The sequence below is a fragment of the Streptomyces sp. SID13726 genome (assembly GCF_010548375.1).
GTDB lineage: Bacteria > Actinomycetota > Actinomycetes > Streptomycetales > Streptomycetaceae > Streptomyces.
Genome location: NZ_JAAGLY010000027.1, coordinates 57,323 through 107,580, shown reverse-complemented (window position 1 = coordinate 107,580; position 50,258 = coordinate 57,323). Strand labels below are relative to the sequence as shown.

The following is a 50,258-nucleotide window of genomic DNA, read 5'->3' as shown; positions in this document are numbered from 1 at the left end:
GCGGTGCCGCTCCTCGACGCCGGGCCGGAACCGCGCGAGGGGCTGTCGCCGCGCGGCCCCTGCGAGCCGGGCTGCCCCTGCGGGCGCCGCTGCACGGCCCGGTCCGGGTAGGTGTCGGCGATGTGCCCGGTGGGCCGGTCCGCCTCGCTGCCGCGCGGCCCGGGCGGACGCAGATCCGGCAGACCCTGGGTCTCGCGGGCCGCGATCTCCTTGAGCCGCAGCGACAGTTGGAGCGTGCTCGGCCGCTCCTCGGGGTCCTTCGCCAGACAGGCGCGGATGAGGGGGGCCACCGCGTCGGGCACGCCGTGCAGCTGCGCCTCCTCGTGCACCACGCGGTACAGCATCACCTCGGAACTGCCGTGCCCGAAGGGCGAGTCGCCCATCGAGGCGTACGCCAGGGTCGCGCCCAGCGAGAACACGTCCGTGGCCGGAGTCACCGCGGCGCCGCGCACCTGCTCCGGGGCGAGGAAGCCGGGGGAGCCGACGGCGGTGCCGACATGGGTGAGGGTGGAGGCCCCGGTCGCCCAGGCGATGCCGAAGTCGATGATCCGGGGGCCCTTGGGGGACAAGAGGATGTTGGACGGCTTGAGGTCACGGTGCACCACCCCGGCCTCGTGCACGGCGACGAGCCCCTCCGAGAGGGCGGCGCCGATCGAGGCGACCTCGGCCGCGCCGAGCGAGCCCTCGTCCACGACCTTGTCGTGCAGGGAGGGGCCGGGCACGTACTGGGTGGCGAACCACGGGCGGTCCGCCTCCAGGTCCGCCGCGACCAGCCGGGCGGTGCAGCCACCGCGGATCCGCCGGGCGGCCGAGACCTCGCGCGCGAACCGCGACCGGAACTCCTGGTCCTCGGCCAGATCGGGCCGGATCACCTTCAGCGCGACCCGCTGCCCCTTGCGGTCGGAGCCCAGGTAGACGACGCCCATCCCGCCCGCGCCGAGCCGTCTGTGAAGCCTGAACGAGCCGACGACGCGCGGGTCCTCGCGCCTCAGGCGCATCATCGCCATGTTCATCCCCGCTGCCCGGTCCGTCTGACGAGCGACAGCTTACGTTTCCACGGGCCGCCGCGCGCAGGAGCCGCGCCCTCTCGTCCCGATGGATTGTCAGTGCCGGGTGGGAGACTTGAGGGGTGGTCAGGGGGCCGGAGAGCGGGCGGACTTCGGTTCCGGTGTGATCCCAACCACCTGTCGCAGAAGGGGGATTGAACACGTGAAGGGTGATCGCGTGGAGATAGTCGTGGACGCAGGGGACACGACGCGTACCTACGAGGTGGTGGCGAGCAGGGCGGGCCGCCGGGTGGAGACGGCGGTCCGACGAGGTGTCGTCGAAGTGAGCGAAGTCACGCGCAACGGCTCGGTGGTGCGCACGGCCCGCTTCATGGCGACGAGGGTGCTGGCACTGGTCGAGCAGCCGGTGCCGCGGGAGGACAGCTCGGAGAAAGCAGGGCAGACCGGGCGCCCCCTCCGGGAAGACCCCGAGACCTAGGTCTCCGTCTCCACCCACGGGAGTACTCCGCTGGTCATGGCTCATCCTCGGGGAGGCCCGGCAATCGGTACGAGGGCATGACGTGCGGCGAGCCCGTGACACCTAGATTTGAGGTCAAGCGGCGGGTGCAGCACTCGTCCCCCGAGGTCAGACACCCGCCGCTGCCAACGACAACAGAACGGTCAGGAGAGGGACCATGGCTCTTACGGCACCGCGGACACTGTCTCGCACACGTCAGCCCCGCCGTACGGGCCGTCGTCACCCACTGGTGGCGACACTCATGGCCCTCCCCCTGGCGGTCCTGCTCCTCGTCGTCTTCGACGGCTGGGAGACAGTGGCCACACAGGCGTCGTCCGTGGGAGTGATGCTGGGGCGCTGAGCGGCGACCCCAGGCCCGGAAGAGCGGTCCGGGCGGGGACATCCACCCATGAAACCCCGTGGGGACGGGGGTGCGGCGGACGGCAAAATGCCGGCGCAGCTGGGGAGCTGCGCCGGCATTGCTTTTGCCCCTGGCGGTTGCCTCCGGCGGTGGGGCCGGTTTCGTCTGCGGGTTCGGTGGGGGCGGGCGTTTTGCGCAGTTCCCCGCGCCCCTGGGGCCTGCGGCGGCCCGCTCGGCCCCGGTGGGGCCTGGTGTAGCGCGTTCGGTCCGGTGGTGGGGTCGGGGCCGGGGTGGGGGGTATCCGTCCTCGGTCCGGCGGCTCGGTCTCTTGAGTTGTGCTCGGTTATGGACGCCGGCCGCTGCGGGCGGACACCCCCCACCCCGTCCCCTTCGCGCCGTACGCGACGAACGGCCCGTCGTGGCGCAGGTCCGCTGCAGCTAGCTAGGGGCGCGGGGAACTGCGCGACCAGCCACGACGCTCCCGCACCCGCCAGACCACACTGCGAGGCACCCTCATAGGCGCCCGGCTCAAGCCCAGCGCAGCTGCCCGCGGGGAACTGCGCGACCAGCCCCCACTCACCCGCACCCACCACACAACAGAACCCGGCACCAAACCCTCCGTACCCTCGCCACCACACCCCCCGCCCCCAGGGAGCCCCATGACCGCTCACCCCCTCCTCACCGAGCTGACCCTCAGAGCAACAACCGAGGCCCACTCACGCAGCCCGGCGGCATGCCCCTGTGGCGCGAAAACCCTCGCCGACCGCCCAGACGCCACAGTCGTCCGGCACGCCGACACCGTGGCTAAGGCGCACGCCCCGGACACCACCCCCGCCGAACTGATCCCGCGTCTCCGTACAGCCGCTCAACTCCCCGGCATCCTCCTAGGCCCACTCCAGGAGACCCCGGTCGACCTGCACGGCAGGCTCGTCACGTTCTGGCCGTACGGTGAACCCGTGGACCCGGAGGACCCCGACGCCGCGCCCTGGGAATCCGCCGCCACTCTCCTCGCCCGGCTCCACAGGACCCCGGCCCCGCAGGACCTGCCGCCGATGCGAGGCCCGGTCAAGGCCGCCCTTGCCGTAGCGCGACTGCTCAAGAGCACCCGGCACACACCGCACCCCGCCGTCGCCCCCGTCCTCCGCGCATGGTCCACCCTCCCGCCGTGGGCCCGTGCCGAGACCCCCATGCGGGACACCACGACCCTCTGCCACGGCGACCTCCACCTGGGACAGCTGGTCCGGCACCCCGCCCCCGAAGGGCCGTGGCGTCTGATCGACGTCGACGACCTCGGCGTGGGCGAACCCGCCTGGGACCTCGCCCGCCCCGCCGCCTGGTACGCCTGCGGTCTGCTGGACCCCGAGGACTGGACGAGGTTCCTCGGCGCCTACCGCGCGGCAGGTGGGCCCGCGGTCCCCGCGGACGGCGACCCCTGGCCCGCCCTGGACGTCCCCGCCCGCGCACTCACCGTGCAGACCGCCGCCCGGGCCGTCGCGAAGGCCGTCGACGCGGGCCGTGCGCTCGACGAAGTGGAGCAGTCCGTCGTGGACGCCTGCGACCGAATGGGTTTCGCCCCGCCGGAGTTGGCGGACGATTTCGGGAAGTAGGGTGCAACCGACCAGGTCGGGACGGAGTCTGTCCTGGCGTAAGGCGAAGCAGGACCAACGGGCGAGGAGTTGAGCCGACGATGCAGTGTCCGAAGTGTCACGCACCGATGCACACGTACAACCGCAACGGTGTCCAGATCGAGCAGTGCAGCGGCTGCCGCGGGATCTTTCTCGACTACGGCGAGCTGGAGGCGCTGACCCGTCTGGAGGGCCAGTACGGCGGCGGCCCCGTCGTTCCGCCGCCCCCGGCCGCTCCGCAGTACCCGGCCGCGCCCGGCGCACCGGCCTGGGGCGCCCCGCAGCACGGCGGCGGTCACTACGGCGGTCATGGCGGTCATCACGGCGGCCACCACCGCAACCGAGGCTTCGGCCACATGCTGTTCTCCAGCTGACGGAGAGAACGAGGAAGCCCCCGGTCAGAGGGCCGGGGGCTTCGGTGTGTGCGCGATACTGGGATTGAACCAGTGACCTCTTCCGTGTCAGGGAAGCGCTCTCCCGCTGAGCTAATCGCGCGGGAAACCACGATCGGGATCGTGTGTACTGCGTGCGCGATACTGGGATTGAACCAGTGACCTCTTCCGTGTCAGGGAAGCGCTCTCCCGCTGAGCTAATCGCGCGGGTCAGACCTTCGACGAACTCTCGAAGATCCAGTGGACGATACTGGGATTGAACCAGTGACCTCTTCCGTGTCAGGGAAGCGCTCTCCCGCTGAGCTAATCGTCCTTGGAGGTGGAGACGGGATTTGAACCCGTGTAGACGGCTTTGCAGGCCGTTGCCTCGCCTCTCGGCCACTCCACCAGGAGTGTTGGGGGTTCGGGATGATCCCCCTTGCTCTTCCGAGCGAACGACGAGGTTCGAACTCGCGACCTCAACCTTGGCAAGGTTGCGCTCTACCAACTGAGCTACGTTCGCCTGTCCTTCCGGTCCGCTTGCGCGTCCCGGCGACGAGTTGAACTCTAGCGGATTCCGGGGCCATCACAAAAACGCGTTTGCGCAGCGTGCTGCGGTGCGCATGTCGGCGCACACGGTCAGGGCACCCTGAGGGACATGGCCAGGTCACCGGCAGGACACCCGCCATAGACTCGACCACGTGCTCGACCTCGCTCCTCTCGCCCGTTTCGGCGGCCGCGTCGCCACCGGTCTCCTCGATGTCACCAGCGACCCCGCGGCCCTGGACTCCACCGGCTTCTGGGCCGTCGCCGCGGACTTCGAGGGCGGTCTGACCTGCGCCCGCTTCGCCGACGTACGCCGGGAACCGGTGCCCGCGCCGGTGCCGGGGGAGTGGCGTGGCCCCGCGGCCGGTGACTGGACGTCGTCGCTGGATCGCGCCGCGTACATGGAAGGCGTACGGCGGATTCGTGACCGTATCGCCGCCGGCGAGGTCTACCAGGCCAACCTCTGCCGTGTCCTGACCGCGCCCCTCGCACCCGGCGCCGACGTGGACGCGCTGACCGCGCTGCTGGCCCGGGGCAACCCGGCGCCGTACGCAGGAACGATCCGGCTGCCCGGACACGGGGTGGAGATCGCCACCGCGTCCCCCGAGCTGTTCCTGCGCAGGGACGGGCGGGTCGTGGAGTCCGGGCCGATCAAGGGCACCGGGCGGACCGAGGACGACCTGCTCGCCAAGGACTACGCCGAGAACGTCATGATCGTCGACCTGGTGCGCAACGACCTGGGGCGGGTGTGCGCCACCGGCAGTGTCACCGTTCCCGACCTGTGCGCCGTCGAGAAGCATCCGGGGCTGGTCCACCTCGTGTCGACGGTGCGGGGCGAGCTGCGGGACGGCGCCGGCTGGCCCGGGCTGCTCGGGGCCGCCTTTCCGCCCGGGTCGGTCACCGGCGCGCCCAAGTCCAGTGCGCTGCGGATCATCGACGCGCTGGAGACCGCGCCGCGGGGGCCGTACTGCGGCGGCGTCGGGTGGGTCGACGCCGACCGGGGCACGGGGGAGCTGGCCGTCGGTATTCGCACCTTCTGGACCGACCGCGCGGAAGGCGTGCTGCGGTTCGGCACCGGCGCCGGGATCACCTGGGGGTCCGACCCCGAGGGGGAGTGGCGGGAGACCGAGCTGAAGGCGTCCCGGCTGCTCGCGGTAGCGTCGGGAACGTACGAGGTGAGCGGAGAGGGACTACAGACGTGAAGATCTGGCTCGACGGCGGGCTCCAGGATATCGAGACCGCCCGCGTCTCGGTCTTCGACCACGGACTGACCGTGGGCGACGGCATCTTCGAGACCGTGAAGGCGGTGGACGGCCGTCCCTTCGCCCTCACCCGGCACCTCGACCGGCTGACCCTGTCGGCGCGGGGCCTCGGGCTCCCCGAGCCGGATCACGACGAGGTCCGCCGCGCCTGCGCCGCCGTACTCGAGGCGAATCCGATGCCGCTGGGGCGCCTGCGGATCACCTACACCGGCGGCCACGGTCCGCTGGGCTCCGACCGGGGCGAGCACGGGCCGACCCTGGTGGTCGCCCTCGGCGAGTCCGCCCCGCGTCCGGACTCCACCGCTGTGATCACCGTGCCGTGGACCCGCAACGAGCGGGGCGCCCTCACCGGGCTCAAGACGACGTCGTACGCCGAGAACGTCGTAGCGCTCGCACGCGCGCGTGAGGCGGGCGCTTCGGAGGCGCTGTTCGCCAACACGGTCGGGCGGCTGTGCGAGGGCACCGGGTCGAACGTGTTCGTGGTGCTCGACGGCGAGATCCACACCCCGCCGGTCGCCTCCGGCTGTCTCGCGGGCATCACGCGCGCGTTGGCCGTCGAATGGACCGGGGCCCGGGAGACCGATCTGCCGCTGGACGTCCTGGAGCGGGCCGACGAGGTCTTCCTCACCTCGACCCTGCGGGACGTCCAGGCCGTGCACCGCGTCGACGCCCGCGAACTGCCGGGCGCGCCGGGCCCGGTGACCGCCAAGGCCATGCGGGTCTTCCAGGAGCGGGCCGGGGACGACCTCGATCCGTAAAGCCCCGGATATTGAGCTGACCTGGCGCGCGGCAGCGGGTAGAACTCCGGTGATGACCACCACCCTGCGGCCGACCGAGCCGCTCCAGCGCGCCGCCGACGGGGCGCTGTCCCGCCACTACAAGGTGTGCGTGAACAGCCGTCCCGTCGGAGCGATACACCTCGCGACCCACCCGTCCTTCGGGCCGACCGTCGCCCAGATCCGGGACCTGCGGATCGAGGAACCGGACCGCAGGCGCGGCCGGGGCACGGTCGCCGCGCTCGCCGCCGAGGAGGTGGCGCGCGGCTGGGGCTGCAACCAGGTGGAGATCAGGGTCCCGGCCGACGCCGACCCGGCACTGCGGCTCGCCACCATGCTCGGCTACGTCCACCGCAACCGCGGCATGGAGAAGCCGATCGCCGCCGCGCCCGAACTGCCCGAGGGGAGCCTGGCCCGGCCCATGACGGAGGCCGAGTTCGGGCCGTGGACACGGCGCGGAGTCGTCGAGTACACCCGCGACTGGAGCGAACGAGGCGTGCCCGAGCCCGAGGCCAGGGCGCGCTCGGAGAAGGATCACGAGCACGTGGTGGAGCGCGGCCTCGTGACGGAGAACGCGCTGTACAGCGTGCTGGAGCACGACGGCGTCCCGGTCGGGATCCTCTGGGTCGAGCTCTTCGACGGCAAGGCGTCCGTCCACGACGTGGAGACCTACGAGGACTTCCGGGGCCGCGGGCACGGCCGTTCCCTGATGCTGCTGGCCGAGGCCCAGACCATCGCCTCCGGCAGACGGCTTCTGGGCCTCAACGTCTTCGCGGGCAACACACCGGCCGAGCGGCTGTACGAGTCGCTGGGGTACGCGACGGTGGGTTACTCGATGTACAAGAGCCTGCTCTGAGGCGGGCTCACCCCTGACCGGCGAGCAGCCGGTCCGCGATCTCCTCGATCCGCTCGCGCAGCCCGTCCTGGCTCTGGCCGCCGTCGAGCCGTTGGCCGTCGATGACGTACGTCGGGGTGCCGGTCACCCCGATCACCTTGCCCTCGGCCTGGTCGGAGTCCACGATCAGGATGTGCCGGCCGTCGATCAGCGCGGTGTCGAACTCCTCGGCGTCGAGCCCGAGTTCGCCGGCCACCTCGACCAGGAAGGGTTCTCCCCCACGGCCGAGGTCCTCGACCCGTCCGAGCACGGCCTCGACGTACTCCCAGCCCTTGCCCTGCTCCACGGCCTCCTCGGCGGCCTGGGCGGCGGCGAAGGCGTACTTGTTCTTCTCCAGCGGGAAGTGCCGCAGCCGCACCTCCAGACGGTCGCCGTAGCGGGCCCGCAGGGCCTGGAGGTCGGCCAGCGCGGTACGGCAGTCCGGGCACTGGAGATCGCACCAGATCTCCAGGACGGGCGCGGTGGAAGGGGCGGGGGAGGAGTCGCTCATGGTCACAGTCTCCCAGCCCGGGCGCGCGTCGCCGTCATCGGTACGGCCTCTGCCGGGGCATCGGTACGGCCGTTGCCGGGGCACGCCTCGCCCTCCCCCCACCCCCCCACCGGTACGACCTCCGACCGGCACCTTCGGAGGAGCCGACCCGGAGATGTCCCTGATGTCCTGCCGGAGCATGGCCCGGCGGGGGTCGGGAGGTGCAGGATGGATAGGGACGAAGTGGCACGCAGACCGTCGAGCCCTGCCTGGAGGACCGGATGATTGCCGAGACCGTCTGTTCCGCCGTAGCCGCGGCCGGCCTGGGCATCGCGGCGGTCACGGCGTACCGCAAGCGCTTCCTCGCGGCCACCCGCATCGCCGCGTACTCCCTCGTGCCGCTCGGCCTGGTGATGACCGGCGTCGTCGACTGGCTCGCGGACACCGCGTTCAGCCCGACGGCCTGGGCGGGCTTCGGCGTGCTGGGCCTGTCCTGGGTGCTGTTCTCGACCACCCGCGCGGTGGAGCGCCGACGCGGCGGCACCCGCAAGGAGCGCAAGGCGGCCCGCGGTGCCCGGCAGGAGGCGGTGGCCCCCGCTGCCTCGGCGCCCTCCCTCGGCCCGGCCGCGACGCGCACCCCGGCGGCCCGTCCCGCGGGCAAGTCCAGGGCCACGGCGACCGCGGGGGACGACTTCAGCGACATCGAGGCCATCCTCAAGAAGCACGGCATATGAAGGTCGCCTGACGAACTGAAACGTTCGCAGTGGATCCCGGCCCGTCCGTAAGCGATCAAGACCCGATCCGGACATCACGGAATTCGGCGAACTCCCGCTCATTCCGGGCGTGTTGATCGCGCGGCGGGTGCCGACTGCGCCATCATCGCCGCGAGATGCTGGACACGAAACAGAGCGACGCCGCGCCGCCTCAGGACGAGCCGCGTGGCTGCCTCTTCGCCCTTTCCCAGCCACCGCTGATGATCTTCCTTGCGGTGATCGGGTGTCTGCTGCTCATGGCTGCGCTGCACGATCTGCTGCTGCTCTGAGCCGTTCCCGTGGTCCCCGGCGCCACCCGCCGGGGCCACGTCGACACCACCGTGCGGATGTCAGCCCGCGGCTTCCTTGCGGCGCGCCCGGTACGCGGCCACGTGCAGCCGGTTTCCGCAGGTGCGGCTGTCGCAGTAGCGCCGGGAGCGGTTGCGGGAGAGATCGACGAAGGCCCGCCGGCAGTCGGGCGCCTCGCAGCGCCGCAGCCGCTCCTGCTCACCGGCGACCACGAAGAACGCCAGCGCCATCCCGCAGTCGGCCGCCAGGTGGTCGGCGACGGAGGCGCCGGGGGCGAAGTAGTGCACATGCCACTCGTAGCCGTCGTGATCCGTGAGCTGGGGCGTGGTGCCGGCGGCGGCGACCAGCTCGTTGATCAGTCCGGCGGCGGCCCGGGCGTCCGGGGCGGCGAAGACGGAGGCGAACTTGCCGCGGATCGTGCGCACCGCCGACAGATCGAAGTCCGAGAGAGCCCCGACATCGCTGATTTCGTGGTTTCGTACGAAATCCTCCAGCGTCACGACATCGGGCAGCGCGTCCGGTGCCGTGTCGTCCTCCGGTGCGGTGTTCACCAGGTCGACCACGGTGTCGAGGGCGCACCGGGTGTCGTGGGTGATCAGCACGTTTCGCTCCCTGGCCTGGGACGGGCGGACGCCCGCCGATGCTGGCCGATGGTAGTGGCTCGCACGGGCGTGGTGACGGGTCCGGCCCCGGGGGCCCTGCCGGGCGGACGCCCGACCGCCCCGTTCGAGCCGCGTCCGGGCACACGACAGGCGCCGTGGTTGCGGAGCGCTCCGCAACCACGGCGCCTGTCGTTCCCTATGCGGTTGTACAAGCCCGAGCCGTCTCCCCGAGTGGACGGCGCCGGGCGGCTCTGCGGGGCCTCGCCCCTAGCTTTCCGCCAGGATGTGCGAGAGCTCCTGATCCAGATCGAAGTGGCGGTGCTCCGTGCCCGGGGGCACGGCGGCGTCAGTCCGCTTCAGGAACGACTCCAGGGCCCGCGCCGGGGCCTCGAGCAGTGCCTCGCCCTCCGGGGAGCTCAGGGCGATGCACACGACGCCCTGACCGTGACTGCGCGACGGCCAGACTCGGACGTCGCCGGTTCCGGTGGGCCGGTGGAGGCCCTCCGCGAGGAGGTCGCGGGCGAACACCCACTCGACGGTCTCCTCGGCTCCGGTGTGGAAGGTGGCGTGCACGGCGTAGGGGTCGGCCGTGTCGTACCGCAGGCCTGCGGGGACAGGCAGGGAGGACTCGCTCGACACAACGAGGCGCAGGTGCAGCTCGCAGCTGACCGTGGTGTTCATAAGCGCCAGGGCCTTTCGCTCAGTGTGCGCTCGGGGATTCGCACGTCGGCGAAATCGACATGCCACCTACGGTGCCGTTGTAAACCCCTCTGAGTGTTTTGCGTGCCTTTACGTAACTCTTCCGGCCGAGAACCCGTTCGCGAGGTACGACCATTCCGGTGACCGGTTTCTCTCCGGTAGGGTTTGGCTGTATGAATACGGGGAGTGACGAGCCGGGCGAGGTTGCCGTGGCACCTGACGAGGCCGGCAAGAAGACGGACGGCGCCGCCGCGGAGGGGGCGCAGGACGAGCGGGGGCTCGGTTCCAAGGCGCCGGAGTTCATCAAGAAGCGGCGGCTGCTGCACCTGAGCTGGCAGGTCTGCATCTTCGTCATCGGCCTCGCGGTCGTGGTCGCCGGCATCATCATGCTGCCGCTGCCCGGGCCTGGCTGGGTCGTGATCTTCGGCGGCATGGCGATCTGGGCGACCGAGTTCGTCTGGGCCCAGCTGGTGCTGCGCTGGACCAAGCGCAAGGTGACCGAGGCGGCCCAGCGCGCCCTCGATCCGAAGGTGCGGCGGCGCAACATCACACTGACGGTGATCGGCCTCGTGATCGTGGCCGCGATCCTCGCCGTCTACCTCTGGAAGTTCGGCTTCGAGATGCCCTGGAACATCAAGGACCAGTGAGGCGCGGGAGGGGTGCCGGGACCGGTCCTGGCTGGTCACAGGCATCCCCTGACATGGGGTAATGTTCTTCCTGCGTCCGGGCGATTAGCTCAGTGGGAGAGCGCTTCGTTCACACCGAAGAGGTCACTGGTTCGAACCCAGTATCGCCCACCCGGACCGACGGCCCGTCCGCGAGATCGCGGACGGGCCGTCGGCGTGTGCGCGGCCCGCGCGAGAGCCGGCGGGCTCTGATCCGTTCCGCGTGACCGTCCGCAGCGGCGCCTCCTCGCGGCCCGTCCTTTTCCGGCCGTACGCCGATGTGGTGCGGCAGTCCGCTTTCCGTTCGGCCCGTCGACCCCAGGTCTCTCACCTGGGACGTCGTCAGTTCTCCCGTGGGGTCCGGCCGTTGATCGCGTCAAGCCCTCTCACCACACTCACAAGAAATTCCTGTCCGAATCATTGACGCACCACCGGGCCCTCCGTAGCTTGTGCCAGCAAGCGCTTACTTGAAACGATTCATGCAGGCGGCGACGCTGCGGGGAGGGGCCCGACTGTGGGAACCAGCAGGAATGTTGAGAGGCGTACGATCCTGAAGGCGGCCGGGGCCACAGCGGCGACGCTGGGGCTGGCCGCGACGACGGGGTGCGGCGGGGACAGCGGCAGTTCCGGAGACGGGAATGTGACACTCCGTTATGCGTGGTGGGGTGGCGAGCCGCGCACCATCGCCATCAAGAAGACGATCGCGCTCTTCGAGAAGAAGTACCCGAAGATCAAGATCAAGCCTGAATTCACCGACTACGCCGCGTTCTGGGAGAAGTTCCAGACCCAGGCCTCCGGCGGGAATCCGCCGGACGTTTTCCAGAATGCGGTCGGTTTCCTGCGCAAGTACGACCAGCGCGGTGTTCTGCTGGATCTCAAGACGCAGGCGGACGCCGGGAATCTGAGCCTGGACAACTTCCGCAACGGCGTTCTGGCGAACGGCCAGGTCGACGACAAGCAGCTCGCCATCCCCGTCGGCGCCAACACCATGGCGCTCGTCATCGACCTCAACGCCTTCAAGAAGGCGGGCGTGGAGGCGAAGTTCGGCTGGACCTGGGACGAGTACTTCGACGCCCTCCAGACCGTCCAGGACAAGCTGAAGATCGCCGGTGACACCGGTTACTTCGGCATCATGTACCTCTACGACCTGTACCTGCGCCAGAACGGCAAAGCGTTCTTCACCGACTCCGCTCTCGGCTTCACCGAGGACGACCTGACGCAGTGGTGGTCGGACGGCTACAAGCGCGTGAAGTCCGGGCTCGTCGCCGACCCCAAGAAGATCGAGCAGGTCGCGCCCAAGTCCGGTCTCTCCGCGGGCCTCGCCGCCTCCGAGTTCACCTGGGACAACTTCTCCATCCGCTACGAGGGCGAGGGCGAGTCGGACTACGGGCTCGCGCCGATCCCCACCACGGACGGCAAGCAGACCGGCCAGTACCTCGGGTCGCTGATGCTGAGCGCCTTCGCGGGGACCAAGCACCCCAAGGAGGCCGCCCAGTTCATCGACTTCATGGTCCACGACCCCGAGGTCGGCAAGATCATGGGCTACGACCGGGGCATCCTCGCCACGACCGAGCAGTACGACGCCTTCACGCCCACCGACGCCAACAACAAGGGCGTCAAGGCGTACGAGGAAGAGGTCGCCAAGGCCGGGGTGCTCGGGAAGATCACCCCGCACCCGTCCGGCGCCGACGTCGTCGAGGCGGCCTTCCTGCGCATCGGCGCCGAGATCGCCCAGGGCAAGACCAAGCCCGCCGACGGGGCCAAGACGCTGTTCAGCGAGGCCAAGGCCGCGTTCGCGGGCTGAGGGGACGTACCACCATGACGCTCGTCAAGGAAGCGCCCGTGCGCCCGGCCGGGAAGCGGCCCGCCGCTCCCGCCGCCGGGCGGCGCGGGCGGCGCCGGGAGAACCTCGTCGGCTACCTCTTCATGTCGCCGTGGATCGCGGGATTCCTGCTGCTCACGGCGGGGCCGATGATCGCGTCGCTGTACTACGCGTTCACCCGGTACAACCTGTTCACGCCGCCCCAGTGGGTGGGCCTCGACAACTTCACCACGATGTTCCAGGACCCGCGCTGGCAGAAGTCGGTGGAGGTCACGCTCAAGTACGTCGTCGTGGCCACCCCGCTGAAGCTGCTGCTGGCGCTCGGCGTGGCGCTGCTGCTCGCGCAGAGCCGGCGCGGGCAGGGCCTGTACCGGGCCGCGTTCTACATGCCCTCGCTCATCGGGGCCAGCGTCTCCGTCGGCTTCGTCTGGCGGGCGCTGTTCTCGGACGACGCGATCGTGGACCGTACCCAGAAGATCTTCGGCATCGACGTGGGCGGCTGGATCGGCAACCCGGACTACGTCCTGTACTCCCTGGTGGCCCTCAGCATCTGGCAGTTCGGCGCGCCGATGGTCATCTTCCTGGCCGGTCTCAAGCAGGTCCCCAGGGAGTTGTACGAGGCCGCCGAGGTGGACGGCGCGGGTCCGTTCCGCCGGTTCTGGAACATCACGCTGCCGATGATCTCCCCTGTGCTCTTCTTCAACGTGCTGCTGGAGTCCATCCACGCGTTCCAGGTGTTCGGCTCCGCCTACGTCGTCTCCGACACCCGGTGCGGGCCGGCCGACGCCACCCTCGTCTACACCTGCTACCTCTACCAGAAGGGCTTCAAGGAGGCCCAGATGGGCTTCGCCGCGGCGATGGCCTGGACGCTGGTGATCGCGGTGGCGCTGGTCACGGCGGTCCTGTTCTGGTCGCAGAAGAAGTGGGTGCACTACGAGGAGGCCGCCAAGTGACCACTGTGACCAGCCCCGTCGTACGCACCGCGAACGAGCGGCGGCGCTTCGGATCGATCGCCTGGCACCTCGGCGCGCTCGTCATCCTGGCGGTCATCCTGTACCCGGTGATCTGGGTGCTCGGTGCCTCGTTCAAGCCGAGCAAGGACATCATCGCCAGCATCGACCTGCTGCCGGCCAAGCCGGTCTGGGCGAACTTCTCCGGGCTCGCCGACGGCATCTCCGGCATCTCCATCGGCAGCTTCTTCACCAACTCGCTGATGTACGCGGGCCTCGCCGTGGCCGGTGTGGTGATCTCCAGCTCGCTGACCGCGTACGCCTTCGCCAAGATCCGCTTCGCCGGGCGGAACCTGCTCTTCACTCTGATGATCGGCACCCTGCTGCTGCCGTACCACGTGCTGCTGATCCCGCAGTACGTGATGTTCCGCAAGCTGGAACTCGTCGACACGCTGGTGCCGTTGGTGGCGGGCAAGTTCCTGGCCACGGAGGCGTTCTTCGTCTTCCTGATGGTGCAGTTCATGCGCGGGCTGCCGCGCGAGCTGGACGAGGCCGCCAAGCTCGACGGCTGCGGGCACCTGAGGACCTACTGGTCGATCGTGCTGCCGCTGTGCCGCCCGGCCCTCATCACCAGCGCGATCTTCACCTTCATCAACGCCTGGAACGACTTCATGGGGCCGTTGATCTACCTCAACACCCCCTCCAAGTACACGGTGTCGCTGGGCCTGATGATGTTCCGCGACCAGGAGGGCATCTCCAACTACGGCAGCATGATCGCGATGTCGCTGGTGGCGCTGATCCCGGTCATCGCCTTCTTCATGGCCTTCCAGCGCTATCTCATCGACGGCATGGCGACTTCCGGACTGAAGTGAGGCGGTCACCATGGCGCAAGCACGTGTGAAGGCCCGCAGGGCGACCGTGTTCGGCGGGGAGCGGTTCGCGGTCTTCGCCGAGGCACTCCTCACCGGCGTGTGGATCGCCGTGGCCTGTCTCGGCGTCGTCACCTACCCCGCGGCCTTCGCGGCCGGCGCCCGGCATCTGCGGCGCCGAACCCGCCACGAGGCAGGTGGCTGGCGGGAGTTCGTCGCGGACTTCCGTACGGCCGTCCGCCGCGGGTGGCTCGTCGGGGTCGCCGGGTGGGCCGCGGCGGCCGCGGTCTGGGTGGACGTCCAGGCGGCGCGGGCAGGGATCCCCGGCGGCCCGTTCGTCGGGGCCGTAGGACTGTTCGCACTGCTCGCCCTCGCGGTGGCCGGGCTGCGCGCGGCGGCGGTCTGGACCCCGGACGCCTCCTGGCGCGCGCTGCTTGCGGACGCCGTACGCCGGACCCTGCGCGACCCCGCCGGGTCCTTCCTGATCGTCGCCGGGCTGGCCGTCGTGGCCCTGTCCGCCGGGTTCGTCGCACCGCTGGCGGTCCCGGTCCTCGGGGCGGTCGCGGCGGCGGCCGTCGCCGTGGAGGAACGCTACCGGCACCGCTGACGGGCGGTGCCCCCGACCAAGGTCGGCGCCTCAGGGCGCCGTACCTCTCTCTGTCATGCCCCTGACCATCTGTACGTGGAAAGGAAAGGTCATGTCCCCGATCCCCCGCAGGTCCATCCTCAAGGCGGCCGCCGTAGCCGGTGCCGCCGCGCAGTTCAGCTGGGCGCTGGGAGCCAAGGACGCGCAGGCCGCGCCGAGAGCCGCCGAGGCCGACGACAGCCCCGTGACCCTGGACTGGCTGGAGGACGGCGGCCTCGGTGCCGCGCCCGGCTCCACCGTCGGCGTCCCCTGGCCGAAGGGCACCTACCCGCAGGACCAGAAGTTCGCGGTCAAGGACGCGGACGGCAAGGACGTCCCCGTCCAGTCCTGGCCGATCGCCTACTGGCCCGACGGCTCCCTCAAGTGGACCGCCCACGCGGTCAGTTCGGGCAACGGCAAGCTGTCGCTGAGCGCCGGCGAGGCCGCCGTACCCGACAAGAAGGTCACCGTCGACAAGAGCGGCGGCGCCATCACCGTCTCCACCGGCGTCATCACCGCGAAGATCGGCAAGTCGGGCGCGACGATCGTCAAGTCGGTGACGCGCGGCTCCACCGAGATCGCCAAGAACGGGCGGCTGGTGCTGATCCGCCAGCCCGAGATCGAGGACGAGGACCAGGGAGCCGTCAAGACGGAGCGCTTCGAGGGCGCCATCTCCTCCGTGACCGTCGAACAGGACGGCCCGGTACGGGCGGTGGTCCGCGTCGACGGCAAGCACCGCAAGGGCGGCCGGAGTTGGCTGCCGTTCTCGATCCGCCTCTACTTCTACGCGGGCGCCGACTCCTTCCGCATGGTGCACACCATCACGTACGACGGTACCCAGGAACCCGGCAAGGCGAGCGGCGACTTCATCCGTGGGCTCGGTGTCCGCTTCACCGTGCCGATGCGGGACCAGTCCTACGACCGGCACGTGCGCATCGGTGGCGAGGGCACCGGACTGCTGCGCGAGGCGGTCAAGGGCATCACCGGTCTGCGCCGCGACCCCGGTGCCGCCGTGCAGGCCGCCCAGTACGCCGGCCAGAAGCTGCCCGACCCGGCCACCTGGGACCAGCGGGTCACCACCCGGCTCCAGTACATCCCCGAGTGGGGCGACTACACCCTCTCCCAGCTCTCCTCCGACGGCTTCACCCTGCGCAAGCGCACCAAGAAGGGACACGGCTGGATCGGCGCCGGCGGCGGCCGGCGGGCCTCCGGCTTCGGGTATGTCGGCGGCGTGAGCGGCGGACTCTCCTTCGGGCTGCGGGACTTCTGGGAGCGGCACCCCTCCCAGCTCGACATCCGCGACGCCCAGACCGACGAGGCCGAGGTCACCCTCTGGCTCTGGTCACCCGAGGCGCAGCCCATGGACCTGCGCTTCTACCACGACGGCATGGGCCAGGACACCTTCGCCGAACAGCTCCAGGGCCTGGAGATCACCTACGAGGACTACGAGCCGGAGTTCGGCACGCCCTACGGCATCGCCCGCACCTCCGAACTCCTCTTCTGGGCCAACGAGTCGACGCCGACCCCGCAGGAGCTGGCCCAACAGGTCGAGGCCGTAAGGGTGTTGCCCCAGCTCGCCGCCCCGCCCAAGCAGCTCATCAAGGCGAAGGTCTTCGGCCCAGGCCTGTACTCCGAGCCCGACCGGTCCACCCCGGCCAAGGCGAAGATCGAGGACCACCTCGACTTCCTCTTCACCTACTACAAGGACCAGGTGGAGCAACGCCGTTGGTACGGCTTCTGGGACCACGGCGACATCATGCACACCTACGACACCGTCAGGCACCAGTGGCGGTACGACATCGGCGGCTACGCGTGGGACAACTCCGAGCTGTCGCCGGACCTCTGGCTGTGGTTCGCGTACCTCAGGTCGGGCCGCGCGGACATCTTCCGGTTCGCCGAGTCCATGACCCGGCACACCGGCGAGGTCGACGTCTACCACCTCGGCAAGTGGGCCGGACTCGGCACCCGGCACGGTGTGCAGCACTACGCCGACAGTGCCAAGCAGCAGCGCATCGCCAACACGACGTACCGGCGCTACTACTACTTCCTCACCGCCGACGAGCGTGTCGGTGACCTCATGCACGCCAACGTCGACTCCGACGAGACGTTCCTCGTACTGGACCCGATCCGCAAGATACGCACCGAGCCGTACACGCCCGACCGGCACGCGCTGTCGATCGGCTTCGGCACGGACTGGAGCGGGCTCGTCTCGGCCTGGCTGACCGAGTGGGAGCGCAAGGGCCCCAAGTGGGAGAAGGCCAAGGCGCGTGTGCTGTCGACGATGGAGACCATCGCCGCCCAGCCCAACGGGTTCGTGCAGGGCAGCGGGCTGTACGACCTCGACACCGGCCGGTTCGCGGTCGCGTCGGCGCCGGTCGTCGGGGTCTCGCACCTGTCCGCCGTGTTCGGGCTCAACGAACTGTGCGCCGAACTCATCGACCTCGTCGACATGCCGAAGTTCAACGAGGCCTACTTCGACTACTGCCGGTACTTCAACGCGACGAAGACCGAGCAGGCGGCGCGGTACGGGTCCAACTTCGGGACGCTGCTGCTGTTCCAGGGGCACTCGCGGCTCGACGCGTACGCCGCGGTGCGCACGGGGGACGAGAAGCTCGCCAAGCGGGCCTGGGAGAAGTTCTACAACTCCGACGGGTACAAGGAGTCCGCGCCCTGGAAGACGGAGGCGTTGAGCGGTCCGGTGGCGTTGGTGGCGGGTAGTGAGGCGGCCTGGGTGTCGACGAACGACACCGCGCTGTACGGGCTCGCCGCCATCGAGAACCTGGCGCTTCTCGGGGACAAGATGCCGTAGGGGCTTGTGCGGTGGGGAACTGCGCGGCCGTTGTGGCTGGTCGCGCAGTTCTCCACCGCCCCGAGTCAGCTCATCTTCCCCAGGTTCTCCCGTATCCGTCGGACATCCCTGAGGCGCTTCTCGTACGTCGCTCCCAGCGCCAGCAGCAGGAGGCCGGCCAGGGCCGGGGGCACCCAGCGGGGGAGGGCGTCCGTCACCTGGACTATGTACGGGGCCAGTTCGTGCAGGGCGTCCAGGGTGAGGACCGTGCCGCCCAGGACCAGGGGGGCCTGGAGGTGGTGGCGGGCTCCTGCCAGGGTGACCAGCAGGGCCGCTGCGCCCAGCAGGAGGGGGCGCGTCCAGTGCGGGTCGCCCCAGGCCGCGAAGAGGCTCGGGACCAGGGTGACGGCCAGGCCGGGGGCGTACGCCGTCCAGGACGAGGTCCGCGGGTCGCGGCGGTGGCGCAGGGCGCCGACGAGCAGTGCCGGGATCGTGACCGGGAGCGTGTACGCCTCTGGGGCGGCCACGTCCCAGGCCGACAGGCGTACCCAGGTGGCCAGGACGAACAGGGCGGTGGCCGCGTAGCCGACGGGGCGGCGGTCGGTGCGGATCGCCGTGGCCGCCGTGATCACTCCGCACAGGGCCAGGACCGTGGCCAGCAGGGGCGGGTCCGTGGCCGCCAGCGCGATGGCGAGCAGCCCGGCCGAGGCTCCGGCCACCTCGACCGGCACGGTCGCCTTCGAGTCACCCAGCCGCCAGGCGAGGAGCGCGGCGGCCGCGGGGACCGTGAGGACCAGCAGCGCGGTGTGGGCCGGTGGCCAGTCCGCGGCGGCACCGGTCGCGACGGCGAGCGCGGCGCCGTAACCGAGAGCGGTCGGGGCCGTGAAGGGGGCGAGCCGCCAGGAGGCCGCCGTGAACAGGGCGATCAGGGCGCAGAGCACGAGGAGGGTCGCCGTCTGGGAGGCCAGGGCGAGGAGGGCGAGGCTCGCGGAGGTCACCAGCGCGAGGAGGAGGGCGGGGAGGTGCCGGCGTAGCAGGACGGCTGTCGCGAGGAGGCCGGCTGTCACCGCGGCCTGGATCAACAGGCTTGCGGAGTAGGGGAGTTCGAGTACCGCCGGGAGGGTCAGGGCCGCGGCCCAGGACAGGCCCAGTGCCCCGGTCAGAGCCTTGGGGCGCCAGGTCGCGTCCCGTACCGCCAGGGCGAGCACCGCCGCGAGGGCCGCCAGGACGAGCGGGGCCGCCTCCGAGTGCGGGGGCCAGGCCAGATCCGCGGTGACCGCCGTACGGGCGTCCGACGGGGTGCCCGTCCAGACGCGGGAGGCCCAGGAGAGCGGGCCCAGTACGACGATCCCGACCACCGGCACGGCCCACAGCAGGGTCAGCGCCTGTACGGCTCCGGAGGCCCAGGCCAGGCCCCGGCGCACCGCGTGCGGCAGCCGGTCGAGACGGAGCGCCGCCAACAGGGCGACGGCGAAGGCGAGATGGGCCGGGGCCGTCCACAGTTCGGGCAGCACGGATCGTGCCGTGCCGCCGAGAGCGGCGACCGCGAGCAGCCCGGAGACGACGGCCAGACCCGTGGACCAGCCCGCGCCGGAGCTGTCCGGGTCGGTGGCCCGGCGTTCCGCCGGACGGACACCGTGCCAGGCGGCCGCCAGCGCGGTCGCGCTCGCGAAGAGGAGGAGCGCCGCCGCACGGGCGGCGGCGCTCGGGCCGGAGGCCGACCAGGTCAGCCAGCCGGCGGCCAGTACGCCCCAGGCACCGGTGCCGTACGCGCCGATGGCGGCGATCACCCGTACGGAAGCGGTGCTCATCCGGAGCGCCACAGTCGTGTCGAGCGCCGCCGTCACCAGGAGCGCGGCCGTGAGCCCGTAGGGACCCGCGTCGACCGCGATCGCCCAGCAGAGCAGCGGGAGTTGGGCCGCGACCAGGGCGGCCGGGCGGGGCAGACGCAGTGCGGAGGCAGCCGGCAGGACGCCGTACGCCATCCAGAGCGCGGCCAGGAGCGCCGACGCGAGCGCCGTGTAGGGGGCGCCGGAGGCTCCCGCGAACGCCACCTCGTGCAGGGCGTACGCGTCCAGCACCGTCAGCGCGAGACCCAGGCCCGCCACCGACTCGGCCGTCGACCGCAGCCCCCGCTTCAGCAGGAGCAGCGGAGCCCCGAGCGCCGTCACCGTGACCGCGCCGAGCACCAGGGACCGGCCCGCGATGCCCAGGTGACCCCAGCTGACCAGCGTGAACACCATCGCCGCGACCGTGAGCAGAACACCGCCGAGCACCAGGAGCAGGTTCTGCACGCTGGGTGCGCTCGCCTCGGGGCGAGGGGATGCGGCGGCGCGGGCGCCGGGCGTCGGCCGGGGCGCCGGCCACTTCGGCTGGAGCGCGGCGACCAGCCAGGCCCGTCGGTTCAGCAACTGGGCCCTGCGGGCGTCGAGTTGCCACAGCTCGGCGTCGATGAGCCGAAGCTCCTCGGCCGGGGGCGGGATGTGCGTCATGCCCTGAAGTGTGGGCTGGGTCACGCCACGCGACATGAGTACGGGTACTCAAAACGTACTCGGATCCGATGCCAGACTCTCTCCATGGACTGGACCCGATACCGCTTCCGCAGCCTGTGGTCCCTGCCCGCGAAGCCCGCCGCGGTCTACGCCGCACTGGAGCGCGCCGAAGAGTATCCGCGCTGGTGGCCCCAGGTGCGCGAGGTCCGCAGGATCGACGACACCAGCGGTCTCATCACGATCCGCGCCAGCTTGCCGTACGCCCTCGTCTTCACCGCGCGCGAGGTGCGGCGCGACCCGGCGGCCGGGGTGCTGGAGATCGCGATGACCGGCGACCTCGACGGCTGGGCGCGCTGGACCATCACCGCCGACGGCGACGGCACCCTGGCCCGCTACGACCAGGTCGTCGAGGTCAACAAGCCACTGCTGCGCCGGCTCGCCGTGCCGGGACGGCCGGTCTTCCGGTTCAACCACCGGCTGATGATGCGAGCCGGACGGCGCGGTCTCGCCGCCCACTTGGAAGCGGTTTGAAGGAAACCCGCGGGGACCTGTATTGTTCAGTGCGTTCCCGGGCGATTAGCTCAGTGGGAGAGCGCTTCGTTCACACCGAAGAGGTCACTGGTTCGAACCCAGTATCGCCCACCGGGAAAAGCCGGTCCGTCTCAGACGGACCGGCTTTTTTGTGCCGCCCTTCTGCATGCCGCGCTACGCCGCCGCCGGCATGTCCGGGCGCAGCGGCCACGCCGGATCCACCGACTCGTCCGAGCCGCTGCGGGCGAACCAGGCCTGGAGGCCGCGCGCCTGGGCCGCGTGCCACACCGCCTGGAGGTTGTGCAGTTCGGGGGGTGCCAGGCGCTCCAGCCGGGCGGCGAAACGGCGGCCCACCGCCCGTACGACGTCCAGCGAGGCCTGCGCGTCGGCCGCCGCGTCATGGGCGCCCTCCAACTCGACGCCGTAGTGCGCGCACAGGTCGGTGAGGGTGCGGCGGCCCTTGCGGTAGCGGTCCAGATGCTTGTCGAGGACCCGGGGATCCAGCACCAGCAGCGGTGCGGAATCGAACCAGGTGTCCAGGGAGGAGGCGCGATGGCGGCGCAACTCCCGGTCCAGGAGCGTCAGATCGAACGGCGCGTTCATCACCACCAGCGGACGGCCCGCCACGGCCTGCTCCGCCAGCACCTCGGCTATCTCGAACATCACCGGTGACGGCCAGCGGCCGTTGCGCTGGAGATGCTCGTCCGTCAGTCCGTGCACCGCCGTCGCCCCGGCGGGCACCGGCACACCCGGATTGATCAGCCAGCGGCTCACCCGCGGCCGGGTGCCCGCCGCGTCCTGGACGACGACGGCGGCCGACACGATCCGGTCGGTCTCGACGTCAACGCCCGTGGTCTCGGTGTCGAAAGCGGCCAGGGGCCCTTCGTACCAGCACGTCATACCTACACAACCCCTCGTTCACCCACGGCAGCTGACGCACCGTCTTCTGCCTGTTTGGTGATACCCGGGCTGTTTGCGCCGTACGCCGGAAGGACACAACAGGAGTACGGGTCTTTGCAGTTCAGCGGCCCGGTGCGGGATTCATCTGGCCCCTGTGCGGGCATGTCACTTTGCTTGGAAGGCTGTTGGTCATGGCGATAGCGCAGCCCGAGCGGGGCGGGCTGCTGCCCGAACGCACGGGCACTCTTCGCGGCACGCTCGCCACCACCGCCTGCATGGAGACCCTGCAGGTGGGCTATCTGCACGCCGTCGCGGCGGCGGCCGGCTGCTCATTGTCCCAGCCCTTTCCGGACAACGGCATCGACTGGCACGTCAGCCACGGCTCGCCCGGACACACCGTCGACGACGAGGTCACCATCAAGGTGCAGCTCAAGTGCACCTACCAGATCGCGCCGAATCCCCCCGGCCGCTTCTTCTCCTTCACGCTGGACAACGACCATCTGCGCAAGCTCGCCCGCACACCGGTGTCGGTCCACAAGATCATGGTGGTCATGCTCGTCCCGAGATCCCAGGACGACTGGCTGCGCGCCAGCCACGACCGCCTCGACCTCAGACACTGCTGCTACTGGGTCAACCTGGCCGGCCACCCGATCACCGGCCGCAACCGCACCACCGTGCGGATACCGACCACACGCATCTTCGACGACCGGGCGCTGTGCGAGATCATGACGCGGGTCGGGACGGGAGGCAGACCATGACCCACCGGCCACTGGAGGAGCCACTGCGTGCGGTACGACCCCATCCGGAGGCCCACTGGGACCGCTCCCCGACCCCGGACGAGGTCGACCCCGCCGTCCTGAGCGCCCTGCTGCACCGGCACGGCTGGCAGCGGCGCGGCGGCGCCCCCGGCCGGTACGGCCGCTGGACCCCACCAGGACCGGGCACGAGCGGGACCAGCCTGCTCGTGCCCGAGAGCCGCGCCTTCCCCGACAGCGAGGACCTCCTCGGCGAGGCCCTCGTCGCGCTGTCCCGCAGCGGCACGCCCTCCGCGCGCGAGGTGCTCGTCGGCCTCGCCGTGCCCAGCGACGAGATCCGCTGGTGGCGGGACGTCCCGACCGGCCCGGCCGACGCCACGCCCTGGACCGTCGAGGAGCAACTGCGCACCGCCGCCCGCCAGACCCTTCTCGCCGGCGCACTCGCCACCCGCGCGCGGGCCGGCTACTACGGCGCCCGTTACCGTCGTACGGCCGCCGCCGCGCTGGAGAACGTCCTGGTCGGCTCGGCCGCCGGGGGCCGCAGGCTCACCGCCTTCGTGCCCGTCGGCACCGGGCGCCCGCTCGCCGTCCGCCTCCACCAGGCGCTCTACGCCACCCGCGAGGCCATCGACTACCAGCGGGCCACCGGCGGCATGGACGCCTTCGACGGAGCCGTCGAGGCGGGCGTCAGCCGGGAGCTCACCGAAGCGCTGATCGCCCTGGTGCGCGGCACGGAGGGGGCACGCATCGCCGTCGAGTGGGCGCCCGCGATCGGCGTCCCGGAGGGGTGCGCGGCACCCACCGAGGCCGTCGAGTTCTCGCCGGGCGACCTGCCCGTGCTGCGCGAGGCCGGGGCCCGCTTCCTGCGCGAGGAACCCTCCGTCCCGGTCCGGATCACCGGCACGGTCGTGCGGATGCGCAGGTCGGGGCCGCGCGGTGACGGATCGGTACGGCTGCGGGTGATCGCCGGTGCCGAGATCCCGCATCTGCGGGTGACCCTGGACGAGGAGGCGTACCGGATCGCCGGGCACGCCCACCTCGTAGGACTGCCGGTGCGGGTGCACGGCCGGCTGGAGAGCCGGGGCGGCTTCCGCAGGCTCACCGGAGCCACCGGTGTGGTGCCCGTGCAGGTCGACGAGGCCGAGCGGGACCGGCTGATGAAGTCCCTCCAGGAGAACCTGGACTTCTTCGAGGAGGCCTGCGAGGGGTCGTACGAAGGGGACTGATTTCGCGGAGGTGGGTGCCGGGTCGGTACGATCGCCTCTTGCGCGCGCTCCCGGTATGGCGCCGCACTCCACCTTCAGTCAGGAGAGACCGGTGTCAGACGTCCGTGTGATCATCCAACGCGATTCCGAGCGGGAAGAGCGCGTGGTGACGACGGGCACTACGGCCGCCGAGCTCTTCGCCGGCGAGCGCTCGATCATCGCGGCGCGCGTGGGCGGCGAACTCAAGGACCTGGCGTACGAGCCGGGCGACGGCGAGACCGTCGAAGGCGTCGAGATCTCCTCCGAGGACGGTCTCAACATCCTGCGCCACTCCACCGCGCACGTCATGGCGCAGGCCGTGCAGGAGCTCTTCCCCGAGGCCAAGCTGGGCATCGGCCCGCCGGTCAAGGACGGCTTCTACTACGACTTCGACGTCGAGAAGCCGTTCACGCCCGAGGACCTCAAGGCCGTCGAGAAGAAGATGCAGGAGATCCAGAAGCGGGGGCAGAGGTTCTCCCGCCGTGTGGTGACCGACGAGGCCGCCCGCGAGGAGCTCTCCGACGAGCCGTACAAGCTCGAACTGATCGGCCTCAAGGGCTCCGCGTCCTCGGACGACGGCGCGGACGTCGAGGTCGGCGCCGGCGAGCTGACGATCTACGACAACCTCGACGCCAAGACCGGCGAGCTGTGCTGGAAGGACCTCTGCCGCGGTCCCCACCTGCCCTCGACCCGCAACATCCCGGCGTTCAAGCTGATGCGCAACGCGGCCGCCTACTGGCGCGGCAGCGAGAAGAACCCCATGCTCCAGCGCATCTACGGCACCGCGTGGCCGACCAAGGACGAGCTGAAGGCGCACCTCGACTTCCTCGCCGAGGCCGAGAAGCGCGACCACCGCAAGCTGGGCTCCGAGCTGGACCTGTTCTCGATCCCCGAGCAGATCGGCTCCGGCCTCGCGGTCTTCCACCCCAAGGGCGGCATCATCCGCCGGGTCATGGAGGACTACTCGCGCCGCCGCCACGAGGAGGCGGGCTACGAGTTCGTCTACACCCCGCACGCGACGAAGGGGAAGCTCTTCGAGACCTCGGGCCACCTGGACTGGTACGCCGACGGCATGTACCCGCCCATGCAGCTCGACGAGGGCGTGGACTACTACCTCAAGCCCATGAACTGCCCGATGCACAACCTGATCTTCGACGCGCGCGGTCGCTCGTACCGTGAACTGCCGCTGCGCCTCTTCGAGTTCGGGACTGTGTACCGGTACGAGAAGTCGGGCGTGGTGCACGGCCTCACGCGTGCGCGTGGCTTCACGCAGGACGACGCGCACATCTACTGCACCCGTGAGCAGATGTCCGAGGAGCTCGACAAGCTGCTCACCTTCGTCCTGGAGCTGCTGCGCGACTACGGCCTGGAGGACTTCTACCTGGAGCTGTCCACCAAGGACCCGGAGAAGTTCGTCGGCTCCGACGACGCCTGGGAGGAGGCCACGGAGACGCTCCGCCAGGTCGCCGAGAAGCAGGGCCTGCCCCTGGTCCCGGACCCGGGCGGCGCCGCGTTCTACGGCCCGAAGATCTCCGTCCAGGCCAAGGACGCCATCGGCCGCACCTGGCAGATGTCGACGATCCAGCTCGACTTCAACCTGCCCGAGCGCTTCGAGCTGGAGTACACGTCTCCGGACGGCTCCAAGCAGCGCCCGGTCATGATCCACCGCGCGCTGTTCGGCTCCATCGAGCGGTTCTTCGCGGTGCTCCTGGAGCACTACGCGGGCGCCTTCCCGGCGTGGCTGGCCCCGGTCCAGGCGGTCGGCATCCCGATCGGCGACGCGCACGTGGAGTACCTGGAGAAGTTCGCCGCGGCCGCGAAGAAGCGGGGGCTGCGGGTCGATGTGGACTCCTCCTCGGACCGGATGCAGAAGAAGATCCGCAACGCCCAGAAGCAGAAGGTGCCCTTCATGGTCATCGCCGGCGACGAGGACATGTCGGGCGGCTCGGTGTCCTTCCGCTACCGCGACGGCTCCCAGGAGAACGGCATCCCGTTCGACGAGGCCATCGCGAAGATCCTGAAGGTCGTGGAGGAGCGGGCGCAGGTCTGATGCTCTCGAACGCCGGGGCCCTCGGGGAGTTCAGCTTCCCGGGGGCCTCTCGTCGTCCTCCCGCGCGAACACCTGGAGCAGCCAGGAGGCGAAGGTTCCGGTGACCGCGCCGAGCAGGGCCAGGCCGATGGCCATCACGCCGACCGCGATCAGCCGTCCGAGCGGGGTGACCGGGGCGACGTCGCCGTAGCCGACGGTGGCCAGGGTGGCGCAGGTCCACCAGACGGCGTCGCCGAAGGTGCGCATGGTGGTGCCGGGGGCGCCGTGTTCCTGCTGGTAGACCGCGAGGGCTCCGGTGAAGCCCAGCAGGAGGGTCGAGAGACCGGCATACACGATCACGCGTGCGTGCAGCGCGAGCCGGGGGCGTCCGTGCCGGTGCTGTACGGCCTCGTAGACCTTCACGACCCTGAGGGGTCGCAGCAGGGGCAGGATCAGGACGAGGGTGTCCAGCCAGTGCGTCCGTACGAAGCGGAGCCGCTGTCCGCTGAGCCGCCAGCGTACGGCGTAGTCGACGGCGAACATCGCCCAGGCGGCCAGGGTCACCGCCAGGCAGAGGGCCCGCGGGCCGTCCGGGAGGCCGTGGGCCAGGACCCGGGTCGCGTACGCGGCGAGGAAGGCCAGCGAGGCGACGGCGAGGGGGAACTCGGTGCGCCGCTCCCAGTGGACGCCTCGGTGGGCGGTGCCGTGAGCCTCGTGCCGGTGACCCCCGGGACCGCTCTCGGCGGGGCGAGTGCCGCTGTCGTCGTCCACCCGCTCAGCTTCGCGCGGCCCTGTTTTCCCGCAACCCCGCCGACACGGCGCGAACGGGCGAAGCCATATGCTGCACTTCATGACGAGTGAGCCGGAGCAGCAGTGGGGAGTGGGGACGCAGGACGCGTTCCAGCGTCTGTGGACACCCCACCGGATGGCCTACATCCAGGGCGAGAACAAGCCGACCGGCCCGGGTGCCGGCGACGGTTGCCCCTTCTGCTCGATCCCGGCCAAATCCGACGAGGACGGCCTGATCGTCCGACGCGGCACGCTGGTGTACGCGGTGCTCAACCTCTACCCCTACACCGGCGGCCACCTCATGGTCGTGCCCTACCGTCACGTGGCCGACTACACCGACCTCACCGAGCCGGAGACCGCCGAACTGGCCGCGCTGACCAAGCAGGCGATGACCGCGCTGCGTACGGCGTCCGGGGCGCACGGCTTCAACATCGGCATGAACCAGGGCACGGTCGCGGGCGCCGGTATCGCCGCCCATCTGCACCAGCACATCGTCCCGCGCTGGGGTGGCGACACGAACTTCATGCCGGTCGTCGGCCACACCAAGGTGCTGCCCCAACTGCTGGGCGACACGAGGAAGATGCTGTCGGAGGCCTGGCCGACGGCCTGATCAGGCACCGAAGGGGGGTCTGGGGGCACAGCCCCCAGGGACCGCACCCCAGACTCACCCGCACCCCAGACACCCGCACGCAAAGCCCACCCGCACGCAAAGCCCGCCCGAACCGCCGGAGGCCTACGCGTCGTAGAGGTCGGCCTTCCGCGGCGAAGCGTCCTGCACCGCGGTGCTGAGGAACGCCGAGCGGTTGCCGAACTTCTCCGTGTCCACGCCGTTCTCCGCGAGGACCCGGATCGCCGCGGAGTGCACGACCCGCAGCACCGGAGTGGCCGCGCGCAGCGCGTCGTCGGCCATGAAGCGGTGGCGCCACGGCTTGTCCGCCCAGGCGTGCCGCAGGCCGAACGGCTCGGGCAGGGCGAGCGAGCCGCCGAGCCAGTTGAGCAGCGGGGGATACCAGGTCAGGGGCGCCCGGGCGGCGAGCCGGACCACCTCGTCGGCGTCGACCAGCGGGAGCTTGATCTTGCGGGTCTCCCAGAACCGGATCGACTTGGCGACTTCCTTCTCCTTGGCCTCCGGCTTCGAGGTGAACAGTCCGTGCACCGGGCCCAGCGCGTGCCCGGTGACCTCGATGCGCAGTGTCTCGTGCAGGACGGTCACCGTGATCATCATGGTGAGGACCAGCTGGCCCTCCCACAGGGTCCACTGCACGCCCAGGTAGTGCCGGTCGCCGCCGCCGAACTGCTGCTTGTTGCAGATGTCCTGTATCGCGTGCGTCTTGACCTGGTACGCGTCCACGTCGGTGCCCCCGGGCCGGGACACCGCCTTCGCGCCCTCGGCGACCGGGGTGACGACCCAGTGCCGTATGGAGGGCTTCGGGAAGCCGCCGGTGTTGATGGTGTTGCGCTCCAGCATGCGCAGCTGGTCGTGGATGGAGCGGATCACGTCCCAGCTGCGGAAGGGGTGGATCTCCCGGCTCGGGTCGGCGGAGACCAGGTCCTCGGCGAGCTGCCAGCTGCCCCAGCGGGTGCCCATGCCGAGTATCCCCTTGGGGCCGGCGTAGAAGACCGAGTTGGACTGCTGCTCGGCGCTGAGCTTGGCGAGGGACTGGCGCAGCTGCTCGGCCGCGGTCTCGCCGGGGCTGCTCGGCACCGCCTCGGGCACCTTGGCGCCGACGCTGCTGCCGGCGAGGAGGCTGTCCCAGCGGCCCCGGAGGTCCTTCGCGGTGCGCTCGCAGATCTGCTTGGCCCAGAACCAGCCGACCACGGGCAGCACCACGCACGCGCGTGCGTACCAGGCCCAGAACCCGCCGAACGGCATCTTGATCAGGAAGAGCAGGGCGAGCGCGCCCACCGCGACCAGCAGCGCGGTGGCGAGGGCGCCGGCCTGCTTGTCCTCGCGCTTGGCGATGTTGGTGCGCAGGGTGAAGACCAGCAGCCAGATCAGCAGGCCGGGCAGGAAGAGGACTCCGCACAGCACCATGACGGCGCTCAGCCAGTTGTCCCGGTCCCGGCGGATGTTGTTCGCCGCGAGGCAGTGCTCGACCACGACCTGCGGCTCGGCGCCGAAGGACTGGATGAGGGGTTTGCGGCCCGCCCCGAGCATGCGGCCGACCACGGCCGTGGAGAAGGCCTCGCCCAGGTTGGGGCGGAAGATCTTGGCCCACTTGCGGCCGCCCTTGACGGCCGATTCGTGCCATTCGTTGTTGGCCTTGAGTATCTCCTCGACCGGGTTGTCGCGGTAGGCGGCCGACGCCAGCGCGAACGTCGCCGTCTGCGCCTCGTCGCCGGTACGCGGCACCTGCGGACCGAAGATGTCGCCGTAACCGCTGTCAACGGTCATTCCCGCCCCCGATCGCCGCCGGTGTCACCCACTGCGGCCTTCCCGACTTCCTTGCTTCGCACACCTGTTGATCAGGTCATCAGCGTATCTGTCGGCACTGACATTAGTCGGCGGACGGCCGAAGGCGCCCGCCGATTCGGAGGGGAGCGTTCCACAAACGTCACTCGTGGGGCGCCGAACGCCACTTGTGCGGCGCCCCGAGCCAACTACGAGGCGTCGCGCGCCTCTTCACGGATCCTTTCGGCGATCTGCGGGGGCATGGGCTCGTGCCGCGCGTAGGAGCGGCTGAAGCGCGCGGTGCCGTGCGAGAGCGACCGGAGGTCCACCGCGTACCGGCCGATCTCGATCTCGGGCACCTCGGCCTTGATGAGCGTGCGCCCGCCGTTGGTCTGCTCGGTGCCCAGCACCCGGCCGCGCCGCCCGGACAGATCGCTCATCACGGCGCCCACGTAGTCGTCGCCGACCAGCACGGACACCTCGGCGACCGGCTCCAGCAGATGGATCCGCGCGTCGGCGGCGGCCTCCCTGAGCGCCAGCGCCCCGGCCGTCTGGAACGCCGCGTCCGAGGAGTCCACCGAGTGCGCCTTGCCGTCCAGCAGCGTGACCCGGACGTCGATGAGCCGGTGCCCGGTGGCGACCCCCTTGGCGGCCTGCGCCCGTACGCCCTTCTCGACGGACGGGATGAACTGCCGCGGCACCGCGCCGCCGACGACCTTGTCCACGAACTCGATGCCCGAACCGCCGGGCAGCGGCTCCACCTCGATCTCGCAGATCGCGAACTGCCCGTGCCCACCGGACTGCTTGACATGCCGCCCGCGCCCGCCCGACCTGTCGGCGAACGTCTCCCGCAGCGACACCCGGTGCGGTACGAGGTCCACCTGGACGCCGTAGCGGCTGCGCAGCCGTTCGAGGGCCACGTCGGCGTGTGCCTCGCCCAGGCACCACAGGACGACCTGGTGGGTGTCCTGGTTCTGTTCGAGCCGCATGGTCGGGTCCTCGGCGACCAGCCGGGCCAGGCCCTGCGAGAGCTTGTCCTCGTCCGCCTTGCTGTGCGCCTCGATGGCGAGCGGCAGCAGCGGGTCGGGCATCTCCCAGGGCTCCATCAGGAGCGGGTCGTCCTTGGCCGAGAGGGTGTCGCCGGTCTCCGCGCGGCTGAGCTTCGCCACGCACGCGAGGTCGCCCGCGATGCAGTGCGAGAGCGAGCGCTGCTGCTTGCCGAAGGGCGCCGACAGCGCGCCGATCCGCTCGTCCACGTCGTGGTCCTCGTGCCCGCGGTCGGCGAGCCCGTGCCCGGAGACATGGACCGTCTCGTCCGGGCGCAGGGTGCCGGAGAAGACCCGCACCAGCGAGATCCGGCCGACGTACGGGTCCGACGCCGTCTTCACGACCTCCGCGACCAGCGGCCCCTCGGTGTCGCACGCCTTGATCTCGCGCGGCTTGCCGTCGATCGTCGTGACCCCCGGGGTGGGGTGCTCGAACGGTGTCGGGAACCCGCCCGTGACCAGCTCCAGCAGCTCGACCGTGCCGAGCCCCTGCTTGGCGCCCTCGGCCGCGGGGGCGGCGGCCAGGACCGGATGGAACACCCCGCGCGCGACGGCCCGTTCCAGGTCCTCCACCAGCGTCTTGAAGTCGATCTCCTCGCCGCCCAGATAGCGGTCCATGAGGGTCTCGTCCTCGCTCTCCGAGATGATCCCCTCGATCAGCCGGTTCCGGGCCTCCTCGATCCCCGGCAGCTGGTCCTCGCCCGGCTCGGACTCCTTGCGCTCGCCGGACGAGTAGTCGAACAGCTTCTGCGACAGCAGTCCGGTCAGCCCGGTCACGGGCGCGTGCCCGTCGGGGCCCTGCGGGCCGTGCAGCGGCAGATAGAGCGGCAGTACGGCGTCGGGGTCGTCGCCGCCGAAGGACTCCGCGCAGATCCGGGTCATCTCGTCGAAGTCCGCCCGCGCGGCCTCCAGATGCGTGACGACGATCGCCCGGGGCATCCCGACGGCCGCGCACTCCTCCCACACCATGCGCGTGGAGCCGTCCACCCCGTCCGAGGCCGAGATGACGAAAAGGGCCGCGTCCGCCGCTCGCAGACCGGCCCTGAGTTCCCCGACGAAGTCGGCGTATCCGGGGGTGTCCAGAAGGTTGATCTTGAACCCGTCCCATTCGACGGGCACCAGTGAGAGCTGTACCGAGCGTTGTTGCCGATGCTCGATCTCGTCGTAGTCGGAGACGGTGCCGCCGTCCTCCACGCGGCCCGCCCGGTTCACCGCCCCCGCCGTCAGCGCGAGAGCTTCCACCAATGTCGTCTTGCCCGATCCGGAGTGGCCGACCAGCACCACATTCCGTACGGACGCGGGGTGGTCGGCCGCTGTTGCCCTGCCGGCGGCTCCGGGGTGTGCGTTCGCCTTGTCGCCCATGGCCTTGCCTCCCGTGCACGGTGAGGTCACTGTGGGCGCGGACGCAGGGACCCGCGTGCGGTGCGGCTCCGGTGACGCCCGCGGTCCTTCGAGCTTTCCACTCCCGTCACGGTGCGTCCATACAACCGACGCGATCCCGCCGTGACCCGTATGCCGCGCGGCCGTGACACGGGCTGCGGGTGCCCGGCGGTCGCCCACGCGTGCGCGTGGCTACGATGGGCCAGCCGGTGGCCAGCAGGGGCCGCCCGGCCACACCGACCCTCGGGAAGGCCATGCTGAACAAGTACGCGCGTGCATTCTTCACGCGTGTCCTCACACCGTTCGCCTCATTTCTGATCAGAAGGGGCGTCAGCCCCGACACGGTCACCCTCCTCGGTACCGCCGGAGTGGTCGCGGGCGCGCTGGTCTTCTACCCCATGGGCGAGTTCTTCTGGGGCACGGTCGTGATCACGCTCTTCGTGTTCTCCGACCTCGTCGACGGCAACATGGCCCGCCAGCTCGGCCGCTCCAGCCGCTGGGGCGCCTTCCTGGACTCCACCCTCGACCGGGTCGCCGACGGCGCGATCTTCGGCGGCTTCATCCTCTGGTACGCCGGTGGCGGCGACGACCTCGTCCTGTGCGCCGTCTCGATCTTCTGCCTGGCGAGCGGCCAGGTGGTGTCGTACACCAAGGCCCGGGGCGAGTCGATCGGGCTGCCGGTCGCCGTCAACGGGCTCGTGGAGCGCGCCGAGCGCCTGGTGATCTCGCTGGTCGCGGCCGGTTTCGCGGGCCTGCACAAGTTCGGGGTGCCCGGCATCCAGTACCTGCTGCCGATCGCCCTGTGGGTCGTCGCCGTCGGCAGTCTGGTCACCCTGGTCCAGCGTGTCGTCACGGTCCGCCGTGAATCGGCGGAGGCCGAGGCGGCCGCCGCCGCGGAGAAGCCCCAGGAGCAGGGGAGCGAGGCCGCGAAGTGAGCGCTCAGGAGCGCCTGTCGGACGCCCTGTACGGCCTCGGCTGGGGCGTGGTCAAGAAGCTCCCCGAGCCGGTCGCCGTGCGCCTCGGCCGCGGCATCGCCGACCTGGCCTGGAAGAAGCGCGGCAAGGGCGTCCTGCGGCTGGAGAGCAACTACGCGCGCGTGGTGCCCGACGCGAGCCCCGAGCGCCTCGCCGAGCTCTCGCGCGCGGGCATGCGGTCGTACCTGCGCTACTGGATGGAGTCCTTCCGGCTGCCCGCCTGGAGCGAGGAGCGCGTCAAGGGCGGCTTCGAGCCCAAGGACCTGCACCACCTCACCGACGGGCTCGCCTCCGGCAAGGGCGTCATCCTCGCGCTGCCGCACATGGCCAACTGGGACCTCGCCGGCGCCTGGGTCACCACCAAGCTGGAGACGCCGTTCACCACGGTCGCCGAACGGCTCAAGCCCGAGACGCTGTACGACCGTTTCGTCGCCTACCGCGAGGGCCTCGGCATGGAGGTCCTCCCGCACAGCGGCGGCACCGCCTTCGGCACGCTGGCCCGGCGACTGCGCGACGGCGGCCTGGTCTGCCTGGTCGCCGAGCGCGACCTGTCGTCCTCCGGCGTCGAGGTCCGGTTCTTCGGCGAGGCGACCCGGATCCCCGCCGGACCGGCGCTGCTGGCCCAGCAGACGGGCGCGCTGCTGCTGCCGGTGACACTCTGGTACGACGACTCGCCTGTCATGCAGGGAAGGGTGCATCCGCCGGTCGAGGTGCCCGAGACAGGTACCCGGGCCGAAAAGACGTCTGTCATGGCACAGGCGCTGGCCGATGCCTTCGCCACCGGGATCGCCGACCATCCGGAGGACTGGCACATGCTCCAGCGTCTGTGGCTGAAGGATCTGGAACCCCGCCCGAAGGATCCAGAGCCCCGCCCGTCGGACGGGGCCCGCTCGTGAGAATCGGCATCGTCTGCCCGTACTCCTGGGACGTGCCCGGTGGCGTCCAGTTCCACATCCGCGATCTCGCCGAGTACTTCATCCGGCTCGGCCACGACGTCTCCGTGCTGGCCCCGGCCGACGACGACACTCCGCTGCCGCCGTACGTCGTCTCGGCCGGCCGCGCGGTCCCGGTGCCGTACAACGGCTCGGTGGCCCGGCTGAACTTCGGCTTCCTGAGCGCCGCGCGGGTGCGGCGGTGGCTGCACGACGGGGAGTTCGACGTCGTGCACATCCACGAGCCGTCCTCGCCCTCCCTCGGCCTGCTGACCTGCTGGATCGCACAGGGTCCGATCGTCGCCACCTTCCACACCTCGAACCCGCGCTCGCGCGCGATGATCGCCGCGTACTCGATCCTCCAGGCCGCCCTGGAGAAGATCAGCGCCCGTATCGCCGTCAGCGAGTACGCCCGCCGCACGCTCGTCGAGCACCTGGGCGGCGACGCGGTGGTGATCCCCAACGGCGTCGACGTCGACTTCTTCGCCAAGGCCAAGCCGAAGCCGGAGTGGCAGGGCGACACGATCGGCTTCGTGGGACGCATCGACGAGCCCCGCAAGGGCCTGCCGGTGCTGATGAAGGCCCTGCCGAAGATCTTCGCCGAGCGCCCGGGGACCCGGCTCCTGATCGCCGGGCGCGGTGACGCGGAGGAGGCCGTGGAGTCGCTCCCCGAGGAGCTACGCGCGCGCGTGGAGTTCCTCGGCATGGTCAGCGACGAGGACAAGGCCCGCTTCCTGCGCAGCGTCGACCTGTACATCGCCCCCAACACCGGCGGCGAGAGCTTCGGGATCATCCTGGTCGAGGCGATGTCGGCGGGGGCACCCGTGCTCGCCTCCGACCTCGACGCCTTCGCCCAGGTCCTGGACCAGGGCGCGGCGGGCGAACTCTTCACCAACGAGGACGCGGACGCGCTGGCCGAGGCGGCGGTACGACTGCTCGGCGACCCGGCGCGACTGACCGAACTGAGCGAGCGCGGGAGCGCGCACGTACGGCGCTTCGACTGGTCCACCGTCGGCGCGGACATCCTGTCCGTCTACGAGACGGTCACGGCGGGCGCTGCCGCGGTGGGCGTCGCCGAGGACGACCGGGGGACGGGGTTGCGGGCACGGCTGGGGCTGGCCCGGGACTGAGCGTGGGGCGGCGACCGGTGCAACTGGAACTGGTCGCTATGGCGGGCGAGTTGTCGGTGCCGGTGCGGTGGGCTGATGCGGGGGTGTCGGTGGGCCGGGGGCCGACGTCGGTCAGGGCGGCTGAGGTGTCGGTGGGTGGGACCGACGGACGCTGATGCGGGGATGTCGGCGGACAGAGGACCGAGGGCCGCCGGTGCGGTCGGCCGAGCCGAGGATGTCGGCGGGCGCGGGACCGCGATACGCCGGTGCGGTCGGCCGAGCCGGGGACGGTATCGGCCACCACGGCCTCGTACCGCCGAACCGCACCCGCCCGACAAGCCCGCGAGCCACCCCCGTGCCTGACCGATCCCACCCCCGCCCGCCCCGATAGCCTTGCTGCCCGTGACTCCCACCCTCATCTGGATCGTGGTCGCGCTCGTCGCGATCGGTCTGTATCTCAGCTGGACCGCGGGCCGCCTCGACCGGCTGCACGCCAGGATCGACGCCACGCGCGCGGCGCTGGACGCGCAGTTGCTGCGCCGGGCCTCCGTGGCGCAGGAACTGGCCACCTCCGGCGTCCTCGACCCGGCCGCGTCGATCGTGCTGTACGAGGCCGCGCACGCCGCCCGGCAGGCGGAGGAGGAGCAGCGGGAGGTCGCCGAGAGCGAGCTGAGCCAGGCGCTGCGGGCCGTGTTCGCGGAGACGGCCCAGGTGGAGGCGGTCCGGGAGGCGCCCGGGGGTGAGTCGGCGGCCCATGAACTCACCGAGGCCGTACGACGGGTCCCGATGGCCCGCCGCTTCCACAACGACGCCGTCGGCGCGGCCCGCCGGCTGCGCGAGCACCGCAAGGTCCGCTGGTTCCGCCTCGCCGGCCACGCCCCCTTCCCGATGGCCTTCGAGATGGACGACGAGCCGCCTGCCGCGCTGGTGGACCGGGCCGCGTAGCACCATGGCCGACGCCGGACGACGCGTCCTCGTCGACCTGGAGGGCAACGGCACCGTCCTCGTCCTCAAGGGGTGGGGACGGGCTGACCTGGCCACCCCACCTGCTGGAGCGGCTGAGACATGCCGTCCCGCGCCCCTGGTCCTCGACGAGTCCCGCCTGGCCGAGCCCGACGAGGCGTGGGTGCCGGTTCTCACCCCGGACGGGCAGGCATGCTGATCTGGGAGAACTCCTACCGACCAGGCCCCCGGCGTGCCAAAACGATCCACCGGCTCCCCATTGGCCCTTGCTGTGGCCTGCTGCGGTGACGTTTCCTCGGTGTGCAGTAATCCCCTTTCACTTCAGCGAGGTCACCCCGTGTCCAGCACCGAGAACCAGGCTCCCGAGACCGGCACCGCGCGCGTGAAGCGCGGTATGGCTGAGCAGCTCAAGGGCGGCGTCATCATGGACGTCGTCACGCCGGAGCAGGCGAAGATCGCCGAGGATGCGGGCGCCGTCGCTGTCATGGCCCTGGAGCGGGTCCCGGCCGACATCCGCAAGGACGGCGGCGTGGCCCGGATGTCCGACCCGGACATGATCGAGGGCATCATCGAGGCCGTGTCCATCCCGGTCATGGCGAAGTCCCGCATCGGCCACTTCGTCGAGGCCCAGGTCCTTCAGTCGCTCGGCGTCGACTACATCGACGAGTCCGAGGTCCTCACCCCGGCCGACGAGGTCAACCACAGCGACAAGTTCGCCTTCACGACCCCCTTCGTCTGCGGTGCCACCAACCTGGGCGAGGCCCTGCGCCGCATCGCCGAGGGCGCGGCCATGATCCGCTCCAAGGGCGAGGCCGGCACCGGCAACGTCGTCGAGGCCGTCCGCCACCTGCGCCAGATCAAGAACGAGATCGCCCGTCTGCGCGGCTACGACAACAACGAGCTGTACGCCGCCGCCAAGGACCTGCGCGCCCCGTACGAGCTGGTCAAGGAGGTCGCCGAGCTCGGCAAGCTCCCGGTCGTGCTGTTCTCCGCCGGCGGTGTCGCCACCCCCGCCGACGCGGCCCTGATGCGCCAGCTCGGCGCCGAGGGCGTCTTCGTCGGCTCCGGCATCTTCAAGTCCGGCGACCCCGCCAAGCGCGCCGCCGCCATCGTGAAGGCCACCACCTTCTACGACGACCCGAAGATCATCGCCGACGCGTCCCGCAACCTCGGCGAGGCCATGGTCGGCATCAACTGCGACACCCTCCCCGAGGCCGAGCGTTACGCGAACCGAGGCTGGTGATGACCGATCCCGTGATCGGAGTGCTCGCACTCCAGGGAGACGTCCGGGAGCACCTGATCGCCCTGGCCGCGGCCGACGCCGTGGCCAGGCCGGTCAGGCGCCCCGAGGAACTCGCCGAGGTCGACGGCCTCGTCATCCCCGGCGGCGAGTCCACCACCATCTCCAAGCTGGCCGTCCTGTTCGGCGTGATGGAGCCCCTACGCGCGCGCGTGCGGGACGGCATGCCCGTCTACGGCACCTGCGCGGGCCTGATCATGCTCGCCGACAAGATCCTCGACCCGCGCTCGGGCCAGGAGACGATCGGCGGCATCGACATGATCGTGCGCCGCAACGCCTTCGGACGTCAGAACGAGTCCTTCGAGGCGGCGGTCGACGTGAAGGGCGTCGAGGGCGATCCCGTGGAGGGCGTCTTCATCCGCGCTCCCTGGGTCGAGTCCGTCGGCGCCGAGACCGAGGTGCTCGCCGAGCACGACGGCCACATCGTCGCCGTACGGCAGGGCAACGCGCTCGCCACGTCGTTCCATCCGGAACTGACCGGCGACCACCGCGTGCACGCCCTCTTTGTCGACATGGTGCGCGCGAACCGGACGCCGTAGTCCTTGTAGGATCTCAGGCGTTCGTTGTTTGGTTGGGTTACGCGAAGGAGACAGGCAGATGTCCGGCCACTCTAAATGGGCTACGACGAAGCACAAGAAGGCCGTGATCGACGCCAAGCGCGGCAAGCTCTTCGCGAAGCTGATCAAGAACATCGAGGTCGCGGCCCGTATGGGCGGCGTCGACATCGAGGGCAACCCGACCCTGTACGACGCCATCCAGAAGGCGAAGAAGCAGTCGGTCCCGAACAAGAACATCGACTCCGCGGTCAAGCGAGGCGGCGGTCTCGAGGCCGGCGGCGCCGACTACGAGACGATCATGTACGAGGGCTACGGCCCCAACGGTGTCGCGGTGCTCATCGAGTGCCTCACCGACAACCGCAACCGCGCCGCCTCCGACGTCCGCGTCGCCATGACGCGCAACGGCGGCAACATGGCCGACCCGGGCTCGGTGTCCTACCTCTTCAACCGCAAGGGCGTCGTCATCGTCCCCAAGGGCGAGCTGTCCGAGGACGACGTCCTCGGTGCCGTCCTGGACGCGGGCGCCGAGGAGGTCAACGACCTCGGCGAGTCCTTCGAGGTGCTCAGCGAGGCCACCGACATGGTCGCCGTCCGCACCGCCCTCCAGGACGCCGGCATCGACTACGACTCCGCCGAGGCCAACTTCGTCCCGACCATGCAGGTCGAGCTGGACGAGGAGGGCGCGCGCAAGATCTTCCGGCTGATCGACGCCCTGGAGGACAGCGACGACGTCCAGAACGTCTTCGCCAACTTCGACGTGAGCGACGAGGTCATGGAGAAGGTCGACGCCTGAGCCGACGCTCCGGAATCGAACGGGCCGACGGGACACACCCCGTCGGCCCGTCGCGTTGTCGGGAGTTGTCGGTGCCACCCGATAGCCTGCACAAACAGGCGATCGAACGAAGGGGGGCGCGGTGCGGGTACTCGGGGTGGACCCCGGACTCACGCGATGCGGTGTCGGAGTCGTCGAGGGCGTCGCAGGAAGGCCACTCACGATGATCGGCGTCGGGGTCGTCCGCACGCCCCCGGACGCCGAGTTGGGGCAGCGCCTCGTCGCCGTCGAGCAGGGCATCGAGCAGTGGCTGGACGAACACCGGCCCGAATGCGTCGCCGTGGAGCGGGTGTTCAGCCAGCACAACGTCCGGACCGTGATGGGCACCGCCCAGGCCAGTGCCGTCGCGATGCTGTGCGCCGCCCGCCGCGGCATCCCCGTCGCCCTGCACACCCCGAGCGAGGTCAAGGCCGCCGTCACCGGCAGCGGTCGCGCCGACAAGGCCCAGGTCGGTGCCATGGTCACCCGGCTGCTGCGGCTCGACGCACCGCCCAAGCCTGCCGACGCCGCCGACGCCCTCGCGCTCGCCATCTGCCACATCTGGCGCGCCCCCGCCCAGAACCGACTCCAGCAGGCCGTGGCCCAGCACACGGCCACAGCACGGACCACAGCACGGAAAGGCCGTACGGCATGATCGCCTTCGTGAGCGGCACGATCGCCGCACTCGCACCCGACGCCGCGGTGGTCGAGGTCGGCGGTGTCGGCATGGCGGTGAACTGCACGCCGAACACGCTGTCGACCCTCCGCCTCGGCAAGCCGGCGAAGCTCGCCACCTCCCTGGTCGTACGCGAGGACTCCCTCACCCTGTACGGCTTCGTCGACGACGACGAGCGCCAGGTGTTCGAACTGCTCCAGACCGCCAGCGGAGTCGGCCCGCGACTCGCCCAGGCCATGCTCGCCGTGCACGCGCCCGACGCCCTGCGCAGGGCGGTCGCCACCGGTGACGAGAAGGCCCTGATCGCCGTGCCCGGCATCGGCAAGAAGGGCGCCCAGAAGCTGCTCCTGGAGCTGAAGGACCGGCTCGGCGAGCCCATCGGCGCCCCCGCGATCGGCGCCCCGGTCACCCAGGGCTGGCGCGACCAGCTGCACGCCGCCCTGATCGGCCTCGGATACGCCACCCGCGAGGCCGACGAGGCCGTCACCGCCGTATCCCCGCAGGCGGAGGCGGCCGAGGGCACGCCCCAGGTCGGCCAGCTGCTGAAGGCCGCCCTGCAAACCCTGAACCGCGCGCGCTAGGAGACGTCAGTGAACTGGGACGACACGACCGACGAGACAGCCTCCGCCGCCGAGCGGCTGGTGGGCTCTGTCGCCGACCGTGAGGACCAGGCCGTCGAGGCCGCCCTGCGCCCCAAGGACCTGGACGAGTTCATCGGCCAGGAGAAGGTCCGCGAACAGCTCGACCTGGTGCTCAGGGCGGCCCGCGCGCGGGGGGCCACCGCCGACCACGTGCTGCTCTCCGGCGCCCCTGGCCTCGGCAAGACCACCCTCTCGATGATCATCGCGGCCGAGATGGGCGCCCCGATCCGCATCACCAGCGGCCCCGCCATCCAGCACGCCGGCGACCTCGCCGCGATCCTCTCCTCCCTCCAGGAGGGCGAGGTCCTCTTCCTCGACGAGATCCACCGCATGTCCCGGCCCGCCGAGGAGATGCTCTACATGGCGATGGAGGACTTCCGCGTCGACGTCATCGTCGGCAAGGGCCCTGGCGCCACCGCCATCCCGCTGGAGCTGCCGCCCTTCACCCTGGTCGGCGCCACCACGCGCGCGGGCCTGCTGCCGCCCCCGCTGCGCGACCGCTTCGGCTTCACCGCGCACATGGAGTTCTACGAACCGGCCGAACTGGAGCGTGTCATCCACCGCTCCGCCAACCTCCTCGACGTCGAGATCGGGTCCGACGGCGCCGCCGAGATCGCCGGACGCTCCCGCGGCACGCCCCGGATCGCCAACCGCCTGCTGCGCCGGGTGCGCGACTATGCCCAGGTCAAGGCCGACGGGATCATCACCCGCGACATCGCCGCGGCCGCCCTGAAGGTCTACGAGGTCGACCCCCGCGGCCTCGACCGCCTCGACCGCGGGGTCCTGGAGGCGCTGCTCAAGCTGTTCGGCGGCGGCCCGGTCGGCCTGTCCACGCTCGCCGTCGCGGTGGGGGAGGAGCGCGAGACCGTCGAAGAGGTGGCCGAGCCCTTCCTGGTCCGGGAGGGCCTGCTCGCCCGCACTCCGCGCGGCCGGGTCGCCACTCCCGCCGCATGGGCGCATCTCGGCCTCACCCCGCCCCGCCCGGCGTCCACAGGAAACGGACAAGGGGACCTGTTCGGGACGTGACGGCATCGTGACGGCCCGGCATTGGCCGGGTGCGGAACCCAGGTGCGATGCTGAGCGTTGTTCCATGCGCGCGGACTCGCTTAGACTCCGCCGATGCCGCCTTTGTCGGCGGCATGCATACCCCCAACCATCAGGCCGCTCACCTCGCGGTCGCGTGAAGGAAGTTCCGACCCGTGAGTCTCGTGACCCTCCTCCCGTTCATCGTGCTCATCGGGGCCATGTTCCTGATGACCCGGTCTGCCAAGAAGAAGCAGCAGGCCGCCGCCAACATGCGGAACGACATGCAGCCCGGCAGCGGCGTCCGCACGATCGGGGGTATGTACGCCACGGTCAAGGAGGTCGGCGAGGACACCGTCCTGCTCGACGCGGGCCCGGGTGTGGACCTGCTCTTCGCGAAGAACGCCATCGGTGCCGTCCTGACCGACGACGAGTACAACCGCATCGTCCACGGCATCGAGCACGACCTGAAGTCCGACTCCGACGTGGTCCCGGACGACGCCTCCTCCCTCACCGACTCCGACGAGTCCGCCGACGAAGCTGCCGCCGCCTCCGACGACAAGTCCGTCGACCTCGGTAAGAAGGACACGGCCGAAGAGCCCGCCGACGAAGCGCCCACCGAGGCCGCCGAGGCGAAGTCGGACGACGAGCCGAAGAAGACCGACGGCGACTCCGACGCGAAGTAGCCGCACTCCCGGGCGCGCGGACCGGTTCCGCGCGCCCGGGACCTGCGCAGCTCGCACGGGATCCCTAACCATGCCATGGCCGTCCGCCCGCCGATCCGGCGCGAGAGCGGCCCGAGAGGGAGTACGAGAAGGTGGCAGCACCTAAAAGGGGCCGGAGCGCGAGTGCCCAGAGCAAGCCGGGGCGCGCGCTGGCCCTGATCCTGATCGCCATCGTGGCGCTCACCGGTGGAATGTTCCTCTCCGGACACACCACCCCGCGTCTCGGCATCGACCTCGCCGGCGGTACCAGCATCACGCTGGAGGCCAAGGCCGACCAGGGATCCGCGATCAACAAGGCCAACATGGACACCGCGGTCGACATCATGAACCGCCGTGTCAACGGTCTTGGCGTCTCCGAGGCGGAGGTGCAGACCCAGGGTGATCGCAACATCATCGTGAACATCCCCAAGGGCACCAACTCCAAGGAGGCCCGCGACCAGGTCGGCACCACCGCCAAGCTGTACTTCCGCCCGGTCCTGGCCCAGGAGGCCACCGGCAGCGCCGCGGCCACCTCGTCGCCGAGCGCGTCGGCCAGCGGGTCCACCGCCTCACCGAGCCCGTCCGCGAGCAAGTCCGGCACCGGTGAGAAGGCGACCTCGTCGTCCTCCCCGTCGGCCACCCCCACCTCGCAGGGCCGCGCGGCCGGCGACGCTCTGAAGGCCGACTCCACGCCGTCGCCGTCCTCGACCCCGTCGGGCTCCGCGTCCCCGTCCGCCTCCGCGAGCGGCGGCACCGCCTCCACCGCCGACGCCAAGCTCCAGGCCGCGTACACCGCTCTGGACTGCTCGAAGCAGGCGCAGCGCAACACCGCGGGCGACGGCGCCAAGCCGACCGACACCACCGTGGGCTGCGGCGAGATCTCCGGCGTCTGGTACAAGTACCTGCTCGGCCCCGCCGCCGTCGACGGCACCGAGGTGAAGAAGGCCCAGGCGGTCTTCGACACCCAGACCGCCGCCGGCTGGCAGGTCACCATGACCTTCACCGGCAAGGGCGCCGACAAGTTCGCCGACATCACCGGCCAGCTCGCGAAGAACACCCAGCCGCAGAACGAGTTCGGCATCGTGCTCGACGGCGAGGTCGTCTCCAGCCCGTACGTGCAGGGAGCCATCACCGGCGGCAACGCGCAGATCTCCGGCAGCTTCACCCAGGAAGAGGCCCAGAGCCTCGCCAACATGCTGTCGTACGGCGCCCTCCCGCTCTCCTTCCAGGAGCAGAGCGTGACCACGGTGACCGCGGCGCTCGGCGGTGACCAGCTGCACGCCGGTCTCCTCGCCGGCGCGATCGGCCTCCTCCTGGTCGTCATCTACCTGGTGGCGTACTACCGCGGCCTGTCGATCGTCGCGATGGCCTCGCTGCTGGTCTCCGGCATCCTCACCTATGTGCTGATGTCGCTGCTCGGCCCGGCCATCGGCTTCGCGCTGAACCTGCCGGCCGTGTGCGGTGCCATCGTCGCGATCGGTATCACCGCGGACTCGTTCATCGTGTACTTCGAACGCATCCGCGACGAGATCCGCGAGGGCCGTACGCTGCGCCCCGCCGTCGAGCGGGCCTGGCCGCGTGCCCGGCGCACCATCCTGGTCTCCGACTTCGTGTCGTTCCTCGCCGCCGCGGTGCTGTTCGTCGTGACCGTCGGCAAGGTCCAGGGCTTCGCGTTCACGCTGGGTCTGACCACCGTGCTCGACGTCGTCGTGGTCTTCTTCTTCACCAAGCCGCTGATGACGCTCCTCGCCCGCCGGAAGTTCTTCGCGAGCGGCCACAAGTGGTCCGGCCTCGACCCGAAGAGCCTCGGTGCGCAGCCGCCGCTGCGGCGAACTCGCCGTCCCGCCGCCCCCGTTGAGACGAAGGAGGCGTGAGCATGTCGAAACTCGGCAACCTCGGCGCCCGACTGCACCGTGGCGAGATCAGCTACGACTTCATCGGTCACCGCAAGCTCTGGTACGGCATCTCGATCCTGATCACCATCACGGCGATCGTGGGCCTCGCGGTACGCGGCCTGAACATGGGCATCGACTTCCAGGGCGGCGCGGTCTTCACCACCGAGAAGACCAGCGTCTCCGTCTCCCAGGCCGAGGACTACGCGAAGGCGGCCTCCGGCCACGACGCCGTCGTGCAGAAGCTCGGCAACGGCACGCTGCGCATCCAGATCGCCGGCATGGACACCAAGCAGTCCGACCAGATCAAGACCGACCTGGCCAAGGACTTCAAGGTCGACCCGGAGACCATCGCCGCCGACCTCGTCGGTCCCAGCTGGGGCGACCAGATCGCCAACAAGGCCTGGCAGGGTCTGGCGATCTTCATGGTCCTCGTCGTGATCTATCTGGCGATCGCCTTCGAGTGGCGCATGGCCATCGCGGCACTCGTCGCCCTGATCCACGACATCACCATCACCGTCGGCATCTACGCCCTCGTCGGCTTCGAGGTCACACCGGGCACGGTGATCGGTCTGCTGACCATCCTCGGTTACTCGCTCTACGACACGGTGGTCGTCTTCGACTCCCTCAAGGAGCAGACGAAGGACATCACCAAGCAGAACCGCTGGACCTACAGCGACATCGCCAACCGCTCGATCAACAGCACCCTGGTCCGCTCCATCAACACCACGGTGGTCGCGCTGCTGCCGGTGGCGGGCCTGCTGTTCATCGGCGGCGGCTTCCTCGGCGCGGGCACGCTCAACGACATCTCGCTGTCGCTGTTCGTCGGCCTCGCCGCCGGTGCGTACTCCTCGATCTTCATCGCCACCCCGCTCGTCGCCGACCTCAAGGAACTCGAGCCGGCGATGAAGTCCCTCAAGAAGCGGGTCCTGGCCAAGCGTGCCCAGGCCGGCGCCGAGGAGGAGATCGCGGACGCCCGTCCCGTCGCCGACGGCCCGGACGACGACGCCCACGCCGTGGTCGGTCCGCGCACCCAGCCCGCGTCCCGCGGCCGGGGCCGTGGCCGTCCCTCGGGGAAGCGCCGATGACGGACGTCCAGGAGCTGCTGCTCAGCCGTATCCGCGATGTGGCCGACTATCCGGAGCCGGGCGTGATGTTCAAGGACATCACCCCGCTGCTGGCGGACCCGGCGGCCTTCACCGCGCTCACCGACGCGCTGGCGGCGGTCGCCGCGAGCACCGGTGCCACGAAGATCGTCGGCCTGGAGGCCCGGGGCTTCATCCTGGGCGCCCCGGTCGCCGTCCGCGCGGGCCTCGGCTTCATCCCCGTACGCAAGGCGGGCAAGCTCCCCGGAGCGACCCTCAGCCAGGCGTACGACCTGGAGTACGGCTCGGCGGAGATCGAGGTCCACCCGGAGGACCTGTCCGCCGCCGACCGCGTTCTCATCGTCGACGACGTGCTGGCCACGGGGGGTACCGCCGAGGCGTCCATCGAGCTGATCCGCCGCGCGGGCGCGGAGGTCGCCGGTCTCGCGGTCCTGATGGAGCTGGGTTTCCTGGACGGGCGGGCCCGTCTGGAGCCGGCCCTTGCGGGGGCTCCGCTGGAAGCGCTGCTGGTGGTCTGACCGACAGCACCGATGCTCACAGGACGGCCGTCCCCGGATTTCCGGGGACGGCCGTTTCGTATGGGGGAGCGGGTGCCCGGCGCCCCCGGAATTCCCATGGCGGCCTCTCTTGTTTCAGAGGTAGACGTCCCTCACATCAGGCTGGAGGCGATCCCCGGGCCCGGGATCGCTACCATGGGGTCTCCGGAGCCTGACCTGGGGACCCGGATCGCGCACGAGGAGTCCTCTTGCCAGACGAGGCCCAGCCACTGACCGCCGCCAAGCCCGAGCCCGCCTCGGCGCCCGCGGCGAAGCCCGCGCCGGACGCGAAGAACGCGACGAACGACGCCCGCGGGCCGGTCGAGCACGCCCAGTCCGCGCCCGTCGACAAGCCGGCCGAGGCCGCCAGGCCCAAGCCCGCCCCCGCCGAGCGCCCCACGTCCTCGGCCCCCGCGGTCCGCCCGAACACGGGCCAGCCCGCCCGCACCGGCTCCTCCAACCGCGTCCGCGCCCGTCTGGCCCGCCTCGGCGTCCAGCGCTCCAACCCGTACAACCCGGTCCTGGAGCCCCTGCTGCGGATAGTGCGCAGCAACGACCCGAAGATCGAGACGGCCACGCTCCGCCAGATCGAGAAGGCCTACCAGGTCGCCGAGCGCTGGCACCGCGGCCAGAAGCGCAAGAGCGGCGACCCGTACATCACGCACCCGCTCGCGGTGACCACGATCCTCGCCGAGCTCGGCATGGACCCGGCCACCCTCATGGCGGGCCTGCTGCACGACACCGTCGAGGACACCGAGTACGGCCTCGACCAGCTCCGCCGCGACTTCGGCGACTCGGTCGCCCTGCTCGTCGACGGCGTCACCAAGCTGGACAAGGTCAAGTTCGGCGAGGCCGCGCAGGCCGAGACCGTGCGCAAGATGGTCGTAGCCATGGCGAAGGACCCCCGCGTCCTGGTCATCAAGCTCGCCGACCGCCTGCACAACATGCGCACCATGCGCTACCTCAAGCGCGAGAAGCAGGAGAAGAAGGCGCGCGAGACGCTGGAGATCTACGCCCCGCTCGCCCACCGCCTCGGCATGAACACCATCAAGTGGGAGCTGGAGGACCTCGCCTTCGCGATCCTCTACCCCAAGATGTACGACGAGATCGTACGGCTGGTGGCCGAGCGGGCACCGAAGCGTGACGAGTACCTGGCCATAGTGACCGACGAGGTGCAGTCCGACCTGCGCGCGGCCCGGATCAAGGCCACCGTCACCGGACGCCCGAAGCACTACTACAGCGTCTACCAGAAGATGATCGTCCGCGGCCGTGACTTCGCGGAGATCTACGACCTCGTCGGCATCCGGGTCCTCGTCGACACCGTCCGCGACTGCTACGCGGCGCTCGGCACGGTCCACGCCCGCTGGAACCCGGTTCCGGGGCGGTTCAAGGACTACATCGCGATGCCCAAGTTCAACATGTACCAGTCGCTCCACACGACGGTCATCGGGCCCAACGGCAAGCCGGTCGAGCTCCAGATCCGCACCTTCGACATGCACCGCCGCGCCGAGTACGGCATCGCCGCGCACTGGAAGTACAAGCAGGAGGCCGTCGCCGGTACCTCCAAGGTCCGCTCGGACCAGCCGAGGACCACCGGCAAGGACGACCACCTCAACGACATGGCGTGGCTGCGCCAGCTCCTGGACTGGCAGAAGGAGACCGAGGACCCCGGGGAGTTCCTGGAGTCCCTGCGCTTCGACCTCTCCCGCAACGAGGTCTTCGTCTTCACGCCCAAGGGCGATGTCATAGCGCTGCCGGCCGGGGCCACCCCGGTGGACTTCTCCTACGCGGTGCACACCGAGGTGGGCCACCGCACGATAGGAGCACGCGTCAACGGCCGTCTGGTGCCGTTGGAGTCGACCTTGGACAACGGAGACCTGGTCGAGGTCTTCACCTCCAAGGCACCCGGCGCCGGACCCTCCCGGGACTGGCTGAACTTCGTCAAGTCGCCGAGGGCCCGCAACAAGATCCGCGCCTGGTTCTCCAAGGAGCGCCGCGACGAGGCGATCGAGCAGGGCAAGGACGCCATCGTCCGCGCGATGCGCAAGCAGAACCTGCCGATCCAGCGCATCCTCACCGGCGACTCCCTGGTCACCCTCGCCCACGAGATGCGCTACCCGGACATCTCCGCGCTCTACGCGGCGATCGGCGAGGGCCATGTGTCCGCGCAGAACGTCGTGCAGAAGCTGGTCTCCGCGCTCGGCGGCGAGGAGGCGGCCACCGAGGAGATCGACGAAGCGGTCCCGCCGACCCGCAGCCGTCGCAAGCGGCGCTCCAGCGCCGACCCGGGTGTCATCGTCAAGGGCGTCGAGGACGTGTGGGTCAAGCTGGCCCGCTGCTGCACACCCGTCCCCGGGGACCCGATCATCGGCTTCGTGACCCGCGGTAGTGGTGTATCGGTTCACCGCAGCGACTGCGTCAACGTGGAGTCACTGTCCCGCGAGCCCGAGCGCATCCTCGAGGTCGAGTGGGCGCCCACCCAGTCCTCGGTCTTCCTGGTCGCCATCCAGGTCGAGGCGCTGGACCGCTCCCGGCTCCTCTCGGACGTCACCCGCGTCCTGTCCGACCAGCACGTCAACATCCTCTCCGCGGCCGTCCAGACCTCCCGCGACCGCGTCGCGACCTCCCGCTTCACCTTCGAGATGGGCGACCCCAAGCACCTGGGCCACGTCCTGAAGGCGGTCCGGGGCGTCGAGGGCGTGTACGACGTGTACCGGGTGACCTCGGCGCGCAGGTCGTAAGGGCCGTACAGCCCTCAAGACGTAGGACTACGACGAGAAGGGCCCCGTACCGACGTACGGGGCCCTTCTCGTCGTAGCAGAGGCTGTGCCGATCAGCCGCCGAACTCGTGCAGGCCCTTCAGAGCCTGGTCCAGGAGCGCCTGGCGGCCCTCCAGCTCGCGCTCCAGCTTGTCGGCCCTGGCGTTGTTGCCCTGGGAGCGCGCCTGGTCGATCTGGCCGCGGAGCTTGTCCACGGCGGCCTGGAGCTGGCCGGTCAGACCCGCGGCACGCGCGCGTGCCTCCGGGTTGGTCCGGCGCCACTCGGTCTCCTCGGCGTCCTGAAGGGCGCGCTCGACCGCGTGCATCCGGCCCTCGACCTTCGGCCGGGCGTCCCGCGGGACGTGGCCGATGGCCTCCCAGCGCTCGTTGATCGTGCGGAAGGCGGCGCGAGCCGTCTTCAGGTCGCCGATCGGCAGGAGCTTCTCGGCCTCCTCGGCCAACTCCTCCTTGAGCTTGAGGTTCTCGGACTGCTCGGCGTCCCGCTCGGCGAAGACCGAGCTGCGGGCGGCGAAGAACACGTCCTGGGCGCCGCGGAAGCGGTTCCACAGGTCGTCCTCGTGCTCGCGCTGGGCGCGGCCCGCGGCCTTCCACTCGGCCATCAGCTCGCGGTAGCGCGCGGCCGTGGGACCCCAGTCCGTCGACCCGGACAGCGCCTCGGCCTCGCCGACCAGGCGCTCCTTGGTCTTGCGGGCGTCCTCGCGCTGCGCGTCGAGCGACGCGAAGTGTGCCTTGCGGCGCTTGGAGAACGCCGAGCGGGCGTGCGAGAAGCGGTGCCACAGCTCGTCGTCCGACTTGCGGTCCAGGCGCGGCAGACCCTTCCAGGTGTCCACCAGGGCGCGCAGTCGCTCACCGGCCGCCCGCCACTGGTCGGACTGGGCCAGCTCCTCCGCCTCGACGACCAGCGCCTCCTTGGAGTGCCGGGCCTCGTCGGACTGCTTCGCGCGCTGCTGCTTGCGCTCCTCGCGACGCTTGTCGACCGTCTCCACGAGCTTGTCGAGCCGCACCTTGAGCGCGTCCAGGTCGCCGACCGCGTGATGTGCGACGACCTGTTCGCGAATGTGGTCGATCGCGGTCTGCGCGTCCTTCGCGGACAGGTCGGTGGTCTTCACACGCTTCTCGAGGAGGCCGATCTCGACAACCAGGCCTTCGTACTTGCGCTCGAAGTAGGCCAGGGCTTCCTCGGGGGAGCCGGCCTGCCAGGAACCGACGACCTGCTCGCCGTCGGCCGTACGCACGTACACGGTCCCCGTCTCGTCGACGCGGCCCCACGGGTCGCTGCTCACAGCGCCTCCTCCACATGATGCCTGCGGAAGGCTTCAGCGCCCCCGGGCATCGTCCACAGTTTCGTCACGGCCAACATAGGCGACCGGCGGGTTGCCTGTCCGCATCCCGCGCGACCGAAATTTCGCAGTTGGCGGTCAGGATTTGGTGACGGTCGCCTTGTTGATCACGACGGTCGCGTTCGGTGCGCCGTCGCCCGCTCCGGTGCTCTCACCGGCCGCGGCGATCTTCTTCAGCACCTTCATACCGGATTCCGAGATGGTGCCGAAGGGGGTGTAGCTCGGCGGCAGCTGGCTGTCCTGGTAGACGAGGAAGAACTGGCTGCCGCCGGTGTGCGCCTGCCCGGTGTTCGCCATCGCGACGGTGCCCGCCGGGTAGACGTTGCTCTTGAGGCTCTTGTCCTTGAGGTTCTCGTCCGGGATGGTGTAGCCCGGTCCGCCGCTGCCGGAGCCCGTGGGGTCGCCGCATTGAAGGACGTAGATGCCGTTGGTGACCAGCCGGTGGCACTTCGTGTGGTCGAAGAAGCCCTTGCCCGCCAGGAAGTCGAACGAGTTCACCGTGTGCGGGGCCGCCGACGTCTTCAGCGCGATGTCGATCTCACCGCAGGTCGTGGCCAGCTCGAAGGTGTACTTCGCCGACTTGTCGATGGTCATCGCCGGCTCCTTCTTCCAGGTCTCCGTCTTGACCTTGCCGGCGGCGGCCTTCTCGCACGGGTCCGGCGCCTTGCTGGTCGCCGCCGCGCTCGGGCTGGTCTTCGCGCTGGCGCTCGCCTTGTCGTCGTCCTTCATGACCCCGGACGTGTAGAGCGCCAGGCTGCCCACCAGGATCACGCCGAGCACCGACCCGATCACAGAGTTGCGTACACGGGCCTTGCGACGCGCGGCCGTGCGCCGCTGCTGCTGCCGCAAGAACTTCTCCCGCGCGAGCTGCCGCTTCCGCTGTTCCTGGGTGACCACGGGGTTCTCTCCTCATGCGTCTCGTACGCCGACCGGTACGCATGCGTCCTATGAGCCGACCGCCTGCGTGTGCCCCGTACCGTATATGGGTTCGCTGAGGAATCGGCAGCGCCGGTAGGCTCTGACCACTGGGGCAGCCGCCCGGAAGACCGCCCGTACCGACACAAAACGAGGACGATCGTGCTCATTGCCGGGTTCCCCGCCGGGGCCTGGGGGACGAACTGTTATCTCGTCGCCCCCGCCGCCGGTGAGGAGTGCGTGATCATCGACCCCGGCCACCAGGCCGCCGAAGGCGTCGAGGAAGCGCTCAGGAAGCATCGGCTCAAGCCCGTCGCCGTCGTCCTCACCCACGGCCACATCGACCATGTGGCCTCGGTCGTCCCGGTCTGCGGCGCGCACGACGTGCCGGCCTGGATCCACCCCGAGGACCGGTACATGATGAGCGACCCGTCGATGGGTCTCGGCCGCTCGATCGGCATGCCGCTGATGGGCGAGATCACCGTGGGCGAGCCGGACGACGTCAGGGTGCTGACCGACGGCACCAAGCTGGAGCTGGCGGGCCTGGAGCTG

The 50,258-nt window shown here is 70.5% G+C and carries 48 protein-coding genes and 7 tRNA genes (1 of these 55 cut by a window edge); 39 read left to right on the top strand and 16 right to left on the bottom strand.

Features of this window, described 5'->3' with window-relative positions:
- Positions 1-1,013 (bottom strand): serine/threonine-protein kinase (locus tag G3I78_RS40570; protein ID WP_164434322.1); only part of this gene is annotated, 1,013 nt, incomplete at its 3' end.
- 196 nt (positions 1,014-1,209) lie between these two features.
- Between G3I78_RS40570 and G3I78_RS40565 the strand changes: the two genes are divergently transcribed.
- From G3I78_RS40565 to G3I78_RS40550, 4 genes are all read left to right on the top strand, one after another.
- Positions 1,210-1,485: a hypothetical protein gene (locus G3I78_RS40565; RefSeq protein ID WP_007380750.1), complete on the top strand. Its 276-nt coding sequence runs from the start codon at positions 1,210-1,212 to the stop codon at positions 1,483-1,485.
- 196 nt (positions 1,486-1,681) lie between these two features.
- On the top strand, positions 1,682-1,864 hold the full coding sequence (locus G3I78_RS40560; protein WP_028809711.1) for a hypothetical protein: 183 nt from the start codon (positions 1,682-1,684) through the stop codon (positions 1,862-1,864).
- 659 nt (positions 1,865-2,523) lie between these two features.
- Entirely contained in the window at positions 2,524-3,471 is a 948-nt protein-coding gene (locus G3I78_RS40555; RefSeq protein WP_164434320.1) for an aminoglycoside phosphotransferase family protein, read from the top strand.
- A gap of 80 nt (positions 3,472-3,551) precedes the next feature.
- Positions 3,552-3,863, top strand: a complete 312-nt coding sequence (locus tag G3I78_RS40550; RefSeq protein WP_031054045.1) for a zf-TFIIB domain-containing protein — start codon at positions 3,552-3,554, stop codon at positions 3,861-3,863.
- A gap of 49 nt (positions 3,864-3,912) precedes the next feature.
- Here the strand turns inward: G3I78_RS40550 and G3I78_RS40545 are convergent.
- From G3I78_RS40545 to G3I78_RS40525, 5 genes are all read right to left on the bottom strand, one after another.
- A tRNA-Val gene (locus tag G3I78_RS40545) sits at positions 3,913-3,984 on the bottom strand.
- 32 nt (positions 3,985-4,016) lie between these two features.
- Positions 4,017-4,088: transfer RNA gene (locus G3I78_RS40540), tRNA-Val, on the bottom strand.
- A 34-nt stretch (positions 4,089-4,122) separates the two neighbouring features.
- A tRNA-Val gene (locus tag G3I78_RS40535) sits at positions 4,123-4,194 on the bottom strand.
- Between the two features lies 1 nt (position 4,195).
- A tRNA-Cys gene (locus tag G3I78_RS40530) sits at positions 4,196-4,269 on the bottom strand.
- A 41-nt stretch (positions 4,270-4,310) separates the two neighbouring features.
- Positions 4,311-4,383 (bottom strand) — tRNA-Gly (locus G3I78_RS40525).
- A 178-nt stretch (positions 4,384-4,561) separates the two neighbouring features.
- Here G3I78_RS40525 and G3I78_RS40520 point away from each other — a divergent pair.
- Genes G3I78_RS40520 through G3I78_RS40510 form a run of 3 tightly spaced genes read left to right on the top strand, consistent with a single transcriptional unit; the run spans position 4,562 to position 7,300 of the window.
- On the top strand, positions 4,562-5,608 hold the full coding sequence (locus G3I78_RS40520; protein WP_164434319.1) for a chorismate-binding protein: 1,047 nt from the start codon (positions 4,562-4,564) through the stop codon (positions 5,606-5,608).
- Entirely contained in the window at positions 5,605-6,426 is an 822-nt protein-coding gene (locus tag G3I78_RS40515) for an aminodeoxychorismate lyase (RefSeq protein ID WP_164434318.1), read from the top strand. Before G3I78_RS40520 ends, G3I78_RS40515 begins: the two co-directional genes overlap by 4 nt.
- 49 nt (positions 6,427-6,475) lie before the next feature.
- Positions 6,476-7,300 (top strand): GNAT family N-acetyltransferase, encoded by an 825-nt coding sequence (locus G3I78_RS40510; protein ID WP_164434317.1) that lies wholly within the window; start codon positions 6,476-6,478, stop codon positions 7,298-7,300.
- Between the two features lie 7 nt (positions 7,301-7,307).
- Here the strand turns inward: G3I78_RS40510 and G3I78_RS40505 are convergent, their stop codons facing one another.
- On the bottom strand, positions 7,308-7,829 hold the full coding sequence (locus G3I78_RS40505) for a DsbA family protein (RefSeq protein ID WP_164434316.1): 522 nt from the start codon (positions 7,827-7,829) through the stop codon (positions 7,308-7,310).
- A 260-nt stretch (positions 7,830-8,089) separates the two neighbouring features.
- Between G3I78_RS40505 and G3I78_RS40500 the strand changes: the two genes are divergently transcribed.
- The gene (locus G3I78_RS40500; RefSeq protein WP_164434315.1) at positions 8,090-8,542 is read left to right on the top strand and encodes a hypothetical protein; all 453 of its coding nucleotides are present in this window, start codon (positions 8,090-8,092) and stop codon (positions 8,540-8,542) included.
- Positions 8,543-8,697: 155 nt separating this feature from the next.
- On the top strand, positions 8,698-8,850 hold the full coding sequence (locus G3I78_RS51380; protein WP_199314715.1) for a hypothetical protein: 153 nt from the start codon (positions 8,698-8,700) through the stop codon (positions 8,848-8,850).
- Positions 8,851-8,910: 60 nt separating this feature from the next.
- Here the strand turns inward: G3I78_RS51380 and G3I78_RS40495 are convergent, their stop codons facing one another.
- A complete protein-coding gene (locus G3I78_RS40495) occupies positions 8,911-9,471 on the bottom strand; it encodes a CGNR zinc finger domain-containing protein (RefSeq protein ID WP_164434314.1) in 561 nt (186 codons plus the stop codon).
- Positions 9,472-9,738: 267 nt separating this feature from the next.
- The gene (locus G3I78_RS40490; RefSeq protein ID WP_004002642.1) at positions 9,739-10,152 is read right to left on the bottom strand and encodes an SsgA family sporulation/cell division regulator; all 414 of its coding nucleotides are present in this window, start codon (positions 10,150-10,152) and stop codon (positions 9,739-9,741) included.
- Positions 10,153-10,343: 191 nt separating this feature from the next.
- Here G3I78_RS40490 and G3I78_RS40485 point away from each other — a divergent pair, with 191 nt between their 5' ends.
- The 7 genes from G3I78_RS40485 to G3I78_RS40455 all read left to right on the top strand — a co-directional run bounded on the left by G3I78_RS40485 (position 10,344) and on the right by G3I78_RS40455 (position 17,910).
- Positions 10,344-10,817, top strand: coding sequence for a TIGR02611 family protein (locus G3I78_RS40485; protein ID WP_164434313.1), 474 nt, complete (start codon positions 10,344-10,346; stop codon positions 10,815-10,817).
- A 78-nt stretch (positions 10,818-10,895) separates the two neighbouring features.
- Positions 10,896-10,967: transfer RNA gene (locus G3I78_RS40480), tRNA-Val, on the top strand.
- Between the two features lie 382 nt (positions 10,968-11,349).
- Positions 11,350-12,639 carry an extracellular solute-binding protein gene (locus G3I78_RS40475; RefSeq protein WP_164434312.1) on the top strand — a complete coding sequence of 430 codons (1,290 nt, stop codon included), beginning with the start codon at positions 11,350-11,352 and terminating at the stop codon, positions 12,637-12,639.
- Positions 12,640-12,653: 14 nt separating this feature from the next.
- Positions 12,654-13,610 (top strand): sugar ABC transporter permease, encoded by a 957-nt coding sequence (locus tag G3I78_RS40470; protein WP_164434310.1) that lies wholly within the window; start codon positions 12,654-12,656, stop codon positions 13,608-13,610.
- Positions 13,607-14,479: a carbohydrate ABC transporter permease gene (locus tag G3I78_RS40465; RefSeq protein WP_164434307.1), complete on the top strand. Its 873-nt coding sequence runs from the start codon at positions 13,607-13,609 to the stop codon at positions 14,477-14,479. Before G3I78_RS40470 ends, G3I78_RS40465 begins: the two co-directional genes overlap by 4 nt.
- A 10-nt stretch (positions 14,480-14,489) precedes the next feature.
- Positions 14,490-15,083, top strand: coding sequence for a hypothetical protein (locus G3I78_RS40460; RefSeq protein WP_203616168.1), 594 nt, complete (start codon positions 14,490-14,492; stop codon positions 15,081-15,083).
- A gap of 91 nt (positions 15,084-15,174) precedes the next feature.
- Positions 15,175-17,910: a Tat pathway signal sequence domain protein gene (locus tag G3I78_RS40455; RefSeq protein WP_164434306.1), complete on the top strand. Its 2,736-nt coding sequence runs from the start codon at positions 15,175-15,177 to the stop codon at positions 17,908-17,910.
- A 65-nt stretch (positions 17,911-17,975) separates the two neighbouring features.
- Here the strand turns inward: G3I78_RS40455 and G3I78_RS40450 are convergent, their stop codons facing one another.
- Positions 17,976-20,381: a hypothetical protein gene (locus G3I78_RS40450; protein WP_239158350.1), complete on the bottom strand. Its 2,406-nt coding sequence runs from the start codon at positions 20,379-20,381 to the stop codon at positions 17,976-17,978.
- 84 nt (positions 20,382-20,465) lie between these two features.
- Here G3I78_RS40450 and G3I78_RS40445 point away from each other — a divergent pair, with 84 nt between their 5' ends.
- A complete protein-coding gene (locus tag G3I78_RS40445) occupies positions 20,466-20,912 on the top strand; it encodes an SRPBCC family protein (RefSeq protein ID WP_164434302.1) in 447 nt (148 codons plus the stop codon).
- A 39-nt stretch (positions 20,913-20,951) separates the two neighbouring features.
- A tRNA-Val gene (locus G3I78_RS40440) sits at positions 20,952-21,023 on the top strand.
- Between the two features lie 63 nt (positions 21,024-21,086).
- Here the strand turns inward: G3I78_RS40440 and G3I78_RS40435 are convergent.
- A complete protein-coding gene (locus G3I78_RS40435) occupies positions 21,087-21,812 on the bottom strand; it encodes a 3'-5' exonuclease (protein ID WP_164434300.1) in 726 nt (241 codons plus the stop codon).
- 191 nt (positions 21,813-22,003) lie between these two features.
- Here G3I78_RS40435 and G3I78_RS40430 point away from each other — a divergent pair, with 191 nt between their 5' ends.
- The 3 genes from G3I78_RS40430 (at position 22,004) to thrS (ending at position 25,861) form a co-directional block, all read left to right on the top strand.
- Positions 22,004-22,570, top strand: a complete 567-nt coding sequence (locus G3I78_RS40430) for a DUF4365 domain-containing protein (protein WP_164434298.1) — start codon at positions 22,004-22,006, stop codon at positions 22,568-22,570.
- Positions 22,567-23,793, top strand: a complete 1,227-nt coding sequence (locus G3I78_RS40425) for a hypothetical protein (RefSeq protein WP_164434296.1) — start codon at positions 22,567-22,569, stop codon at positions 23,791-23,793. The genes G3I78_RS40430 and G3I78_RS40425 overlap by 4 nt, the downstream gene beginning before the upstream one ends.
- A gap of 91 nt (positions 23,794-23,884) precedes the next feature.
- Positions 23,885-25,861: a threonine--tRNA ligase gene (gene thrS, locus G3I78_RS40420; protein ID WP_164434294.1), complete on the top strand. Its 1,977-nt coding sequence runs from the start codon at positions 23,885-23,887 to the stop codon at positions 25,859-25,861.
- Between the two features lie 30 nt (positions 25,862-25,891).
- Here thrS and G3I78_RS40415 read toward each other — a convergent pair whose 3' ends face one another.
- Positions 25,892-26,482, bottom strand: coding sequence for a potassium channel family protein (locus tag G3I78_RS40415; protein WP_239158353.1), 591 nt, complete (start codon positions 26,480-26,482; stop codon positions 25,892-25,894).
- Between the two features lie 196 nt (positions 26,483-26,678).
- Here G3I78_RS40415 and G3I78_RS40410 point away from each other — a divergent pair, with 196 nt between their 5' ends.
- Positions 26,679-27,239: an HIT domain-containing protein gene (locus tag G3I78_RS40410; RefSeq protein ID WP_164434290.1), complete on the top strand. Its 561-nt coding sequence runs from the start codon at positions 26,679-26,681 to the stop codon at positions 27,237-27,239.
- 123 nt (positions 27,240-27,362) lie between these two features.
- Here G3I78_RS40410 and G3I78_RS40405 read toward each other — a convergent pair whose 3' ends face one another.
- Positions 27,363-29,024 carry a DUF1705 domain-containing protein gene (locus tag G3I78_RS40405; RefSeq protein WP_164434288.1) on the bottom strand — a complete coding sequence of 554 codons (1,662 nt, stop codon included), beginning with the start codon at positions 29,022-29,024 and terminating at the stop codon, positions 27,363-27,365.
- Between the two features lie 206 nt (positions 29,025-29,230).
- Positions 29,231-31,429 carry an elongation factor G-like protein EF-G2 gene (locus G3I78_RS40400; RefSeq protein ID WP_164434286.1) on the bottom strand — a complete coding sequence of 733 codons (2,199 nt, stop codon included), beginning with the start codon at positions 31,427-31,429 and terminating at the stop codon, positions 29,231-29,233.
- Between the two features lie 215 nt (positions 31,430-31,644).
- Between G3I78_RS40400 and pgsA the strand changes: the two genes are divergently transcribed.
- The 16 genes from pgsA (at position 31,645) to G3I78_RS40315 (ending at position 47,412) form a co-directional block, all read left to right on the top strand.
- Complete coding sequence (gene pgsA / locus G3I78_RS40395; RefSeq protein WP_164434331.1) at positions 31,645-32,382, top strand: phosphatidylinositol phosphate synthase; 738 nt, start codon at positions 31,645-31,647, stop codon at positions 32,380-32,382.
- Positions 32,379-33,317, top strand: a complete 939-nt coding sequence (locus G3I78_RS40390; protein ID WP_164434284.1) for a phosphatidylinositol mannoside acyltransferase — start codon at positions 32,379-32,381, stop codon at positions 33,315-33,317. Before pgsA ends, G3I78_RS40390 begins: the two co-directional genes overlap by 4 nt.
- The gene (locus G3I78_RS40385; RefSeq protein WP_164434283.1) at positions 33,314-34,483 is read left to right on the top strand and encodes a glycosyltransferase family 4 protein; all 1,170 of its coding nucleotides are present in this window, start codon (positions 33,314-33,316) and stop codon (positions 34,481-34,483) included. Before G3I78_RS40390 ends, G3I78_RS40385 begins: the two co-directional genes overlap by 4 nt.
- Positions 34,484-34,864: 381 nt before the next feature.
- Positions 34,865-35,407 carry a LemA family protein gene (locus G3I78_RS40380; RefSeq protein ID WP_164434281.1) on the top strand — a complete coding sequence of 181 codons (543 nt, stop codon included), beginning with the start codon at positions 34,865-34,867 and terminating at the stop codon, positions 35,405-35,407.
- Positions 35,408-35,411: 4 nt separating this feature from the next.
- Positions 35,412-35,624 (top strand): DUF6210 family protein, encoded by a 213-nt coding sequence (locus tag G3I78_RS40375; RefSeq protein ID WP_164434149.1) that lies wholly within the window; start codon positions 35,412-35,414, stop codon positions 35,622-35,624.
- Positions 35,625-35,762: 138 nt separating this feature from the next.
- Positions 35,763-36,668 carry a pyridoxal 5'-phosphate synthase lyase subunit PdxS gene (gene pdxS / locus G3I78_RS40370; RefSeq protein ID WP_031043147.1) on the top strand — a complete coding sequence of 302 codons (906 nt, stop codon included), beginning with the start codon at positions 35,763-35,765 and terminating at the stop codon, positions 36,666-36,668.
- Positions 36,668-37,264: a pyridoxal 5'-phosphate synthase glutaminase subunit PdxT gene (pdxT, locus tag G3I78_RS40365; RefSeq protein WP_164434279.1), complete on the top strand. Its 597-nt coding sequence runs from the start codon at positions 36,668-36,670 to the stop codon at positions 37,262-37,264. Before pdxS ends, pdxT begins: the two co-directional genes overlap by 1 nt.
- A 58-nt stretch (positions 37,265-37,322) precedes the next feature.
- A complete protein-coding gene (locus tag G3I78_RS40360) occupies positions 37,323-38,075 on the top strand; it encodes a YebC/PmpR family DNA-binding transcriptional regulator (RefSeq protein WP_164434277.1) in 753 nt (250 codons plus the stop codon).
- A gap of 121 nt (positions 38,076-38,196) precedes the next feature.
- Positions 38,197-38,748: a crossover junction endodeoxyribonuclease RuvC gene (ruvC, locus tag G3I78_RS40355; protein ID WP_164434275.1), complete on the top strand. Its 552-nt coding sequence runs from the start codon at positions 38,197-38,199 to the stop codon at positions 38,746-38,748.
- Positions 38,745-39,350: a Holliday junction branch migration protein RuvA gene (gene ruvA / locus G3I78_RS40350; RefSeq protein ID WP_164434273.1), complete on the top strand. Its 606-nt coding sequence runs from the start codon at positions 38,745-38,747 to the stop codon at positions 39,348-39,350. Before ruvC ends, ruvA begins: the two co-directional genes overlap by 4 nt.
- A gap of 9 nt (positions 39,351-39,359) precedes the next feature.
- Positions 39,360-40,436 (top strand): Holliday junction branch migration DNA helicase RuvB, encoded by a 1,077-nt coding sequence (gene ruvB, locus G3I78_RS40345; protein ID WP_164434271.1) that lies wholly within the window; start codon positions 39,360-39,362, stop codon positions 40,434-40,436.
- Between the two features lie 173 nt (positions 40,437-40,609).
- Complete coding sequence (gene yajC, locus G3I78_RS40340; RefSeq protein WP_164434269.1) at positions 40,610-41,119, top strand: preprotein translocase subunit YajC; 510 nt, start codon at positions 40,610-40,612, stop codon at positions 41,117-41,119.
- A 131-nt stretch (positions 41,120-41,250) separates the two neighbouring features.
- Complete coding sequence (secD, locus tag G3I78_RS40335; protein WP_343243968.1) at positions 41,251-43,011, top strand: protein translocase subunit SecD; 1,761 nt, start codon at positions 41,251-41,253, stop codon at positions 43,009-43,011.
- Positions 43,012-43,013: 2 nt separating this feature from the next.
- Positions 43,014-44,117 (top strand): protein translocase subunit SecF, encoded by a 1,104-nt coding sequence (gene secF, locus G3I78_RS40330; protein WP_164434327.1) that lies wholly within the window; start codon positions 43,014-43,016, stop codon positions 44,115-44,117.
- On the top strand, positions 44,114-44,653 hold the full coding sequence (locus G3I78_RS40325) for an adenine phosphoribosyltransferase (RefSeq protein ID WP_164434267.1): 540 nt from the start codon (positions 44,114-44,116) through the stop codon (positions 44,651-44,653). The genes secF and G3I78_RS40325 overlap by 4 nt, the downstream gene beginning before the upstream one ends.
- 227 nt (positions 44,654-44,880) lie before the next feature.
- Positions 44,881-47,412 carry a bifunctional (p)ppGpp synthetase/guanosine-3',5'-bis(diphosphate) 3'-pyrophosphohydrolase gene (locus G3I78_RS40315; RefSeq protein WP_164434263.1) on the top strand — a complete coding sequence of 844 codons (2,532 nt, stop codon included), beginning with the start codon at positions 44,881-44,883 and terminating at the stop codon, positions 47,410-47,412.
- A gap of 92 nt (positions 47,413-47,504) precedes the next feature.
- Here G3I78_RS40315 and G3I78_RS40310 read toward each other — a convergent pair whose 3' ends face one another.
- On the bottom strand, positions 47,505-48,734 hold the full coding sequence (locus G3I78_RS40310; RefSeq protein WP_164434261.1) for a DUF349 domain-containing protein: 1,230 nt from the start codon (positions 48,732-48,734) through the stop codon (positions 47,505-47,507).
- A gap of 135 nt (positions 48,735-48,869) precedes the next feature.
- Positions 48,870-49,688 (bottom strand): peptidylprolyl isomerase, encoded by an 819-nt coding sequence (locus G3I78_RS40305; RefSeq protein ID WP_164434259.1) that lies wholly within the window; start codon positions 49,686-49,688, stop codon positions 48,870-48,872.
- Positions 49,689-49,868: 180 nt separating this feature from the next.
- Here G3I78_RS40305 and G3I78_RS40300 point away from each other — a divergent pair, with 180 nt between their 5' ends.
- Positions 49,869-50,258, top strand: the 5' portion of a protein-coding gene (locus tag G3I78_RS40300; protein ID WP_164434256.1) for an MBL fold metallo-hydrolase. The gene runs 324 nt beyond the window's last position; 390 of the gene's 714 nt are visible here — the first part of the coding sequence; the start codon lies at positions 49,869-49,871; its stop codon lies beyond the right edge, outside the window.

What these genes read in the sequence shown, in the direction of transcription:
- G3I78_RS40505 (WP_164434316.1), bottom strand. Translation starts at nt 7,829, where the DNA reads ATGAGCGACTCCTCCCCCGCCCCTTCCACCGCGCCCGTCCTGGAGATC.
- G3I78_RS40410 (WP_164434290.1), top strand. Translation starts at nt 26,679, where the DNA reads ATGCTGCACTTCATGACGAGTGAGCCGGAGCAGCAGTGGGGAGTGGGG.
- G3I78_RS40325 (WP_164434267.1), top strand. Translation starts at nt 44,114, where the DNA reads ATGACGGACGTCCAGGAGCTGCTGCTCAGCCGTATCCGCGATGTGGCC.
- G3I78_RS40405 (WP_164434288.1), bottom strand. Translation starts at nt 29,024, where the DNA reads ATGACCGTTGACAGCGGTTACGGCGACATCTTCGGTCCGCAGGTGCCG.
- G3I78_RS40375 (WP_164434149.1), top strand. Translation starts at nt 35,412, where the DNA reads ATGGCCGACGCCGGACGACGCGTCCTCGTCGACCTGGAGGGCAACGGC.
- G3I78_RS40435 (WP_164434300.1), bottom strand. Translation starts at nt 21,812, where the DNA reads ATGACGTGCTGGTACGAAGGGCCCCTGGCCGCTTTCGACACCGAGACC.
- G3I78_RS51380 (WP_199314715.1), top strand. Translation starts at nt 8,698, where the DNA reads ATGCTGGACACGAAACAGAGCGACGCCGCGCCGCCTCAGGACGAGCCG.
- G3I78_RS40550 (WP_031054045.1), top strand. Translation starts at nt 3,552, where the DNA reads ATGCAGTGTCCGAAGTGTCACGCACCGATGCACACGTACAACCGCAAC.
- G3I78_RS40360 (WP_164434277.1), top strand. Translation starts at nt 37,323, where the DNA reads ATGTCCGGCCACTCTAAATGGGCTACGACGAAGCACAAGAAGGCCGTG.
- G3I78_RS40425 (WP_164434296.1), top strand. Translation starts at nt 22,567, where the DNA reads ATGACCCACCGGCCACTGGAGGAGCCACTGCGTGCGGTACGACCCCAT.
- G3I78_RS40460 (WP_203616168.1), top strand. Translation starts at nt 14,490, where the DNA reads ATGGCGCAAGCACGTGTGAAGGCCCGCAGGGCGACCGTGTTCGGCGGG.
- G3I78_RS40450 (WP_239158350.1), bottom strand. Translation starts at nt 20,381, where the DNA reads ATGACGCACATCCCGCCCCCGGCCGAGGAGCTTCGGCTCATCGACGCC.
- G3I78_RS40500 (WP_164434315.1), top strand. Translation starts at nt 8,090, where the DNA reads ATGATTGCCGAGACCGTCTGTTCCGCCGTAGCCGCGGCCGGCCTGGGC.
- secF (WP_164434327.1), top strand. Translation starts at nt 43,014, where the DNA reads ATGTCGAAACTCGGCAACCTCGGCGCCCGACTGCACCGTGGCGAGATC.
- G3I78_RS40400 (WP_164434286.1), bottom strand. Translation starts at nt 31,429, where the DNA reads ATGGGCGACAAGGCGAACGCACACCCCGGAGCCGCCGGCAGGGCAACA.
- G3I78_RS40555 (WP_164434320.1), top strand. Translation starts at nt 2,524, where the DNA reads ATGACCGCTCACCCCCTCCTCACCGAGCTGACCCTCAGAGCAACAACC.
- G3I78_RS40430 (WP_164434298.1), top strand. Translation starts at nt 22,004, where the DNA reads ATGGCGATAGCGCAGCCCGAGCGGGGCGGGCTGCTGCCCGAACGCACG.
- pdxT (WP_164434279.1), top strand. Translation starts at nt 36,668, where the DNA reads ATGACCGATCCCGTGATCGGAGTGCTCGCACTCCAGGGAGACGTCCGG.
- ruvA (WP_164434273.1), top strand. Translation starts at nt 38,745, where the DNA reads ATGATCGCCTTCGTGAGCGGCACGATCGCCGCACTCGCACCCGACGCC.
- G3I78_RS40490 (WP_004002642.1), bottom strand. Translation starts at nt 10,152, where the DNA reads ATGAACACCACGGTCAGCTGCGAGCTGCACCTGCGCCTCGTTGTGTCG.
- G3I78_RS40560 (WP_028809711.1), top strand. Translation starts at nt 1,682, where the DNA reads ATGGCTCTTACGGCACCGCGGACACTGTCTCGCACACGTCAGCCCCGC.
- G3I78_RS40470 (WP_164434310.1), top strand. Translation starts at nt 12,654, where the DNA reads ATGACGCTCGTCAAGGAAGCGCCCGTGCGCCCGGCCGGGAAGCGGCCC.
- G3I78_RS40485 (WP_164434313.1), top strand. Translation starts at nt 10,344, where the DNA reads ATGAATACGGGGAGTGACGAGCCGGGCGAGGTTGCCGTGGCACCTGAC.
- pgsA (WP_164434331.1), top strand. Translation starts at nt 31,645, where the DNA reads ATGGGCCAGCCGGTGGCCAGCAGGGGCCGCCCGGCCACACCGACCCTC.
- G3I78_RS40455 (WP_164434306.1), top strand. Translation starts at nt 15,175, where the DNA reads ATGTCCCCGATCCCCCGCAGGTCCATCCTCAAGGCGGCCGCCGTAGCC.
- G3I78_RS40445 (WP_164434302.1), top strand. Translation starts at nt 20,466, where the DNA reads ATGGACTGGACCCGATACCGCTTCCGCAGCCTGTGGTCCCTGCCCGCG.